This is a genomic window from Petralouisia sp., assembly GCF_056822245.1.
Genome location: NZ_JBQIOP010000029.1, coordinates 1 through 52,554, shown reverse-complemented (window position 1 = coordinate 52,554; position 52,554 = coordinate 1). Strand labels below are relative to the sequence as shown.

General features: G+C 43.8%; 44 protein-coding genes, 1 tRNA gene and 3 pseudogenes. 12 read left to right on the top strand and 36 right to left on the bottom strand.

Annotated features, from left to right (window positions below; all coding sequences use genetic code 11):
• Positions 1–95 precede the first annotated feature (95 nt).
• The 10 genes from ACTO17_RS12520 to ACTO17_RS12475 all read right to left on the bottom strand — a co-directional run bounded on the left by ACTO17_RS12520 (position 96) and on the right by ACTO17_RS12475 (position 11,753).
• Complete coding sequence (locus tag ACTO17_RS12520; protein WP_482558155.1) at positions 96–323, bottom strand: type II toxin-antitoxin system HicA family toxin; 228 nt, start codon at positions 321–323, stop codon at positions 96–98.
• A 186-nt stretch (positions 324–509) separates the two neighbouring features.
• On the bottom strand, positions 510–1,691 hold the full coding sequence (gene dnaJ, locus ACTO17_RS12515) for a molecular chaperone DnaJ (RefSeq protein WP_482558154.1): 1,182 nt from the start codon (positions 1,689–1,691) through the stop codon (positions 510–512).
• A 2-nt stretch (positions 1,692–1,693) separates the two neighbouring features.
• Complete coding sequence (gene dnaK / locus ACTO17_RS12510) at positions 1,694–3,565, bottom strand: molecular chaperone DnaK (protein ID WP_172537769.1); 1,872 nt, start codon at positions 3,563–3,565, stop codon at positions 1,694–1,696.
• A 100-nt stretch (positions 3,566–3,665) separates the two neighbouring features.
• Complete coding sequence (gene grpE / locus ACTO17_RS12505) at positions 3,666–4,346, bottom strand: nucleotide exchange factor GrpE (protein ID WP_482558153.1); 681 nt, start codon at positions 4,344–4,346, stop codon at positions 3,666–3,668.
• A 53-nt stretch (positions 4,347–4,399) separates the two neighbouring features.
• The gene (hrcA, locus tag ACTO17_RS12500) at positions 4,400–5,440 is read right to left on the bottom strand and encodes a heat-inducible transcriptional repressor HrcA (protein ID WP_172537767.1); all 1,041 of its coding nucleotides are present in this window, start codon (positions 5,438–5,440) and stop codon (positions 4,400–4,402) included.
• A 195-nt stretch (positions 5,441–5,635) separates the two neighbouring features.
• On the bottom strand, positions 5,636–8,011 hold the full coding sequence (locus ACTO17_RS12495; RefSeq protein ID WP_482558152.1) for an ABC transporter permease: 2,376 nt from the start codon (positions 8,009–8,011) through the stop codon (positions 5,636–5,638).
• Between the two features lie 2 nt (positions 8,012–8,013).
• Positions 8,014–8,772 carry an ABC transporter ATP-binding protein gene (locus tag ACTO17_RS12490; RefSeq protein WP_482558151.1) on the bottom strand — a complete coding sequence of 253 codons (759 nt, stop codon included), beginning with the start codon at positions 8,770–8,772 and terminating at the stop codon, positions 8,014–8,016.
• A 232-nt stretch (positions 8,773–9,004) separates the two neighbouring features.
• The gene (locus tag ACTO17_RS12485) at positions 9,005–10,333 is read right to left on the bottom strand and encodes a HAMP domain-containing sensor histidine kinase (RefSeq protein WP_482558150.1); all 1,329 of its coding nucleotides are present in this window, start codon (positions 10,331–10,333) and stop codon (positions 9,005–9,007) included.
• Positions 10,330–11,010, bottom strand: coding sequence for a response regulator transcription factor (locus ACTO17_RS12480; RefSeq protein ID WP_482558149.1), 681 nt, complete (start codon positions 11,008–11,010; stop codon positions 10,330–10,332). Before ACTO17_RS12480 ends, ACTO17_RS12485 begins: the two co-directional genes overlap by 4 nt.
• A gap of 188 nt (positions 11,011–11,198) precedes the next feature.
• Positions 11,199–11,753, bottom strand: a complete 555-nt coding sequence (locus ACTO17_RS12475; RefSeq protein WP_482558157.1) for a xylulokinase — start codon at positions 11,751–11,753, stop codon at positions 11,199–11,201.
• Between the two features lie 109 nt (positions 11,754–11,862).
• Here ACTO17_RS12475 and ACTO17_RS12470 point away from each other — a divergent pair, with 109 nt between their 5' ends.
• Complete coding sequence (locus tag ACTO17_RS12470) at positions 11,863–12,087, top strand: hypothetical protein (protein ID WP_016214358.1); 225 nt, start codon at positions 11,863–11,865, stop codon at positions 12,085–12,087.
• On the opposite strand, the gene ACTO17_RS12465 is transcribed toward ACTO17_RS12470, so the two are convergent.
• The 14 genes from ACTO17_RS12465 to ACTO17_RS12400 form a co-directional block, all read right to left on the bottom strand.
• Positions 12,068–13,708, bottom strand: coding sequence for a recombinase family protein (locus tag ACTO17_RS12465; RefSeq protein ID WP_482558148.1), 1,641 nt, complete (start codon positions 13,706–13,708; stop codon positions 12,068–12,070). The two genes, ACTO17_RS12470 and ACTO17_RS12465, sit on opposite strands and share 20 nt — an antisense overlap.
• 16 nt (positions 13,709–13,724) lie before the next feature.
• Entirely contained in the window at positions 13,725–14,033 is a 309-nt protein-coding gene (locus tag ACTO17_RS12460) for a hypothetical protein (protein WP_482558147.1), read from the bottom strand.
• A gap of 61 nt (positions 14,034–14,094) precedes the next feature.
• On the bottom strand, positions 14,095–14,538 hold the full coding sequence (locus ACTO17_RS12455) for a DUF6985 domain-containing protein (protein WP_172538365.1): 444 nt from the start codon (positions 14,536–14,538) through the stop codon (positions 14,095–14,097).
• Between the two features lie 82 nt (positions 14,539–14,620).
• Positions 14,621–15,325 (bottom strand): HNH endonuclease signature motif containing protein, encoded by a 705-nt coding sequence (locus tag ACTO17_RS12450; RefSeq protein WP_482558146.1) that lies wholly within the window; start codon positions 15,323–15,325, stop codon positions 14,621–14,623.
• Positions 15,309–18,458, bottom strand: a complete 3,150-nt coding sequence (locus ACTO17_RS12445; RefSeq protein ID WP_482558145.1) for a helicase HerA domain-containing protein — start codon at positions 18,456–18,458, stop codon at positions 15,309–15,311. Before ACTO17_RS12445 ends, ACTO17_RS12450 begins: the two co-directional genes overlap by 17 nt.
• 11 nt (positions 18,459–18,469) lie before the next feature.
• Complete coding sequence (locus ACTO17_RS12440) at positions 18,470–20,608, bottom strand: dynamin family protein (protein WP_172538363.1); 2,139 nt, start codon at positions 20,606–20,608, stop codon at positions 18,470–18,472.
• Complete coding sequence (locus tag ACTO17_RS12435; protein WP_482558144.1) at positions 20,608–21,678, bottom strand: hypothetical protein; 1,071 nt, start codon at positions 21,676–21,678, stop codon at positions 20,608–20,610. Before ACTO17_RS12435 ends, ACTO17_RS12440 begins: the two co-directional genes overlap by 1 nt.
• An 82-nt stretch (positions 21,679–21,760) precedes the next feature.
• The gene (locus ACTO17_RS12430) at positions 21,761–23,005 is read right to left on the bottom strand and encodes a hypothetical protein (protein WP_482558143.1); all 1,245 of its coding nucleotides are present in this window, start codon (positions 23,003–23,005) and stop codon (positions 21,761–21,763) included.
• Between the two features lie 13 nt (positions 23,006–23,018).
• Complete coding sequence (locus tag ACTO17_RS12425; protein ID WP_482558142.1) at positions 23,019–24,656, bottom strand: dynamin family protein; 1,638 nt, start codon at positions 24,654–24,656, stop codon at positions 23,019–23,021.
• On the bottom strand, positions 24,646–26,244 hold the full coding sequence (locus tag ACTO17_RS12420) for a dynamin family protein (RefSeq protein WP_482558141.1): 1,599 nt from the start codon (positions 26,242–26,244) through the stop codon (positions 24,646–24,648). The genes ACTO17_RS12425 and ACTO17_RS12420 overlap by 11 nt, the downstream gene beginning before the upstream one ends.
• 33 nt (positions 26,245–26,277) lie before the next feature.
• Positions 26,278–27,219 carry a helix-turn-helix transcriptional regulator gene (locus tag ACTO17_RS12415; protein WP_482558140.1) on the bottom strand — a complete coding sequence of 314 codons (942 nt, stop codon included), beginning with the start codon at positions 27,217–27,219 and terminating at the stop codon, positions 26,278–26,280.
• A gap of 33 nt (positions 27,220–27,252) precedes the next feature.
• Positions 27,253–27,492 carry a hypothetical protein gene (locus ACTO17_RS12410; protein ID WP_482558139.1) on the bottom strand — a complete coding sequence of 80 codons (240 nt, stop codon included), beginning with the start codon at positions 27,490–27,492 and terminating at the stop codon, positions 27,253–27,255.
• A 272-nt stretch (positions 27,493–27,764) separates the two neighbouring features.
• A complete protein-coding gene (locus tag ACTO17_RS12405; RefSeq protein WP_482558138.1) occupies positions 27,765–29,324 on the bottom strand; it encodes a hypothetical protein in 1,560 nt (519 codons plus the stop codon).
• A gap of 116 nt (positions 29,325–29,440) precedes the next feature.
• Positions 29,441–30,172, bottom strand: coding sequence for a helix-turn-helix transcriptional regulator (locus tag ACTO17_RS12400; protein WP_482558137.1), 732 nt, complete (start codon positions 30,170–30,172; stop codon positions 29,441–29,443).
• Positions 30,173–30,317: 145 nt separating this feature from the next.
• Between ACTO17_RS12400 and ACTO17_RS12395 the strand changes: the two genes are divergently transcribed.
• Positions 30,318–30,440 (top strand): hypothetical protein, encoded by a 123-nt coding sequence (locus ACTO17_RS12395; RefSeq protein WP_482558136.1) that lies wholly within the window; start codon positions 30,318–30,320, stop codon positions 30,438–30,440.
• Between the two features lie 1,336 nt (positions 30,441–31,776).
• Here the strand turns inward: ACTO17_RS12395 and ACTO17_RS12390 are convergent.
• On the bottom strand, positions 31,777–33,507 hold the full coding sequence (locus ACTO17_RS12390; protein ID WP_482558135.1) for an AAA family ATPase: 1,731 nt from the start codon (positions 33,505–33,507) through the stop codon (positions 31,777–31,779).
• Positions 33,508–33,663: 156 nt separating this feature from the next.
• The gene (locus ACTO17_RS12385; RefSeq protein ID WP_482558134.1) at positions 33,664–33,840 is read right to left on the bottom strand and encodes a hypothetical protein; all 177 of its coding nucleotides are present in this window, start codon (positions 33,838–33,840) and stop codon (positions 33,664–33,666) included.
• A gap of 220 nt (positions 33,841–34,060) precedes the next feature.
• Here ACTO17_RS12385 and ACTO17_RS12380 point away from each other — a divergent pair.
• A pseudogene (locus tag ACTO17_RS12380) lies at positions 34,061–34,702 on the top strand (ABC transporter ATP-binding protein); the annotation flags it as partial.
• Positions 34,695–35,495: an ABC transporter permease gene (locus tag ACTO17_RS12375; protein WP_482558156.1), complete on the top strand. Its 801-nt coding sequence runs from the start codon at positions 34,695–34,697 to the stop codon at positions 35,493–35,495. The pseudogene ACTO17_RS12380 and the gene ACTO17_RS12375, both read left to right, overlap by 8 nt.
• A gap of 137 nt (positions 35,496–35,632) precedes the next feature.
• Here the strand turns inward: ACTO17_RS12375 and ACTO17_RS12370 are convergent, their stop codons facing one another.
• Positions 35,633–36,457: a 4'-phosphopantetheinyl transferase family protein gene (locus ACTO17_RS12370; RefSeq protein WP_482558133.1), complete on the bottom strand. Its 825-nt coding sequence runs from the start codon at positions 36,455–36,457 to the stop codon at positions 35,633–35,635.
• Positions 36,458–36,613: 156 nt separating this feature from the next.
• A tRNA-Thr gene (locus ACTO17_RS12365) sits at positions 36,614–36,686 on the bottom strand.
• Between the two features lie 221 nt (positions 36,687–36,907).
• Here ACTO17_RS12365 and ACTO17_RS12360 point away from each other — a divergent pair.
• From ACTO17_RS12360 to ACTO17_RS12340, 5 genes are read left to right on the top strand one after another with little or no spacing between them, the layout of a single operon-like run.
• Positions 36,908–37,447, top strand: a complete 540-nt coding sequence (locus ACTO17_RS12360; RefSeq protein WP_482558132.1) for a helix-turn-helix domain-containing protein — start codon at positions 36,908–36,910, stop codon at positions 37,445–37,447.
• 15 nt (positions 37,448–37,462) lie between these two features.
• The gene (potA, locus tag ACTO17_RS12355; RefSeq protein WP_482558131.1) at positions 37,463–38,536 is read left to right on the top strand and encodes a spermidine/putrescine ABC transporter ATP-binding protein; all 1,074 of its coding nucleotides are present in this window, start codon (positions 37,463–37,465) and stop codon (positions 38,534–38,536) included.
• Between the two features lie 38 nt (positions 38,537–38,574).
• Complete coding sequence (locus ACTO17_RS12350; protein WP_482558130.1) at positions 38,575–39,396, top strand: ABC transporter permease; 822 nt, start codon at positions 38,575–38,577, stop codon at positions 39,394–39,396.
• Entirely contained in the window at positions 39,390–40,166 is a 777-nt protein-coding gene (locus tag ACTO17_RS12345; protein WP_172536056.1) for an ABC transporter permease, read from the top strand. Before ACTO17_RS12350 ends, ACTO17_RS12345 begins: the two co-directional genes overlap by 7 nt.
• A 47-nt stretch (positions 40,167–40,213) precedes the next feature.
• Positions 40,214–41,275: an ABC transporter substrate-binding protein gene (locus tag ACTO17_RS12340; RefSeq protein WP_172536057.1), complete on the top strand. Its 1,062-nt coding sequence runs from the start codon at positions 40,214–40,216 to the stop codon at positions 41,273–41,275.
• Between the two features lie 131 nt (positions 41,276–41,406).
• Here the strand turns inward: ACTO17_RS12340 and ACTO17_RS12335 are convergent, their stop codons facing one another.
• The 5 genes from ACTO17_RS12335 to ACTO17_RS12315 all read right to left on the bottom strand — a co-directional run bounded on the left by ACTO17_RS12335 (position 41,407) and on the right by ACTO17_RS12315 (position 47,375).
• Positions 41,407–43,209 carry a peptide ABC transporter substrate-binding protein gene (locus tag ACTO17_RS12335; RefSeq protein WP_482558129.1) on the bottom strand — a complete coding sequence of 601 codons (1,803 nt, stop codon included), beginning with the start codon at positions 43,207–43,209 and terminating at the stop codon, positions 41,407–41,409.
• A gap of 66 nt (positions 43,210–43,275) precedes the next feature.
• A complete protein-coding gene (locus ACTO17_RS12330) occupies positions 43,276–44,319 on the bottom strand; it encodes an ABC transporter ATP-binding protein (protein WP_172535520.1) in 1,044 nt (347 codons plus the stop codon).
• The gene (locus ACTO17_RS12325; RefSeq protein ID WP_482558128.1) at positions 44,316–45,326 is read right to left on the bottom strand and encodes an ABC transporter ATP-binding protein; all 1,011 of its coding nucleotides are present in this window, start codon (positions 45,324–45,326) and stop codon (positions 44,316–44,318) included. The genes ACTO17_RS12330 and ACTO17_RS12325 overlap by 4 nt, the downstream gene beginning before the upstream one ends.
• Positions 45,327–45,342: 16 nt before the next feature.
• The gene (locus ACTO17_RS12320; RefSeq protein WP_172535840.1) at positions 45,343–46,431 is read right to left on the bottom strand and encodes an ABC transporter permease; all 1,089 of its coding nucleotides are present in this window, start codon (positions 46,429–46,431) and stop codon (positions 45,343–45,345) included.
• A gap of 32 nt (positions 46,432–46,463) precedes the next feature.
• The gene (locus tag ACTO17_RS12315) at positions 46,464–47,375 is read right to left on the bottom strand and encodes an ABC transporter permease (RefSeq protein ID WP_172535839.1); all 912 of its coding nucleotides are present in this window, start codon (positions 47,373–47,375) and stop codon (positions 46,464–46,466) included.
• A gap of 340 nt (positions 47,376–47,715) precedes the next feature.
• Between ACTO17_RS12315 and ACTO17_RS12310 the strand changes: the two genes are divergently transcribed.
• Positions 47,716–48,636, top strand: coding sequence for a DUF5688 family protein (locus ACTO17_RS12310; protein WP_172535838.1), 921 nt, complete (start codon positions 47,716–47,718; stop codon positions 48,634–48,636).
• A gap of 33 nt (positions 48,637–48,669) precedes the next feature.
• Here ACTO17_RS12310 and glgA read toward each other — a convergent pair whose 3' ends face one another.
• The 3 genes from glgA to ACTO17_RS12295 all read right to left on the bottom strand — a co-directional run bounded on the left by glgA (position 48,670) and on the right by ACTO17_RS12295 (position 51,413).
• On the bottom strand, positions 48,670–50,106 hold the full coding sequence (glgA, locus tag ACTO17_RS12305; RefSeq protein WP_172535837.1) for a glycogen synthase GlgA: 1,437 nt from the start codon (positions 50,104–50,106) through the stop codon (positions 48,670–48,672).
• Positions 50,107–50,122: 16 nt separating this feature from the next.
• Positions 50,123–50,923: a sporulation transcription factor Spo0A gene (spo0A, locus tag ACTO17_RS12300; RefSeq protein ID WP_172535836.1), complete on the bottom strand. Its 801-nt coding sequence runs from the start codon at positions 50,921–50,923 to the stop codon at positions 50,123–50,125.
• Between the two features lie 250 nt (positions 50,924–51,173).
• Complete coding sequence (locus tag ACTO17_RS12295) at positions 51,174–51,413, bottom strand: helix-turn-helix domain-containing protein (RefSeq protein ID WP_482558127.1); 240 nt, start codon at positions 51,411–51,413, stop codon at positions 51,174–51,176.
• A gap of 186 nt (positions 51,414–51,599) precedes the next feature.
• On the opposite strand from ACTO17_RS12295, the pseudogene ACTO17_RS12290 reads away from it, so the two are divergent.
• A pseudogene (locus ACTO17_RS12290) lies at positions 51,600–51,914 on the top strand (beta-glucosidase); the annotation flags it as partial.
• Positions 51,915–51,932: 18 nt separating this feature from the next.
• Positions 51,933–52,554, top strand: a pseudogene (locus ACTO17_RS12285) (family 43 glycosylhydrolase); the annotation flags it as partial.

Here is a 52,554-nt window from a genome sequence, read left to right as displayed (position 1 = left end):
TTTTCTATATGAAATCTCTTTTTTTCTGTATTCCTATTGAATTTACTTTTTCAAAGCGGAATTTAATCTTACAAAGTGGAATTTACTTTTTCAATTCACCTATTCCTGATTTCCTTTACCTGATAAGGTTTAATCTTTCCATTTTTAGGCTGAATATTTATCAATTCCGGAATATTGTCTATGGTATATTGTATGTGAGAGCCATTCGTCCTTCTGTTCACTGCACCGATCTTATCCAGAAAAAATCTCATATCTGTCTCTGATATATTCTTATCGCATTTACCAGATAAAATATCGGAACGTATCTTGTCATATCGGCTCATTTGTTCATTATCTCCTGCTTTTTATAGATGGACAGCAACGCTGTCTGCTGTTAGGCTCATACTACCATATGTATGTTCGATTGTCAACGCTAAACGCCTTATAAAACAGCAAAAAGCCGGGGATTTCTCCTCAGCTTTTTATATCTTTGATCCTGTTTTTTCAAAACTTCCTGAAATTGCCCAAGCTTACATATCTTCCAGGGACTCCTTAATCTTCCCCATAAACCCTTTTTTCTTTCCATGCTTCTCTGTATGGGCCGCTCCGTTCTGCTTCTTTAAAGACTGGCCGCTGGCTTCGTCAAACCTGCGCAGCGCTTCTTTTGCCTCTTCGTTCAAGCCTGTAGGCACCTGAACCACCAGGGTTACATAGTGATCGCCCCGGATGGAAGAATTTCTTAAGGAAGGGATGCCCTTGCCTTTTAAGCGGATTCTGGTGTCTGTCTGGGTTCCCGGCTTCACGTCATAGAGGATATCCCCGTCAATGGTGCTGATCCGCACTTCGCCGCCCAATGCCGCCTGGGCAAAGGAAATAGGCGCGGTGGAATATATGTTCATATCCTGTCTCTGGAAAATCGGGTGTCTGCTGACATTTACCTCTACCAGTAAATCGCCTCTGGGCCCGCCGTTGGCGCCCGGTTCTCCTTTTTCCCGGATGCGGACGCTCTGGCCGTTGTCAATTCCTGCCGGAATGGAGACTTTGATTTTCTTGCGCTTTGCAATATACCCGGTTCCCCGGCAGTCCGGACATTTTTCCTTGATAATCTTACCGGTTCCGTGGCAGTCCGGACAGGTCTGCACATTCTGAACCATTCCCAGAAATGACTGCTGGGTGTATACTACTTTTCCTTTTCCGCCGCACTTGGTACAGGTCTCCGGCGAGGTTCCCAGCTTGGCTCCTGTGGTATGGCAGGTCTGGCATTCGTCTTTTAAGGTAATTTCGATTTCTTTTTCGCAGCCAAAAGCCGCTTCTTCAAATGAAATCCGCACAGCCGCCCGGAGGTTTGCGCCTTTCATGGGGCCGTTATTGGCGGAACGCCGCCTGGAACCGCCGCCGAATAAATCGCCGAAAATGTCGCCGAAAATATCCCCCATATCCATGCCGGAGAAATCAAAGCCGCCTCCGCCGCCCATACCGCCGTCGAAAGCTGCGTGTCCGAACTGGTCATACTGGCGTTTTTTGTCCGGATCGCTTAAGACAGCATAAGCCTCGGAAGCTTCTTTAAATTTTTTCTCAGCCTCAGCATCACCCGGATTTGTATCCGGGTGATATTTCTTGGCAAGCTGACGGTATGCTTTCTTAATGGCCGCATCGTCTGCATTTCTGTCCACTCCAAGGACTTCATAGTAATCTCTTTTCTGTTCTGCCATGATTATACTTCCTTATAATCTGCGTCTACTACATCGTCGTCTGCGCTGCTGTAAGATGCATTTCCCATATCAGGAGCCGGGCCTGCGCCTGCTGCGCCCTGGGCTGCCTGTGCATTCTCATACATCTTTGCAAATACCTTCTGCGCGCTTTCCATCAGTTTTTCTTTGGCTGCTTTCATCTCGCCTACCTGATCGTCTGTCATCTCTTCTGCATTCTGATGTGCTTCTACCAGGGCTTTCAGTGCATTCAGGTCTGCTTCCACTGCCGCCTTATCGGCTGCGTCCAGATTATCGCCGACTTCTTTCAATGCATTTTCTGTCTGGAATACGAAGGAATCTGCATCGTTTCTGGTGTCGATAGCTTCTTTTCTCTTCTTATCCTGAGCTTCGAATTCTGCCGCTTCTTTCACTGCCTTTTCAATGTCTGCATCAGACATATTGGAGCCTGCGGTAATGGTAATATGCTGTTCTTTTCCGGTTCCCAGGTCTTTTGCAGATACGTTTACAATACCGTTGGCGTCAATGTCAAAGGTAACTTCAATCTGAGGAACGCCGCGTCTTGCAGGCGGAATTCCATCCAAACGGAACTGGCCTAAGGATTTATTGTCTCTTACAAACTGACGCTCACCCTGTACCACGTTGATGTCAACTGCGGTCTGGTTATCTGCTGCGGTGGAGAAAATCTGGCTCTTCTTGGTAGGAATCGTTGTATTTCTTTCAATCAGCCTGGTTGCAACGCCGCCCATAGTCTCAATGGACAGAGACAGCGGAGTTACGTCCAGAAGAAGGATTTCGCCTGCGCCTGCGTCTCCGGCTAATTTACCGCCCTGAATGGAAGCTCCCAATGCCACGCATTCATCCGGATTCAGGGATTTGCTGGGCTCTTTGCCGGTGATCTGTTTTACTTTATCCTGGACAGCCGGGATACGTGTGGAACCGCCTACCAGTAATACCTGCCCCAGTTCAGAAGCGGTAAGTCCTGCGTCCTTTAACGCATTCTGCACCGGAATTGCAGTCCGTTCTACCAAATCATGGGTCAGCTCGTCAAATTTCGCTCTGGTCAGGTTCATGTCGAAATGCTTCGGGCCTTCTGCGGTTGCAGTAATGAAGGGCAGGTTAATGTTGGTTGTGGTTGCGGAAGAAAGTTCTTTCTTCGCCTTCTCTGCCGCTTCTTTTAATCTCTGCAATGCCATCTTGTCATTGGAAAGGTCAATGCCTTCTGTTTTCTTAAATTCTGCCAGCATATAATCTGTAATCTTCTGGTCGAAATCATCTCCGCCCAGACGGTTGTCGCCGGATGTGGACAATACTTCGATTACGCCTTCTCCGATTTCAATAATGGAAACGTCGAACGTTCCGCCGCCTAAATCGTATACCATGATTTTCTGTTCTTTTTCATTGTCAAGGCCGTAGGCAAGAGCTGCCGCTGTAGGCTCGTTGATAATACGCTTTACGTCCATTCCTGCAATTTTACCTGCATCCTTGGTTGCCTGACGCTGTGCATCGTTGAAATATGCCGGAACGGTAATAACTGCATCTGTTACTTTTTCTCCCAGGTAGTTTTCTGCGTCCGCTTTTAATTTCTGCAGAATCATTGCGGAAATTTCCTGGGGAGAATAATTCTTCTCATCAATAGACCGCTTGTGGTCTGTACCCATTTCCCTCTTGATGGAAGAAATCGTCTTTTCTGCGTTGGTCACTGCCTGACGTTTTGCCGGCTCTCCCACTAATCTTTCTCCTGTTTTGGTAAACGCCACAACGGACGGTGTTGTCCTTGCTCCTTCTGTATTGGCGATAACCACAGGTTTACCACCTTCCATAACTGCCACACAGCTATTTGTTGTTCCTAAGTCGATACCAATAATTTTGCTCATAATAGAGACCTCCTCATAAATATAAACTTTACATTGTCTGCTAAATTTATTATAAAAAACGGCTGCGCCGTATTGCGAAATACCGCGTGGATTTATGCTGTTACTGCACCACAGCCACCATGCTGTGCCTTACCACGCTCTCCCGGTACATATACCCTTTCTGCAGCTCCTGGGCCACAATTCCGGATTCGTATTCTTCGCTTTCCACCTGCATCACTGCGTTGTGGAATTCCGGATTAAACTCTGACCCCACCGCTTCAATGGGCTTTACTTCCAGGTTTTCTAACTCTGTCATTAACTGCTTATATATCTTATCCATTCCCTGTACAAAGGGATCTTCCTTTGCTTCTTCGGGAACAGCGGATAATCCCCGTTCAAAATTGTCCACCACCGGAAGAATCTTCTCAATGACGCTTTTTGCCCCTACTTCAAACATCTGGGTTTTTTCCTTCTCCGTCCGTTTGCGGAAATTGTCAAATTCTGCCATCTGCCGCTGAACCCGGTCGGTCAGCTCTGCAATTTTTTCTTCCTGCTTATTCTTCTTTTCTTTCTTCTTAAAAAAGCCTTTCTTCTCTTCTCCCTGCGTCTCTTTGGAGGTCTGTTCTTCTTCGGATTCCTCCTCTGAAACATCTCCCGAAGCCTCTTCTGTTTCTTCATTTTCCGGCGGACAGGCATCTTCGCATTCCCCGTCGGGAGTCCCCGGCGTATCCATTGCCTCTTCCGGCTCCATGTTTTCTGTCTCCTGGCTTTCCATTGTTTCCATTTCTTTCTGTTCTGCCATATCTGCTCACCTTTCTATTATTCAGAATTTTCGAATATGGTATGTGTCTTTGTCTATGTTTTCCGCGGCTTACGAAATACAGCGTCAAGCTGGACTTTTAATGTTTTCAGATTATCCATCACATTTTCATAATCCATACGCTTGGGGCCGATAATCCCGATGGTGCCTGTCATCCCTTCTCCCAACTGGTATGTTGCCGTTACCACACTGCAGTCCTTCATATTCTGGATGGGGGATTCTGAGCCGATATATACCTGAATTCCGGTTTCCTCATGCGAGGACAGGCTTTCATTGACCAGGCTGACTAACTGCTTCTTCTCTTCAAAAGCGTCCAGAAGCTCCCTTGCCTTCTGGGAATCGCTTAATTCAGGATATTTTAAAATATTCGTAGTTCCGCTGGTATAAATCTCCAGTTCTTCATCCTCCTGAATGGCTCCTGCCAGCGCGTCCAGCACATCGCTGACGATGTTGCTGTGAATGCCCGCCTGCTCTTTGAGCTTCGCAATGGTGCCCAGGTTGATTTCTTCTGCCGACAGCCCGTTCAAGCTGGTGTTTAACAGGATATTCAGCTTCAGCAATGTCTCATTATCTAAGGCTTCCCTGGTGGAAATCATCTTATTCTTTACCAGATTGCCTTCCATTACAATCACAGCCAGAAGCTGCTCTTCATCCACCTGGGACAGCTGCAGGAATTTCACCTTATTCTTATGGTAAGAAGGAGAAGTAATCATGGCGGTGTAATTGGTGTTTGCCGCAAGCATCTTTGCCATCTGCTGCAATACCTGCTCCATCCGCTCGGTGTGTTCAATCATGAACTCTTTCATCTCTGTGACTTCCTGATCCTTTTCCCGCATCAGATTGTCTACATAAAACCGATAGCCCTGGTCAGAAGGAATCCGGCCTGCGGAGGTATGGGGCTGTAAAATATATCCCAGTTCTTCCAAATCCGACATTTCATTGCGTATGGTGGCCGAGCTTAAGTTCAGATCCGAATATTTGGAAATGGTTCTGGAACCTACCGGCTCTCCGGTATCCAGATAATTCCGGATGATTGCGTTTAATATTTTTCTTTTTCTTTCATCCAGCTCCTGCATCCCTGACCTCCTGCGCCCTGTTCTTTTTCTTTTGTTAGCACTCAGCTTGTAGGAGTGCTAACATCTATGTACTTAAAATAGCACTAACGTTTTTTATTGTCAATAGTATTTTTCCGATTTAATAATTTCTTTATAATTACCAACATCCTCCAATCGTCCGATGGATTTCTGCAAAAGATGACGCAGCAGCTCCCATCAATCATTTACCAACAGGGATCTGGGCACAATTTTTTTAATGCGCAGAGACATCAGGCAGGCTGCCCCAAAGGCAAATACCACCAGTCCCGCCCCTGCAGCCGCGATAAATCCCACTGGTATCCGGAAGGTACAGGTGACTATCCCAATGTCCCGTAAAAACACTGCCATCAGCGGATTGATCAAAAAGCTGTTTATGATAAGACCTGCAATAGAAGAAATGATTACCGCAGGCATAAAACTTAAGGCTGTCTGAACCATAAGCTGAGCGGTGGTAAAGCCCAGTGATTTTAAAATGCCGTATTCTCTCTTCTTACTGCTGAGCATGGCCCGCACCAGCAGGTACATCACAAACACGGTAATCAGAAGGCTGATCAGCAGAACTGCAGCCACAATCACGGTCAGCAGAGAAACATATACCGCTGAAATTCCATAGATAATCTCAGAAATATTCCGTGTCTGGATAACCTTGCTGCCCATACGCCTGCTCACTTCTTTATTAAAGTCCTCTGTGTCTGTGCTTTCAGTAAGGTTGATAAAGTAACTCAATGCGGAAAGATCACCCATCCGCTCATACCCCTTCCGGGTTAAAAGACAGTCCTTCCCCAGATTATTGGAAATCTGCGTCAAACCGGAAATAATATAAGTCTCTTCCTGTTCTCCCAGATTCATCCTGATTTCATCGCCAATTTTACAGCCCTGCTCTCCGGCGTATTTGGCAGCGACGGCTATTTCATTGTCAAATTCCGGAAACCGGCCCTCAATCACAACCTCCTGATTGTTTACCTGGGAAAAGTCGCCGCAGATATTGACAAGCAGTTCCACACCGCCCACATGCTCCACTTTTTCGGTATGGTACAGGTAGACTTTTTCCACCCGGCTGTCTTTTTTCATTTCCCGTAAAAATTCCTCTTCTGCATCTATATTAATATTAATGCAGGTATCTGCCATTTCTCCTACCACCAGATTGAGAAAATACGTAATATCCACAATTACATTTTCCAGCATCAGCCCGGAAAATACCAGCATCAGAGACAGCAGCAGCATGGTAACGCAAATGGTAAGATTATATTTCATCCCTGACAGGGCTGTCTTTAGAGAAAGCGCTGCATTTAAGGGCGCTCTGGTTTTTTCCAGGGGAATGCGGCTGCGCCGAAAGCTGTGGGTCTGTATTCCCTGGCGGAGCGCGTCAATGGGAGGAATTTTCCGGATTCTGCGGGCAGACAGCCAGACAGTCAACGCAACAGCGCTGCATACAACGGCCAGTGTCAGCAGCAACGGCTCCGGCAGAATATGAATTTCATAGGGAATGCCTGTCTGGGAAACCATCATATCATTCACCCCTGGAAACAGAACATAAGACATCGCCGCTCCCAGAACCGCGGCAAAACCTGCAATGGCCAGAAACTGCAGCATCAGCATGCCGATCAATTGTCTGCTCTGATAGCCGATGGCTTTCCATACCCCCAGATTCTTCATATTTTCCTGAATATAATTGATAATGTTGGAAGATACCACTGCCAGTACAATCAGCAGCACAAAAAAGGCCATGGCGCTGACAACGGAGGAGCAAATCATCTGGGAAATATAGCGCGACTGGGAAACCAGCGTATAGGAATTACTAATGGTAAATGCCTCCGGATACCTGGCAGATACGGCATGGTTCAGCATGGTTTCAAAGGCTTCACTTTCCTCTTTGTCTGAAATCCGTACCGAAACCAGAGCAAAATCCGGCGCATATCCTTTGTTCTTCCATTCCTGATAAGTCTGCTCCGTCATCAGAATTTCACACATCCCGCAGTTATGAGAGCCTGTCATCACACTGTTGAAAAAGCCGCATACCCGGCTGCTTACCTTATGTTTTCCGATGGTCAGCTCTGCCATTGTTCCCACTGCAATATCTCCTGTTTTATAGATCATGGGAAGATAAATGCCCTCTGTAAATTGGCTGTCCTCTATAAGCTCCACTCTGCCGACCGGACGCTTCAGGGCGTCATCTTTTTTCATCATAATAAAGTTAGTGACTGCCTCTCCGCCATTATACTGAAGCTTTCCCTCGGAGCACATCACATCATCCATGCAAAATTCCGAAGTGCGTGTATCCTGTTTTAATACTTCCGTAATGTATTGCTTCATTTCATCAGAATTTTTATCCGGTTCAGCTTCTTCCGCTGCAGGAGCACGGCTCACACACACGGTCACATGTTCCCCATTCAAACGCTGGTGCCACCGCTCAAAATTCTGCTTATAATCCAGGCTTAACATCAGCCACAGATTCATCATTCCCGCCGCCAGAAAAATCAACGCAATTTCCGCTGCCGTCTGCCCTTTTGCCCTGCGCAGGTTGGAACGGATCAGAAAGAAACTTTTTCTCATGCTTACCACCCCATTTCCCCAAGAAATGCAGACAGTTTTCTGTGCCTTTCTTCATCGCCGTGTACATATCTGCCCAGATTGCATTCTCCTAAAACCACGCCGTCCTTTAAATATAAAATGCGGCTGCCTCTGCGGGCGGAGCGCATGTCATGGGTTACCATTACCACACTCTGTCCCTGCTCGTTAAATCTGGTTAAAGTATCCAGAACATCCAGCCCTGTTTTGGAATTTAAGGCCCCGGTGGGTTCATCGGCGAATAAGACGTCCGGAGCATTAATTAAAGCCCGGACAATTCCCACGCGCTGGGCTTCTCCGCCGGAAAGCTGCGTGGGAAATTTCTTCTGGGTTTCCTCTGAAATGCCCACTGCCTGAAATAATTCCCTGGCCCGCCCAAGCAGCTTCTTTTTATCTCTGCTGACCAAAAGCCCTGCGCAAAGCACGTTGTCCAATACGCTCATGCTGTCAATCAGATAAATCTGCTGAAATACAAATCCGCAGTGTTCTCTCCGAAATACGGAAAGCCCGTCCTGGCTTAAATCAGAAATCACCTGCCCGCCGAACCGAATGGTTCCCAGGGTCGGGGTATCCATTCCTGAAAGGGCATACAAAAGTGTGGATTTCCCGGCTCCGCTTGCCCCCATAATCACCGTAAAGTCCCCCTGGTACAGCTCCAGATCAATATTTTTCAGCACATGCTGCAGGACTCCTCCGCTGGAGAAGGATTTGCTTAGGTTTTCTGTTTTAAAAATTATTGTTTTCATGGGAAACTCCTTTCATAAAACATATGGTTTGCTGCAATACTAAACTTTATTTTATTTTTCCAGATCTTAAATGTCTTTAGGGAAACCTTAACGGTTTCTTAAATTTTATATCGGAGAATCCCAAAATGGCATATAAGAAAAGAGCGGTGGAAAGTTCCGCTCTTTTTAACTTGCTTATTATATTCTTTTCAATGGTTATTTTTCCATATATAAACGTTACAAATTTTTTATATCAGTTCTCACTGCAAATTCCACCGCTCAGCGGCACAGACACCCTCACCTTAAGTCCCCGCTCTCCGTTTTCCACTGTCAGAGCTCCATTCATGGCCTCCATAAAGCAATCGGAAATAAACAGTCCAAGCCCCGCTCCTTCCACCGCTTTTGCATTGCTTCCCCGTCGGAATTTCTCTTTGATAAAGAAAATTTCTTCCGCAGGCAGGCCGCCGCCGTTATCCTCCAGTTCTACAGTCAGCAGGCCGCCGGCTTTCTCCGCCCGCACCCAAATGGATGTGTCTGTATATTTATAGGAATTTGCAAAAATATTGTCAAAGACCTGCTGCAGTCTGAGCCTGTCTGCCAAAACCAGGCAGGGCGGAATGGCCGGAATCAAAGCCCGGTGAAGATAGTCTGCATTCTCCAGCAGACGCTTAATCTCGCTGCTCTCCATATCCTCAGAGGTGACGGTAAGCTCCTTAAGCTCCTTAAGCGTTGCGGTAAACAGGTTCGTAACCAGACTGTTAATCTGGTCGGCTTTTTGAATAATCTGCCTGTAGTTTTCCCGCATCCTCTCACTTTCTGCAAGGGCAAATCCCACTTCGGACGCAGCTTTTATGCTTGCCACCGGCGTTTTGATATCATGGGACAATTTGGCCACCAGTTCCTTTTTCCCGGCATTTGCCTCTGCTTCGGCCAGCCTGGCTTTTTTTAATTCTGCGCGCATCAGATCAAAGCTTTCCGTAAATGCGCCGAACAAATTCTGCCTGTCCATTTCCAGAGGAATATCCAGATTCCCTCCGGCAATCCGTTCTGCAAATTCTTCCAATTTGCGGAAGGGTTTTACCAATGTTCCATAAAGACCTGCCGCAAAGCCTGCAAGGCACAGAGACTGAATCAGCATAAGCATCATAAGACCCAGGGCGGCACGACGTTTTCCTGCCGCAGCATCCGCGTCCTGTGAATTATAGATGATAACTTTTCCCACTGCTGCCCCGGACTTTTCCACCTCCAGTATGGTGTCTCTGTGTGAAACCGCCTGGCTTATGGTTTCGCTTAAATGTTCTCTGGTTTTGTATAACACTTTCCCCCGGCAGTCAATCACTGTATAGTCCAATGACCCGGAGGACGCCTGACTGCTTTGGGCTCTCTCCGGGTCTGAATGGCTTTCTGCATATTCCGGAGACGCTGCAAGACGCTCCCAGTTTTGTTCCACTGTTTTCACAATTTTATTGACAGCCACCACATCCTGGGACGCTTCTGCATTTCCTCCCATAAACTTAAACACAACTGCCGCTTCCAGCAAAAAAGTCAGCAGAATTACAAAAATAAACCTGTGCTTTTTCATCTGCCGCCTCCCTCAAACCGGTAGCCCTTCCCCCAGTAAGTGACAATGTATTCCGGCTGATTCGGATTCACCTCAATGGCTTCGCGGATTCTTCGGATGTGAACGTTCAGCGTTCCGTCTCCGGTGAATTTATCTGCCCAGACATGTTCAAAAAGCTCCTGCTTGGACACCACTCTGTCACGGTTTTGAATCAGATATGCCAAAAGCCGGAATTCCATCATCGTTACTTTCACCTTGTTTCCGTTTACCAGAAGGCTCTGCCCCAAAGCGTCAAAATTCAGCCTGTGATCTGAGTAATTCTCCTCTCTTCCTCCCCCGTAACGCTTTAAAACTGCCTGAACCTTGGCCAGTAAAACTCCCAGGGAACAGGGCTTTTGAATATAATCATCACCGCCGATATTCAAGGCGGCGATTTTGTCGTCGTCGCTTGTTCTTGCAGATATAAAAAGAATCGGGATATCTGTCTGCTCCCGCAGCTCCCTGCACAGCACAAATCCGCTTTCATCCCCCAGATTGATATCCAACAGCAGAAGCTCCGCCGTATGCTCCTGCAGAAAACAGCGGGTTTCTTTTGCACTGTAAACAGCTGTTGTTTTTACTCCAAATAAATTAAAATATTCTGCCGTGCTGTCCGCAAGCATTTTTTCATCATCTATGATTAAACACTGGTATTTCATCGGATCTCCTTTCCTGCACAGGGTTTTCTGACGCAGTATTGTCCTGCACAGGAAAGTCACCCATATGCCAAATACATTATACAACAAAAAACAGTATCCGGCAGACTTTATTCTGATTTTTATTACTCCGGCGGTTAAACTATAATCCTCAGCTTTGCTTCCTCTCAATTCCCTTATTTCCTAATGATTTAGGAAAAATACAGAATGCTTGATCCGAACCAAAATTGCACCTCTTTCAAATCCGTATCCAGATGCCGGTACATATTTACATAATAAGGGTAAAGCTCCTGATACTGCTTCACCCACTCCGGATTCGGTTCTATAATCTCCTGAACTTTGATGATTTTTGCAGCTGTCTCTGCCAAATTCTCAAATACGCCTGCTTTATGCCCTGCAATCATGGCGTCGCCAACGGGCACGTCGCCGGATTCCGGGCTGAGCACATGCACCGGCATATCCAGCACTGCCGCCTTAATCTGATTCCATACTCTGCTCTTTGCGCCGCCTCCGCAGATTCTTAAGATTTCCGCTTTTGCCCCCTCCTTCTTTACGGTTTCCATCACATGCTTCAGGGCAAATGACGTTCCCTCAAACACCGATCGGGTCAGCTCATTCCGTTCCATATCCATACGTAATCCGATGAACATTCCCTTAGCATAATCATTCCAGAGCGGCGCCCGTTCTCCTAAAAGATACGGAAAGAAAATAAGTCCGTTGGAACCCGGCCTGGCCGTATAAGCCAGTTCATTTAAATATTCATATATTACTCCACCCCTGGGACTGATTCTGTAAAAAGCACCCTTTCCATCTCCGAATCATACAATATCAATAAGTACTAATAAGGAGAACTTTATGGAAAAATTAATGGAAATCAGCCATGTGGGTTATTCCTATCATACCATGCAGGGCGAAACGCCTGCTTTATCCAATATAAATTTTACGGTTCATAAAGGGGATTTCCTGGCGGTTGTGGGGCCTAGCGGGTGCGGCAATGGGATGGTTCTGCAGGGGAAACAAATTACGCGGCAGCCACTGATATCTGCTGATTCTTGCTTCATCAATGGCTGCCATAGATAAAAATATGGGCTTCTTCTCCGTCCCAGACAACTTTATCCAGAATCATCCGCAGATATTCCCGCTTTTCCGGTACGGTTAAGGTATCAAAAAGTCTGCGGAAGCCGGAAAGCTGTTCTAAGAGAACCTCCATCTGCTGTCTGTCCCCCTGAATATTTTTCCCCTCTTCCCCTGATTCTGCGCGTTCTCTTTCCAGGGATGCACATTCTTCATTCAGCTTTCGGATTTCCTTTTCTATCTGCTGAATAAAATCTTCCTCACCGCCGGATTTTGCCAGGACAGAAATAAGGTTCTGTATTTCTTTTTTCCGTTTCTGTATTTCCTGCTCCAACAGGTCTGCCCCAGTGACTGTCTCTTCTTTTGTGTCATCCATTCTTTCCATAGCTTCCTTAAGCATACGATGGATATCGGAATTTTCCTCCGTATACCGCAGCACTTCCCTGCACACCAGTTCATCCAGTGTATTTCCCTGTACATTTGGTACGGAGCATTTCTCCCCGTGGGTCATGTCTTTATACGGGCAGAGATAGGAAAATTTCCGTTCCCCTGTTTCTGTTACCTGTTTGGCTGAATAATATTTCGGGCGCATCAGGTGTCCGCAGGAACAATGCAAAATTCCTGAAAGCAAAGCTACGGGATTCTGAGGCTTGTGCCATCCTTCTCCCCTGGAACTGTTTTTTGCCAGAAGATTCTGGATTTTGGAAAAGTCCTGCCCGGATATAATTCCTGGATGCCTTCCTTTCGCTACAATCCATTTTTCCGGTGAATTATTTTTATTCTTATACTGGGTGGAAGAAGTTTTCGCATAGGCAATCAGTCCGTATGTTCCATCTGCCTCTTCCTGTTCCATACATACCTGGCAGCCCAGATTCCAGAAATAATCATAAGCTTCCCTGTCTGCTGTACAGTATACGGGATTTGTCAGAATGTCCCGGATAGCGGTTGTGGTATATTCATTGCCCCGCTTTGTCTGTATGCCGCGGCTCAGAAAATATTTGACGATTCCCATTAAGGACTGATTTTTAAGATATTCCTGAAAAATAAACCGGACGGTCTGCATTTCCTGTTCATCTACCGTCAGACGGAAAGATTTTTTGTTTTTTCCGTTGACAGATACTTTTTCTTCCGCTTCTGCCGAAAACCCAAGGGGCGTATTTCCTCCCAGCCACCTGCCCTTTCTTGCAAGCATTACCATATTGTCCCGCACCCGCTCTGCAATCTGCTCCCGCTCCATCTGGGCGAGAACTCCTGCAAAATAAAGCATGGCTTTTCCAATGGGAGTGGAAGTGTCAAACCGTTCCTTAATACTGATAAAAGAAACATCCAGCTTGTTCAGGGTTTCCACCAGATTGGCCAGGTCTGCAATGTTGCGGCCCAGCCGATCCAATTTGTAGCACACCAGATAATTGCAGTTTCCTTTTTTGATTTCCTGCATCATTTTCTGAAATTGGGGACGGTTGGTATTTTTGCCGGAGTAGCCTTCATCTTCATATGTTACGATTTCGGCTTCCCCGGCGCCTTCAATGTTATACTGTATGTAATCCCGGCACATGGCAAGCTGATTTTCCACGCTTTCTCCCCGGCCGGTCCATTTGGATTTCCTGCTGTAAATAAAAATTACCATTATTTCTTTCCATCCTTTACGATTGTTCCCCGTATTTACGCAGATAGGACATGGCCTGTTCCAGGGTCACTCCCGCCTTATTCTGTAGTCTGGCTAAAATGGCTGTATCTTCAAGCCCATCCTCCTTGCCCAGTTCAATAATAGTCTGCACTTTGCCCTGCTGCATTCCCTGCCGTATTCCTTGTTTTACTCCACGCTGTATCAGTTTCTCCGATTCTGTTTCAATTACAGTTCCTCCCATAATATTCACCAGCCTTTCCTCGTTTTCATTCCCATTTGTAATATGCGTAATAATATTATTTACAAATCCCATCAGGTCTATCATTTCATCATCTGACTTAGTGCAACAACCTCCTGAATCTGTAGTTTCACCAATATAATATATCTTATAAAAATATATCCTGTGGTCCAACAATCATTTCTGGAAACAATTTTACCGCTACTCCATTTTCCACATCCCATACACAGTCAAATAATAGGATTGCCGTTCCATCCTGTTTAAACAGTAATGATGTGGGTGTTATCATCTGTTCAAGTTCACAAACCTGTTCTACCTTTTTTATCTCATCCCCACCAACGAGTCCTCCTTCTAAACTATCATTCACATAAGATTTCAATTTTTCTCCCACTCGCTTTAACACTTCTTCTTCTTTTTCGGAAAAGATTCTGTATGCTCTTCTCTGTTCTTCTGTAATACGCTTTCCTGAATATGCCTTGGCAACAACTTTTATATTCCAGGATTTTCCAAACATTGTCACAGACTGCTGCTTATACCACCTATGTTTATATGTCATTTCCCCAAATACCCTGTCTTTACAGATAATTTCCATTTTACATCTTTCCTTTCTTTATTCGTAATCGTTCAATTTTGGGCTTTTTCCAATGCAAAAGTTCTAAGCCAAACTGCTCCCTTTATTCTTCTGCTTTCCGCATCCTGTATTCTGACACACCGCCAGAGTGAGGGACATTTCCATGAATTTCTGTTGGAACCTTCTGCATTGTCTTGCAATCCTTACATTCATGCCAGGTATACTTATGCTCTTCTCTCCACTTTGCAACCTCTTCTGGGGTACAGCCTCTCTGCTCTGCCAATTTTTCATCTGCCTGGTCAAAATTTGCAGCTCTATCATCTGTAAAGTCATCAATTTCAACTTCCCCCTTTGACACTTCTGAAAAATCTGCCTCGCCATCCTTAAAGGGTATTCCATCTATCCCATATTTATCCAGAAGTTCCCCCCATGTGAGTTTGTCTGGATTTGTCAGCGGATTTTTGGGAATGTCATTCCTATCCGGAACCCATGTGGAATTTCCTCTTTCCCCTTCCCAGTTTCCTCCGTTTCCATCAATGGGGCATCCCCTTACATCCATTCTGGGCAATTCTTCTGATTCAGGAATATACTCCGGTTGAGATATTCTGTCTGATTCGGAAGCTTCCTCTAATTCAGGGATATCAGACCCTCTGCCTTCTGTATTCTCTTCCCTTAAAATTTCAAAAAAATCCCCTTCCTCAAACAGTTTTCTATAAGTTTCCAACGCATCTTCACTGAACCCTGGCTCTATCTTTCCTTTCTTTTCCGATATTTCCGTTAGGTCCTTCATATTATCTAATAATGCCATGCCTTTTTCCCTCCTCTATATAGTCCATCAATCTTTCAAAGAAAGAAACCGATTCTTTCTTCCCGTCAAACTGTGCCTTTTCTTTTGCAAGAAGTGCAAGAATCTGATTTTGGGCATATTCAGGCAAAATTGTGATATCAGGTTCCAGTCGTTCCAGCAGGCAGTTCCGCCAGAATGCAATATTCTCCTCTTTCCCCTTTGCAAAGCAAAATGCCTCTTCTGAATCGAAAATATGGTACACTATTTTTTCTCGTAACCTTTCAATTACAGTATCATCCGCTGTTTTGGCATATTCTAGAAATGCAATTTTTACCTCAGCCGGTATCTGTAGTTTTTGTACTTCATTAATCAGGCCGGCAACATACTTGCCATCTAATTTTTTTCTTTTGTCAATGGGCAGCAGCACATATTCCAAAATCCTGTATTTCTCTCTATTGTCTGCTTTTCTCTTTTCATAATGAAATTCTGGAACTTCCCTGAAATTTGTATCAATTTTACAGAGCACAGGCTCCAGCCAGTCATTTTGGTACACTGCTGCAACAAATGTCTTTATCCTAGATAATTCCAATATCTGGTCCTCATTCAGTCCTGCAGCCCTTCCAACCAGTTCCCGATCCTGCAAATCCGGCAGACGTAGTATAATTTTTGTGTTGGTATTCCGAATGACAGACAAATCCATCAGGCCCGGAGCCTGATCCGCAATCACAAATCCTTCTCCAAAGGTCCGCATCTCTGCAATGGAATTTGCCAGCATTTCCACAGATTTTCCAAGCAGGTTCGCACTTTCTCCAAATTGCTCCGTTGATGTTCTTTTCAGTATATTATGGGCTTCCTCCAACACAGTCACATGCTTTAGAGGTTCATTTCCTTTGCCTGTATTTGACATGCGGTATTCCTGCAGTTTCATCACCAGTAATCCCATAATCAGAGCTTTGGTTTCACTGGAACCTGTTCTGCTTAAATCTATAATGACATTGCTCTCAAACAATTCCTCCACACACAACTCATCACTGGTAAAAATTTGCCGGTACAATCCATTGGTCAGTGATTTCAGTCTGGTGCACAATGCTCCCTTATAATCTCCTCCCGTATCAGAAGAATAAGCGGACTCCTCCATAACAACATTAATTTGCTGTTGCACATCAATAAAAGAAGGATACAGAGGCATTTCCTTCACATAGCTGCATTCTGAAGTCGCCAAATTCCATCCTGACAGGATATACGCCCGTTCAATGGCATCTTTCAGCACAGCAGGCATTGCCGCATACATGGGCCAGCAAACATTGAATATTTCAATCAAGCGGTCAATATGCTCTAGAACATGAATATCCTTCGGAAAACTAAATGGGTTTATCCGTAACAGAGGCATTTTCTTATCATTCGTCCCATAAACCTTTACATTGGGGTATCCTCCAAACCGATTTTTATATTCTCCTTTTGCAGGCTCAATTACCATAAATTTTATTTTTTCTTTCCGTCCCTTTACCGAACGTACCATCAATTTGTCCAACATAGAATAAATCGTCGTCGATTTCCCGGAACCGGTAGAACCAGTGATAAAGGTATGCATAGACAAACTTTCAATATCCAAACATACTTTCTGCTCTTTTCCATACCCGCCTTCTTCATGACCCATATGATAAAGATCGCCCAGAAACAGCCGTTCTTGACCGCTTTCTGCTATGTTTCTCCCAAATGGCGTCATTGGAATGACTGTAACGCCTAAAATAGATTTTTTCGGCAGCCCGATTTGTATGGCAAGCTCATCACCACTGACAATGGATGCCGGAGTGACAATAATTTTTTCTTCTTGGTATTCCCCTTGTCTTTTCCTCAATAAAAAGCGAGGATGCACCAGAGACCCTATGTACTGCCCCAAAACCTTTGTTTCTTCTTCCTTATACCAGGAATTGATATGGGATGCCTGCACGCTGGAATTTTTTCCTCGCATCAGGGCATTATAGTTGCTGGCAACTGTCAGAACCGTTTCCCTGTCTTTTGCAATCACATAAGCTGCACAGTCAAAGGCCCCAAAACTTTCACATTCATCCAGCCGCTCCAAATGTTTGTCTATTTTATCCAACAAAGATTTTACACTTCGATTTACATAGCTGAACTGTATGCTCTTCCCTGCTACCTTGGATGTGGAAACAGTATCCGTCACGGACTTACTCTGCTGTAAGCTCCTGCTCCTAGTATCCGACTTTCCCATGGTATCAGAGGTTCCGCTGTTAACTCCAGCATTCAGCCCAAAATTTGCATTCACCACAAACGGAACTCCAAGCCCTATTCCTGCACTCATCCCAAAAGATCTGCCCTTCGACCGGGACCTGCTCTGGGTCATGGAAATGCCTGTAGAGATTCCCTTGGATATGCCCTCTGACCTTGCCTTGGACAAGGATACCGTATCGCTTTCATTAAATGTCACCGCATGATGGGCAAATGCGGACAATTGGGTGTACAGCAGTTCATATCCCTTCCGGATCACCTGCAGCTCTGCAGTATCTATTGGATCCGCCAGCATAACAACCGTATATTCCTGCCCCTTCAGTGAATCCACCAGATTCTCAATTCCCTGCACGTAGCCTGTGATGCTCTTATTTTTTTCGTCCCGCAGCGCAACAATACCTGAAACAGACGAATAGCAGTTCCTTTTTCCTGTCAATATGGTACTCTGAAGATTTTCCACCTCACTGCTTGGCAGCTCTTCCAAATCAGAACCTGTCAGGTTCCCTGCCAAAGCGCCACGAAAAGCGGCTGCATTTGCCTCTCGCCTTTTCCGGTCGGTTTCTGTACGCGCCCGTTTGGATATAATACCCAGATAATAATCTATGCGACATCCATCGCTATGTACCACCGTCGCCAGGCTGCATTCAATAGAAGATGCCACATTTACAATGGTAGTCAGCTTGTCCAGAAAATTTTCTTCTTTGTTCAAAACAAGCCGAGACAATTTATAAAATTTTCCGCATTCAGAAATTCTGGTATCCTTATCTTCTTCTGTGGGATCCATAATCTCATAAGATTCCAACATTCCCAGATAATCCTTTGTAATGATTGTCATGGCATGGTTTAAGGAAGCATCCAGCTCATTACTTAACTTTTTTGTGTTTTTCTCAATTTCATTCGGCATAGTTTTTTCCTCTAATGTAATCTTTTCCTGCAATTTTCCAGCCTGGAAACATATTCCTGATATCCAGCAATCTCCGTTTCCTTATTCTGGCACTGCAGTGCCAGAGCATCAAATTCTTCTACAATATTTTTAAGAAGCGAATCCTCTATTTTTTCTTGAATCGCTGCCATAGATTCTTTAAACTCCCTGACAGTAAGGGATAATTTTTCGCACAGCTGGTCATAAATGCGTGAAACTGCCCGCTGAAGGGCAACAGCCAACTCTGTTTTCTGTTCTGCGGAAGTAATCTCCCCAGTAAATTTCCCTGTAATTTTATCCATTGCATCTGATATATCTATCTGGAACACTGGAAATTCTATGGCGCTTACCGTTTCTTCCACCATGATCCGAAACAAGGAAGAATCATATGTTTCACTTCCAAGATCAAAATTATTAACTACCACATTCAATATTTTCCGCTTCACCTCTTTTAACTGCAACGCTTGGGTAAATACCTCTTCTACCTGATTGGTTGCGTCAATTCCATATTTTCTCAGATTCTCTATGGCATCTGCTGCAATGCAGTAGGAATAATGTTCCTCATACTGGTAAGAATGGGTTTTCTTCCACCACAAATGCCCCGTAGTGTAATAACCAGTATGGGTAGTTGTCCCTGTCCGCTCCTTGATCTCCAGATAGTCCTTCCCTGCCCCTCGCAGTTCCCGGATTCCTTCTGCCTTTTCCGATTCCAGCCTGGCGTTAAATTCCCCGAAAACGTTGGATATGTCTGCCCGAATGTTTCCCATCTGCCCTTCCATAGATTTCTTCTGCTCTAAAAGCTGTTCCCTGTCATTTTTTTCCAATGCCTGAATCCTCTTCTGCGCCTTCTCCTGGAAAGAGGTAAGCAGGTTCCCTGCTTCCTCTGTGGCATTTGGGATAAAGCTTCTGGACTTACTTTCCAGGATTTTTTCTTTTTCCTCCACTACCTCGGAAAACAGATGCTTTACCTCATCAAAATTGCCCAATAATTTCAAATCAGCTTCCATATCCTCGGAAAACATTTTCAGAGCGGAGTAGATGTTTTTTTCTTCTGGACTGTAATCCTGCTGCTGTTTGCCTGACATATTATAAGCAAGGGAGGAAACCATTAAAGGGTCTGCACATTGCTTTATCACTTCTATCAATTCCGAAGAGCTGCCCCTTGCTTCCAAATCTTTCACAAATTCCTGAACTTTGCTTTTTGCGCGTTTTTTTAATTTCCGCCGAATGAGCTTACATGCCTTTGGAATATTATCGGCTGTATTTTCATCCTCGCCGAAAATGTCGTCTTCTTCCTGAACTCTTAAAACATCACGAATTCCGCTGTCATATTTGCTTGCAATCAAAACAAGCCGCTTTACCCCTTTCTGGGGAAGCTGGCTAGATAACAAAGTCCAGTCACTTTTGTCCAAAAAACTCCCAGACTGGCTCAAAAAAAATACCACATCGCAAATCTCCATAAATTCCTTGGTACGGATGGTCCGGGAAGCGATTGGGTCATTCAGTCCCGGTGTATCCACAATGGAAAGCCCCTGAAATTCTTCTTTATTCAGGAAAAGGGTCACTGCTTTTACAATAGGCGTATATTTTCCGTCTTCGCCCACGTATTCATTGAGATGGGAAATCAAATCCTCATATGTCCCAAACTCAATTTTTTCCATGCCTTTTTCCAGATATGGATGGGGATCCACTCCGTTCCTTTGTACCATATCAACAATTTCCCGGGCGGAAGTATAGATTTCGTCATCCAGATCCACCACCGCATTTTCTTCTAACACTTCCCATTCTTCCGGGGAATAATACTCAACCTGAATAATGTTGTCCTTGGAATATTCCATTTTAGTTAATGTGGCAGTTTTAGGGGTGGAGGCTTTTGGCAGAATCTCTTTGCCCTCAAAGAGCAATGTGTTTAGGAAGGAGGATTTTCCTGCTTTCACCTGACCTACCACGCCTATGTTCAGCTTGCGGTTTTCACGGTAGAAATCCTCCGTCTTCAACTTAAAATCCGCGGCAAATTTTTCCAGTCTCCTGATATCCTCCTCCCTGGCAACCTCTGCAAGTTCTGCAATCATTCCGCCTATATTGGCTGTAAAATCCTCAAACTGGGGGTTATCTGCTGTAAATAATGCCATTACTGTTTCTCCTTCCTCATCCTATTTTTCCGATACCATCTTGATAACTTCTGGTAATCATCAAAATATGATACTACATAGACTGTAATATATTTCATCTCATTGTTGGTTTCTGTATCTTTTTCGCTGTCTTCCAGGAAGGAAACCATTCCGTCGCAGGGAGCGTATATGTTTTCTTCCTGTTTCGCAAGTTTTTCTTGAGATTTGTTTGCAAAGAAGCTTCCTATTCCAATCAACCTCTCTTTCTCATATGTAACAAGCACATCTCCACTTTTTACCAATTCCCCCGCCTGAAGGCGGCTTTTGATAAAACACAAAGGTTCAGACCTATCAGCCTGAGCTAGAATCCCATTCATTGCCTCGAATCCGCTTGCTGCAAATATAGATTTTTCATATTTCTTCACACATAATCTCCCACATTCTCTGCGGTGGGAGATGATCCATTCTTCTGGAATAAATCCCTGAAAGTTTTCTTTTATTATCCATCTGTCTGTCTTGGGAGCGGGCGCTTTCTCCAAAACATCCCAATCTTCGGTTAATATTCCTTTTGCAACCAGCCCGGTTATTTTTATCTCCTCTTTTTCGCAACCAAATACCCTGGCAATGTCCACAATCAATGAAATCTCTTTTCCCGATGCTTCCCCAGAAATATTGGCAATCACCAACGCATCTGCCAGGAACGCATATTTCAGTTCCTGAAGATCCATGCAGATTTTTTCCATATCCTCTGGCTGGAATTCCAAGCCCGCCTGATACAGTTCTTCCGCATGCAGCTCCATCCCACATCCTGATGCTATTCTGCATAAATATAATAAGCGATCCTTTATCTTACCTTCTGAAGACATCAACAGCCAGGAAAGAGCCTGCATGTATTCCTTTTGGAGTACAGAGGTAACTCTGGATACACCTGTATCCTTTATGGGATATTGCAAGGCCAGTTTTGTAATTCTGGCAAAATCCTCTTTCTCTTCTTCCTTTGTTTTGGGCTTCATCTCTTCTATCGCCTTCTGAAGTTCAGAAATATGTTCTTCCATGGAACGAAGTTCCTTCTGAAGGTCTGTTAAATTCATAGTTTAGTTCCTTTCTCCCATTTTCTAAATATAAAAACTGCAGTATCACGATACCGATTTTCATACTGTTTTATATTCTGTTTCATTTCTTTGCAATGATTCTTGTAATTCCGCCTTTTACGGTATTGCTTTTTTCAGACACTTCTTGTGCCTTTTCATAAAATATTAAGCATTCCTTGTCTCTATACCACGCATCCTTCTCACTTATACACGTGCCCCCTGTGAATATATTATTCTTTACCTCAATCCTCTTTAAGCACATATTTCTCTCACTGCTTTTTAAACCAAAAAAGGCTCCACTTGCTGTTCCAACATAACCAGTATTTTCTATATAGACATTCTGTATATAATTCCCATGAAAAACCACAGATTCCCCTTCTCCCTCATAACAAAACACTCCTCCACCTACTATCTTCTCCTTACTTTTTTCTTTTCGACCACATTCATTGAATGCACTGGACACAACCAATACATTTCCAACAGATTCCAAATGCGCAAAGGAATTGGCAAACTTACGCACCTTACATCCCTTCATTTGAAAACTGCCCACTCCCTGCAGATATAAATATCCTCCATTCCCATTTATAGTACAGTTCTCAAACCTTACTTCTTCGCAGCCATGAAACTGCCATTTACCAGCCACATTAATTTCGATGCCAATAAAAACCACTTTCCGCTGGTAAAACTCCATACCCTCTGTCTCCAGGCTATGAACCACCTGCTTCTCCGGCGCAGAATAAACCACTTCGCTCTTACTGTCAACTACAGCCCCTGCATAGAAATTCCTGATATAATCTGTAAGATCTAAAAAGCCCAGTTCCTCCGTCATCATTTTTTTGGCTTCATCAAAAATTTCAGAGCTTTGCATCAGCACCGTCTCCGCCACTTTCGAAAGATACCTCAGTTCTGTAATGTGAATCCCAAGCATCTGGATCAGTTCTGCCAAATATTCATAATTGCTGTCATTCCTCTCACCAAGGGCCGACAGAATCATGCCATTCAACGCGAAATAATACCTGCCTTCCTCTGACTGGTAAGCATCTGCAAATTCCTTCACTTCCACCATAGAAATATCCAGCGCCTTCCTCATATAATCCTCTGTCTGCAGTTCACAACACAGCCCTTTCACAATCCGTTGCAGAAACAATAACTGCATTTCTGTGACATCATTCTCATACTGCACAACGGTAGACAGCATCTGAACATACAGGGATTTCAGATATTCCTCCTTGTCCGAAAGCCTGCCATTGTGGATCGTGTATTTTTCATTTTGCAATTCCATAAAATGATTACGGATTTCTAAAATATTTTCCTCTATCTTTCCCATCTTTTTTGTTCTCCTACTGTAATTTTACAATTCCTGCGTATTCTTCTGTCCGCCCAAAGATATTGCCAATCTTAACAGATTCATGTTCCAACTTACAAAGCTCTGCATACTCTTCTGTATTTTTTACACAATCATGAATATGGATCTCCTCTGTCTCCACATTGCAGGCAGCAAGAATAACATCCAGCAGTTCATCCCTATATTCACTGCCTCCTGGCCGCTTATTGATTACCGGTTCAATTCCTTCAAATACACTCTGCAGCATATCCCCAATGGAAGGGTCCGTCTGAATGTTTTTCTCTTTCTTATATTCCGCAATCAGTTCCATGGGATTTTGCACATTATCCTGCAGCAAATCTATTTCTGACGGCTCTGGCATGGCAATCCCCACCACATCTGAAATGAACTTTATCTCTGTAAAAAATTCATCCTGCAATTCCTTCAGCTTCTCTCTGATGTCCTTTAATTCATTGACCGTTTTTTGTGCATCACGCACCATAGACTGCAGGGGCTCCAGGATTTCTGAGTCAACGTCCTCTACCGACAGCTTTGTGATGGAAGTATTGAGCCTTACCAGCTTCCGGCTTTCCTCGTCGATTTCATCCTCATAGAATTCCCTGCACCGGACAAACAGAATCTTAAAATTCCTTGCAAAATTTGATTCATACACCTGCCGGTTCCAGGACTCTATCTGCTTTTTAATCTTTTCCGTATCCGCCTCTATAAACGAGCAGAGTTCTTCATCCTCCACCTGATTTATCCTGCTGGTAAAGGCAAACACATCCACATACCGCACCCCTTTGATATCCAGGCTGGCTTTTATCTTGGAAATAATTTCTTTTAAGTCCTTCAGGTTCTTCTTGTCTGCCTTATTCACAATCACCAGCTTTGGCGTATCTTCCCGGAGAGTCTTAATAAACTTTATGTCTTCCTCTGTAATTGTCCCAGCATCCGCCTGCACAAACCAGAGAATGTAATTGCTGGCATTTAACTGTCCTCTTGCAATCTGCTCATCCGTTTTCGCCGAATATTTCTCGGAATCCGGTTTGGAATACCCCGGAGTATCCAAAAATGCAATCCTGTCGTATTTATGTAATGGGGTGGAAAAAAAGATATTCTCTAGTACATGTCCAAGGGTAACCGCATCTGCCACCTTTTCCTCCTCTTCATCCTCCAGTTCCCCGAATCCATGGGCAATTTTCCGAATATCTTTGGGCTGCATCTGCACTTTTGCATCAAACACATTGATTCCTAACACCTCGTGCTTCTCCCCGCTCACAATATAGGTAGGAACTGATGTGGAAGGGTCGATATCCGCAGGAAGCACCCGTTTCCCCATTAACGCGTTTAAGAAACTGGACTTGCCGCTGGAAAAACCGCCGCCCAGCGCAATAATATTTTTGCCAATCAATTTATCATACAAAATAAAATCCCTGAATTTTTCATATTCCGATTTAAAGTTTATGTATAATTCATAAAAATCTTCCGGGGCATTTTCCTTCAATGTGTCCGGTATCTTTTTCTGAATCATTTCCTCAATTCTGGATAAATCAACCTTTAACTGCTCCCCCTCGGATTTCTGCCGGATAATATTACACAATAGCTGGAAATTGCCCGCCAGTTTTTCATATGTTTCTTCATCATAAGCCATCTTTGAGTCCACCTATCCTCTCTAAATCCCTTTCTATGTCAGCGGCAAGCCCTTCTTTTCTGGTATTCTCATCTTCTATCTGTTCCCGGACATCTGACATTGCTTTTTCTATAGTTTCTCGCTGAGTCTTAATCTCCTCTTCAATAGACGTATTGACAAGTTTCATCTGTTCTGTAATTGCCGCCTCTATCCCGCTTCCTACTTCAGACAGCACTTCTGGAAACACTTCGCTTTGCAGTTTCCTCCTGATTTCCTGCTTCGCCTCTTCCCGCTTCCTGTTCCCAAAGAACTTCATGGCAATTGCCGCCACTACCCCTAAAATCGGCAGCCCCAGCAAAATGCCTGCTGCCACTGCCACAACGGATGAGGTAATGCCTTGTCCCAGATTTTTCGTATCATAATGAAAAGAAATATGAACGTCCCCGAAAGATTCCTCGTTCATGCATTTGGCAACTCTTTTCAGATATTTTTCCACTTTCGAAAGAAATCTTTTTTTCACGCTTACGGTCACTGCCCTGCGGACAACATTGTTCAAATGTTCGTTGATGCTCTGGTTATTCATGGCCATGGTAATCAGGGTGGATTCTTCTGCTTCCATGGCACGCTGCACGTCATCCTGGATTTCCTGTACACAGGAAGAAATTTCCAGTTGAAAATCTCCCTGTTCCCTGGAAAATTTCGTTTCCATCCCCTGTAATTGTCTCTGCAGCTTCTCTTCCTGTTCTGCCAGTTCCGATTCCGATAACTGGCTGTTTGCAAGGAGAGTTTTCAGGTAATTTTCTGTATTTTCTATGATTGTTTTGGCAGCGCCTGCAAATTTCCCTGCCAAAATTTGTTGTGATTCTTTCTGAATTTCTTTCAGGAATTCCTCCAACTCCTCAACCTCTCCTTCAAAACTGCTGGTACGGCAATAATGAATACTGCGTTCCCCCACGTAGCGTTTCAGACTTTCTTTCATTTTCTGGAAGGTCATCTCAAATTCATCATTGCGTTTGTCATATTTGGTAATTACAACGCAAAGCGGCATATCGTTCAGGCACAATTCCCGCAATATATTCCCAACGCTGCTTCTTACAATCATATCGTCTGCTGGAAATGCTATTATATAAGCCAGGCTTTGAGGGAGATAATTATCAATCGCTTTATTGTGAACTTCATACCCTGACTCGAAACCAGGCATATCTACCAGCATCACATCTGGAATTTCCTCCAGAAAACTGTTGCTCAAATTGAGGCGCACTCTCTTTACTTTTGAAGCATCCGCCTCATAATCTCTGAACTCTCCCAGGGATATTTCCTTGCTCTGGCCATCATTTTCTAAGACAATGACAGATTCCTCAGCTTCAGAATAAACAATTTCCGCAGGAACTGCAGTTTCCGGGGTAATATTTTCCTTTAACAGTTTTCCGTTGTATCCTAAAATCGTATTTACCAATGCACTCTTACCAGAACTGAACTTTCCGATGACAGGCGTGCATACTTTCGCATATTCCATCTCATCCAATGTCTTACTGGCTAAATCATTTGAAATTCCATACACATTGTTCATCTCTTGAATTTCTTCTAGGGCCTGTACTATTTTTTCCATTTTTTCCTCCGTTTCTTCCTTTTTATCTGTTTGTCATAAAAGTTCTACCATTTCTTCCTGACTTCTGAGCCACATGTCAACCCCTTTGCCAAAAACCTCGGCGCTGAACGTATAAACGCCCTCCTCCTCTTTTAAAATTTTTGCTGTAGGAAGCCTATCCAAAACAGCGTCAATATCATTGCCAAAATATTTGAATTTTATCCTCTGCAACTTTCCGCCATACATAAACTGGACTCTTTTTCGAAACTCTCCTTCTTCAAACCGACTGCTGTAGGGGATATGGAACTTTTCCTCTAAAACACGCAGATCTTTGATGCGATCGATCCGGTAGATGGTGGGAAAAGAATCATTTAGGACATCAAAATCTTTCAAAACCTCTTTGTCCTCAATAAACGCCGTCAGATAAAAATAATACTCGGAAAACATGATTGCAACCGGTTTTACCTTCCTCTTTACCACAGTTTTGTCTTTCATCCTGTAATAATTCATTTCTATGTATTGACAATTTCTAATTGCCTGTCCAATCTCCCACATGGTATCCAAAAAATTCGTCTTATGCCTTGGCTCCACATAATGGAATTCCTCGTTTCTTATCAGTTGTGTTACCTGCTTTTGATTCTGTTCTGGAACGCAGCAGGAAATCAGCTTATCTAAGATATCTGACATTTCTCCTTTGGGAAAAGCCCTGCTGTCAAGCAATATTTTACAAATTGCAAGAATTTCTCCATTTGTCAGCTTCGGCTGATCAACCTGTTCCATATGGAATCCCTTATCCGCGCGATTATATGGCACGTAATTGATAATCCCTGTATTCTCGGTCTCCGATTCCATAAAATCTCTGATATCATCAATATCTCTCTGGATTGTTCTCTCATTTACACCATAATTTTGCGCTTCCTCTGCCTTGTTAATCAGATAGCCCCCTGTCAATCTGGTATAAATAGAAAGAACTCTTTGTGTTTTTCCATGATCCATAATAACCTCCAAACATCTTTTCTTCCAAATATATTATACCATATTTGTTAATCCTTCTTCCAGTGTTGCAATTGCATAAATGTAACCTTCTGTAAAAGCCATCTTCTGCACCATATCCATAATATTCTCAACTCTTTCCTCGATTTCTTTCCATCTCTCTCCTAAAACAAGCTGAGATATTTCTTTCACAGCATCCTCCAGCTTTTCTTCATATACTTCATGTCTTTGTTCCCTTTCTTCCTCTTTTAATTGTTCCAGCATTTTCTCTCTCATATCATTTCCCTCTCCGCTTTTCTTTTTCTGTACCATGCCATTCTTTTATGCATTTCTTCCTAACATATTTTCCAATTCTCTTCTCGTATTTACCTCATCATACACCCTAACAATGACATATTATGTCATTGTTAATGAAAAGACTGGTACTTCCATATTCCTGCCCTGATTTTACCTAATAGATCCGACATTCCATCTTGACAGAATATACATTTTTTTTGGCAGAGACATTATTAATTATTCCATTTCCTATCCTCCTGTATTTTGAATGATTACCAGAACAAAGAGCAGATTCCATCCAGAACTTTCCCTCCAAATTCATTCACGCTTTCCCAGACCCGCTCCACAACTTCCTTTCCCTTTTCCGCAACCTTTTTCCCACCATTGATTACTTTCTCCCCAACTGTGCTTCCAGCGGTGTACCCCATAATGCCGCCCATTACTCCACCGATAATTGAACCTATAATCCCTATCCATCCAAAGGCTGCTGTCCCAATCCCTGCCCCGACTCCAGCACAGACCAAACCGGAAACCATGACTGTACTGGTTCTGCCCATATGTTCTAAGCTCTCCCTCAAGGTTAAATTCCCTTTCGCAACTTTCCAGAGAATTTTCACATTTTCCACAGCAACACAGGCAATCCTTGTAATAGTTCCCGGCGCCATGGATTTTGGCAAGATGGAAAGGATGCCCTTTTCTGAAGCCACCGTCAGCGCGCCTCCTGCCGCTGCTTTCACACCTGTATCCGCCCCTGTCCGCAAAGCAGTTTCCACCACTTCGTCCCCGTCAATCTCTTTCCCGCTGAGTACCTGTCCTGCCAGGCTGATTCCAGTGGTAAACAATGCAGCCTGCACCCCAGCCACACCAGCTTGTTTCCCCAGGTTAATGGCAAGTTCCCTGGTATTGTACACATTCCAGTCTGTCTTTGGGATTACGCCTGTTTCCTGAGCTTCTGTCTGCATCTGCCTGACCGCTTTTTTTGTCAGCGGGTCAGATGTAATTCCTACTTTATCCGTACCGCCAATATATGCTGTTACCGTCTTATTTGGGAATGCCCTCTGCACTTCCTCCACTTGATCCGCAGGAACCACCATTCTCTGATTGTTGTAATTGCCCCGTCTGAACAGTTCAATGGTAGACCTTACATCTTTCCCAAATTTAAATTGATATTGATGCACAATTTCCTTTGCTTCGCTTTTGTTTCGGATTACCACATCAAAGGAATTTTTTCCGTACGCCTCTCCTTCCTTTGGTATCTCTGCATAAAATCCAGATTTTTGTAATGCTGCCCTTGCATTAAAGCTGTTTACCTGATGCTGCTCTGCAATAAACCCATCCAGATTGATGCATTCTTTGACTTCTCCGTCCATCCTCATAACAGTTTTCATCATTTGGATATTTGCATCTTCCATTGCAGTATTAATTTGGTTCAGGTAATCCCCATACCTATTGACTGCCACCCCTTTTGCTGCTTCCTCCAGACGGTCAGCGAACCACCGTTCCTTCGTCCTGCCGCTTTCCATCTGCTTTGCCATATCCTGTAAATCTGTATCATATTCCCGGATAGAGGTGACAATCTCCTCTTTCATCTTATGGATTTCATCCTGTGGTTTCTCCGGGAGTTCTCTCTTAAGCTGGCGTTCTAACCAGATAAATTCTTTCTGTTCCTGGCCGCTCTCTTTGTATGCTGCTAAAAAACGTTCCCATATCTCCTGGACTTTTGCTGCTTCTTTCACCGTTAGTCCATCCACAGTGCTTTCATCCTTTTTCTGTTTACCACCCACAGACCCCATATCTGAGTCTTTCTCGTAATACATCTTTCTTTCTCCCATCCAATTTTCCTCCTGTTTACCTGCCTCTGGAGGCACACTTGAATTTCCGTTCTTTATACTCCTTTTCCAGTTTCGCAATATCATCCTTCATTGAGGGAATGGGAATTTCATTCGTTTCATGTTTTTCCTCTCCTTTTCTCCTGCAATTTCTTACATAGTTCTTTCCCTTTCTGGTAACTGTACTTCCTTGCAATTTCCTTATCATATTTTTGGATGGCTATCTGGAAGGATTCTATTTCATCCAGCAGAAATACAGAAAGTTCCTGTTCCTTCTGGTAGCCCAAAAGATAAAATTCTCCTTCCTGACATTCCATTGCAACTGGATAAAACTGAATCATTTTCTCTCTCTGACATTTTCCTTTCATCTCTAAACGGATGACGTTCCGCTCTGAAATACATTCCAACAAATCGCCAAACAGCTTTAAAAAGGCTTCCTGTCCTTCCTTTTCCTCATACTGGCTGATTTCCTGCTGAATAAATTTCTGAGCTGTTTCTTTTTTCCTTTTCTCCATTACAGACTGCAGGCTCCTTGTAAGCCCTTCAAATTCATTCTTTTCCAATGCCTGTCCGCTTTTTACTATCTTAAGGATCAGTGCCAGTTCTGAGAAGGACAGTTCTCCATTTTCACGGCTCCCCAACATTTGATATCTATTTCTGGAACGGATATACTCAGCTTCCTGCCCGCTATAATTTTCGCTTAAGAATGTCCTGATTTTCGCTATATCCCTTTCAAATGTACGTTCGGAGATTCCATATTCCATGCAGAAAGCTTTCTTATGGATTGCCCTCCCCCTGCGCATGGCTTCATACATTATCATAATCCGGGTTACCTTATCCGCCTTTGCCATCTACCCGACCTCCGTTACAGCTATACCATACTGTATGAGAACGACATATTATGACGTTCTGGAAATCTTTTTGCTTATATATAAAAATTTTTATTTCTGCATGATAGAAATTGAAAGGCTGGTTAAAATCTTACAGTTCTTTTCTATGAGTCCAGATTATCTGTTGGAACTGGACGACAGGAATTATATTGAAATCACCGGATTAAGCGGTACACAGCTGACCCGTATACAGCAGATTATCTGTGATATTATTGACAGGAAGGGCTAATTTCCGTTTTTGGATATTGGAAACCCTTATATTTTATGTATTCCTTTTTTCAAAAAATTTTTTCTGTCTCAGTTCCTCCCTGTTCTGCTCTAGAACAAAGCTAAGCAGATTTTATATTTCGTGACAAATTTGCATTACCGTTTTCACTGTTAGTTTCTTTTATTCTTATTCTATTGTCCCTGCCTCTGTAAAATCTAAATATCCTGCCGCAGAATTGGAAACCTCTGACTCTCCCTGAACGTCCATTACACCATCTGGAAATTGGAATTTAAGCATAATTCCACCCAATTTGAAAAACAAGTTCCATGCTGCATGGCTGTGTATCACAGCTATAATATGTAATTCAAATACTGTTTTCTGGCATCTTCTTCCAACTGTCATAATCATTTATCATTTATTATTTATTATTTTTTACAACTGACAGCAACATTTAATTGTTACTGATGGTAACCGTTTCTAATCTTTTGTGCGTACAACTTCCAACTAAAAAAATCCCGGAAGCCCAAAATACGGGGTTCCAGGATACACGAAAAGGCTGGTTACCTGTTGGAATGCTGCCTATGCCATACGATTACACATTCTTGTCTTTCCATTATTATTTACTTTCCATTTATATTGTTCTATATTTATATATCCTATATCTTATATCTGTATCTTTCACCTCTTGTTTTGCATTGGGTTCTTTCTTATTCAATTATATTTCAATTATATTACTCCGGCGGTTAAATATCGCAGTAGATTACGCAGAACAAATTTTCATATGCAATGCGGAAGATTGAGCTGTAGCGAGGGCTACAGCGATTGATGAGGGTCTGCCCCGCTTTATCGGGCACAACGCAACAGATGGAGGTTTGGGCAAGTAAGATACTGCGATATTTAACCGCCGGAGTAATATCTTATTGATTCATATGTTTTCATCATTTATCAAAATTTAAAAATATATATCATTACCCACATAAATGTAACAAATTAATAAAGAAGAAAACCAGTTCCAGAAAAAGAAAGATATGGCACTTTATCATCACTTTTCAAAAAGAATGGGACAGCCTCAGCCTGATTTCCATGGCAGTATGGGTTTCCAGCATATTCCGGGAAAAATATCAAAGTTTATGCGGCGTAGATACAGGCAAAACCGTATCCTTAATATTCAAAGAAAGAAGCAACTGCTATGTTTAAGCAGTATGATGACATCCTCTGATCCGTTATGTGCCGAAACAGAGCCACCTGCAATGAAGTCCACAGGAAAGAGCAGCTTCCCTGGCTGCTCTTTTTCCACTCATTTTTCTGTTCTTATAATTTCCAAATCAAAAATTCCCAGTCTTTCATCTGATCAATGTTACCCTTTCCCAAACCAGACTTCACAATCTTTCCGAAAGAAAGACACCCCGTAACAATCAATCTTTCGATATCCTTCCCTACGCAGTTCTTCCATATACTTTTTATCATATATCTGCTGCAGCGCTTTTTTTGCATCGTCCTCCAAATCATCAATCGAGTCTGATACTTTCAGCTCCAGAATAAATGACCTCCCCCGCAGGGACGGACTTTTCACCATGATATCTGACCGCCCATTTCCCGACTCACGATTGGACTTCACCAGATAATTCTCACTCTGGCTTAAAATTCCCGCCAGGAAGCCATGATAAAAGTTCTCTGCACTGTCATAGAAACTAATGGTACAAAACAACTGCCCGTTCAATATGTCTGCCATTTTCCGGGCATCCCCATCTTCCATCGCGTGGTATAAATCATGAAAATCCTCTTTCTTTATGGTATCTTTCATCCAGTTTAAAACCGTAGTCTCGTAAATCGCCTTCACCTCTGTATTGGGAATCCTTACCCGCAAAAAGATTGACGATTCCTTAAAATATTCACTTTCCATTGTGAGATACCCTGTAAAATAAAGGAAATTCCACAGGTTTTCGCTGTTACTGTGTATATCTTCATAAGTTACTTCTTCATGAACCTGGATATCCAGAGTTCCGCCGCCCAAAAGCATTTCAATCTGCCCTTTCATTTCCCGGTCAGCCCTGGCAATCATGTCTTTTATAATATCATTGGAACTGGTATTGATCCAATAGGGACGCGGATATGCCTGAACATCTGCATATAAATCATACATAAAATTGATTACACTCCAGGGATTATAAACCTCTGTACTGCCAAAGGCATATCCATCATACCACTCTTTCATGACAGAGAAGCGGCTCTTTGCGCCATAATATTCCATCATCTGTATGACTTCCTGCTCCGTAAACCCAAAATGCTCACTGTATCTTTGGTCAAGTACGGATATAATCTTCAGATGATTCAGCCCTGTAAATATGCTCTCCCTGGAAATACGCAGGCATCCTGTAATTACAGCAAACTGCAGATATTCATTCGTTTTCAGCGCAGATTCAAACAGGGAACGGATAAAACTGACCATTTCATCATAAAAATTTCTAAAATATGCATTTTCCAGCGGTACGTCGTATTCGTCAATCAGAATCACTGTTTTCTTATCTGTTGCCTGATGAATGCATTTGCATAAAAACTCCAATGCCCCCGAATAATCATCATATTCCGCTCTTCGGCCTGCAATTTTTTGAAACAGCTTCTTATCTTCCTCATTAATTTTTTCACTCGTTAAGATATACTGATGCCTCTGAAATTCATCTGCGACTGCTCTTTTTATCTTACTGTATGCTGATGCAAAGGTTGGCTGCCTGGCTGATTTCAATGTCAGGTTAATAACCGGGTACCCGCCCATATGTTTTTCAAATTCTTTGCCCTGTTCCATAATCTTCAACCCCTGGAACAGCCCCTTATTCCCTTCATTTTTCTCTGCATCCCCCGTATCTTCAAAAAAGTACCGAAGCATACTTAAGTTTAACGTCTTTCCGAAACGCCTTGGACGGGTAAACAGATTTACTTCTCCTCTTAACTCCAGCAGTTCTTTAATCAACATGGTTTTATCCACATAGTAATAGCCATCTTTTCTTATTTTTTCAAAATTATCAATACCGATCGGTAATGGTTTCTTCATCACTTCCACCTCCATCCGATACCATTTTTTCAGCGCCATACAGATACCATCCGGGCTTTTCCCACTTCGTGGAACCCTCCTCATGCCATATTATACCCTATCCCCCTTTGTTTCACAATCAATTTCCATATGACACGCAAAAGCAGGCACACCAGAAAGGTATGCCTGCCTGTATCCGGAAATGATTCAAGAATTTCAATGATTCAAATTATCTGCCAGTTGTTTCCGCTGTTGCTTTGTAAGGCCGGATTCCCTGATTTTCCCTGATATTTTTTCTATCCAAAATTCTTCTGCCTGCTCTCTGCTGAAAACCGAAGCCACTTGCTTTGGCATATGTACTACAATCCTAATTTCCTGTTTTTTTCCTGCCATAACAACCCACTTCCTGCCAGCAGAGTTCATAGTATACTATGCGCCCGCTGGCAATTTATTCTTTATGGGTTGTTTAAATTCCTGATATGATATCTTTGATTTTTTTGATAAAATATTTAATCCTGATATAAATTTTATTTTCCATCCCGCAATAATCATCAAACATACCTAAAAATACATGTTCCGACCTGGTTAAAATCACTCCCTTTGTTTCCGCTGCTCTGCCATCGGCAAATCCACCCTCCTCTCCCTCCTGTCAGGGCTTCTGGAACCGGAGCACGGTTCCATCTTGTTTTATGGACAGAAGCTGAACCAGAAAAGCTGCAATGCCATCGGCTATATGCTGCAGCACGACCATCTGTTTGAATGGCGCACCATTGAGAAAAACATTCTGCTTGGACTGGAAATCCAGAATAAGCTGACGTCGGAAACAAAAGAAACAGCGCTGAATATGCTGAAAACTTACGGCTTGTACAAATTCAAAGACGCCAGGCCCTCTCAGCTTTCCGGCGGCATGCGCCAGCGGGCGGCCCTGATCCGCACCCTTGTGCTGAAGCCGGAAATTCTGCTGTTGGATGAGCCTTTCTCCGCTCTGGATTATCAGACACGTCTCACCGTAGGAGATGATATTGGGGCAATTATCAAAAAAGAAGGGAAAACCGCAATTCTGGTAACCCATGATTTGTCAGAAGCAGTCAGTCTGGGCAGCCGGGTACTGGTATTAAGCAAACGCCCCGCCACCATTCAGACTGTGGTAGATATCAATTTTCCGGACAATATCAGCGCACTGGAACGGCGGAATTCTCCGGAATTTAAAGATTATTTTAATAAAATATGGAAGGAGCTGAATGAAGATGAGTGAAATCTCCCTTGCCCAACAGAATTTTCTGCTTACTCAGAAAAAGCATAAACGCACTGTCACAGTCAGCAGGCTGTGCATTTTTATTTTATTTCTGGCTGTCTGGGAAGGAGCTGCCAGGCTGAAATTAATTGATTCCTTTATCTTCAGCAGCCCATCCAAGGTGCTGCGCTGCGCTTATGGAATGATACTGGATCATACCTTGTTTGCCCACATCGGAATCACCCTGTTTGAAACAATTGCCAGCTTCGGACTCGTTCTGTTTTTTGCCCTTGCCATAACAATTATATTATGGCTTAACAAACGTCTCTCGGAAACGTTAGAGCCGTATCTTGTAATTTTAAACAGCCTTCCCAAATCCGCCCTGGCGCCGCTTCTGATTGTGTGGCTGGGCGCAACTTACAAAACCATTATTATCACCGGCGTATCAGTCGCCATTTTCGGTTCCATTTTAAGCCTGTACACCAGCTTCCAGTCTGTGGACCCGGAAAAAATAAAGCTGATTTACACCATGGGCGGCCAGAACTATCACGCCCTCACAAAAGTAATCCTTCCTGCCAATATCCCTGCCATGTTTTCGCTTATGAAGGTCAATATCGGCCTGTGTCTGGTGGGGGTTATTATCGGGGAATTTATTTCCTCCCGGCAGGGACTTGGTTATCTGATTATTTACGGGAGCCAGGTTTTTAAGCTGGACTGGGTAATTATGTCCATTGTAATCCTGTGCATTCTGGCCTGGGGACTGTACAGCCTGATTAATGTACTGGAAAAGCAATATTTAAAACGGCTGAATTAAAAATGACTATTTATCGACATGCCCACTCTGTGCTGCAGTGTTTTTAAAAAATTTCCTGCTGCAAACAGCCGGTATTCCAATACGCCAAAACAACTGCCAGAGCGTGTTTGAAACATTCTTTCTGCCAGATGCATGTTTCACACGCTCTGAATCGGAAATTTCAGTTCCTGCCAGACGATCCGGGCCTTTTCACCAAAATCAGAGCAAACTGCAATCCAGTAATCGTCTATCTTTCTCTGGGCAAAAGAACCAGGCTGTTTGCAGGATATATCAAGTTCTCCGTTCACTTTTTTCTGAACAGAAAATGCGGCTTCTTTTAATGGGAAGCTCATGCCCTCTCCTGTCATTTTGATATAACTCTCCTTCAGCGTCCAAATCTGTGAAAAGCGATCCTGAACCTGGAATTTAAACTGGGGTCTGTCTGTCTTTTTTTCAGAAACAAAACAGCCTTGCTCTGACGATTCTGTTCTGTTTTCCTCACAGTACCGTTCCTCCCGTGAACCGCAGTCATTCTCTTTCCCAAGAATATACTGAATCTCTTCTTGGCTGCAGCATCGCAGAAGCAGCGGCATCCGGACGCTTCGCGGTCTTTCCGCATCCACGCCAATTTCATACCTGTAATGCTCCGGGCCCCTGCTGCCGCAAGACAGCGCGGGGCAATTGGAATCCACAGACGACGTATTTCTCTCTGAATCTGTCTTTTTGCCGCTGCCAGTGATTCCGCAAACCACCAGGCCGTCCGTATTGCTCACGCTGAACCAGACATCCTCCTCCCCGTTCCAATATGGTTTCCCGTTTTTCCCTGTTACCACCTTATCCCGGCTGAATTCAAGATCAAATTGCTTTCTGAAACCATATCTTAATGCCTGATCTGCAATCTCCCTCTGATATTGCAGATAGCTCCCCGAAGTCTCCCGTCTCTGAGGGCAAAATATATAATAAACTGCAATCGCACGGCTCATAATTTACACCCAAACTGCTTTCTGACAGGCTGCGTTCCCGTCTTTGGCTGCCACAACTTTTCCATCAAGCTATTACACTTCCAAGCCGGCACTCTATCCGGCCGGAAGCAAAGATTTACAAAAAGGAGCTGCAATACTTCACAGCTCCCGGTAATCAGCCAAAGAAGGGACTCGAACCCTCGACCTACGCATTACGAATGCGACGCGCTACCAACTGCGCCACTTTGGCATGTCTTATAAAATCTTTGTCTATTATACCCGTTTTCTCTCTGTTTTGCAATCCCTTTTCTGAAAATTTTTGTAAATTTTTCTGCCGGTTTTCTATTGACATTTTCTGGTTTCTGGATATAATAGATTTTGTTTATTATTATTAAACAAAAAATCTATTATTGGTTTGACTTTACAATTACTATACATAAAGTTTATATTCATTTAGAAAGGATGGCTTTTATGGATATCGGGCACCGCATGAAAGAACTGCGCATACAATATGGGCTGACCCAGCAGGAACTGGCGGATCGAAGTGAGCTTTCCAAGGGATTCATTTCCCAGGTGGAACGCAACCAGACCTCCCCTTCTGTGGGTACGCTGCTTGACATTATCCAGTGCCTCGGCACTACCCCGGCAGAATTTTTCACTGACCAGGAACCGGAACAGATTGTGTTTAAACAGGAAGATTATTTTATTAAGGAAAATGAAGATTTGCGCCATACCATTAAATGGGTCATACCCAACGCCCAGAAAAACGCCATGGAACCGGTGCTGGTCACTCTGGCCCCCCATGGGACTTCTGAAATGTATCTTCCCACTGAAACAGAGGAATTCGGTTACGTTCTGAAAGGCTCCGTAAAGCTGCACTACGGGCCCCGCTCTTTTGTGATCAGGCAAGGGGAGTCTTTTTATTTTAAAGCAGGAAAAAAACATTACATAGAAAATTACGGCGGCAGGGAAGCTACTATATTATGGGTTTCCACGCCTCCAAGTTTTTAGGAGGAAGCATCGGCCATGAGCAAACGACTGATTGATTTAGCAAACATCACCAAATCTTTTGACGGACAGATGGTATTAGACGACCTGAACCTGTATATCCGTGAAAATGAATTTCTGACACTGTTAGGTCCTTCCGGCTGCGGAAAAACCACCACCCTGCGGATTATCGGCGGCTTTGAATCACCGGATTCCGGCAAAGTAATTTTTGACGGAAAGGATATCACCAGCCTTGCCCCCAATGAACGGCAGCTCAATACGGTATTCCAGAAATACGCCTTATTTCCCCATATGTCCATTGCAGAAAATATTGCTTTCGGACTGAAAATCAAAAAGAAAAGCAAGGCTTATATTGACGATAAAATCAATTACGCCTTAAAGCTGGTAAATTTAGAAGGCTTTGGTAAGAGAAGCGTGGATTCCTTAAGCGGCGGCCAGCAGCAGAGAATTGCCATTGCTCGGGCCATTGTCAATGAACCTAAGGTGCTTTTGTTAGACGAACCTCTGGGAGCGCTGGATTTAAAGCTGCGCCAGGATATGCAGTATGAACTGATCCGCCTGAAAAATGAACTGGGCATTACCTTTATTTACGTTACCCACGATCAGGAGGAAGCTCTCACCATGTCCGACACCATTGTGGTAATGAACCAGGGCTACATTCAGCAAATTGGTACGCCGGAAGATATCTACAATGAGCCCACCAATGCTTTTGTGGCTGATTTCATCGGAGAAAGCAACATTATTGACGGAACCATGATAAGAGACCGTCTGGTTCAGGTTCTGGGGGTAAACTTCCCCTGTGTGGATGAAGGATTCGGCAGCCACACCCCTGTGGACGTGGTAATCCGTCCGGAAGACGTGGAACTGGTACCTCCGGAAACAGGAATGTTGGAAGGCGATGTCACCTCCCTGATTTTTAAAGGCGTCCACTGGGAAATTGAAGTCCTTGCCAATGGATTCGAATGGCTGGTGCAGACCACCCAGATGCATCCGGTAGGAAGCCATGTGGGCATCCGGGTAGACCCCTTCAATATCCAGATTATGAACAAACCGGAATCCAGTGACGAAAAGGCGGTAGAATCAGATGAATAAATTAGAATCCAACTATTGTGAAAAGGCGGTGAACCCAGATGCGTAATGTAAAACGGCAGCTTCTTGCCGGCCCATATCTTTTATGGATGGCGGGTTTTATCCTGCTTCCTGTGGTAATGATCCTGTACTATGCCTTCACTACCACCAGCGGACATTTTACTTTATTAAATATAAGCTCCATCTTTGCATCCATACATTTAAAATCACTGTTTCTCTCATTGAAACTGGCCGTCATCTGTACCGGCGTCTGTCTGGCGCTCTCCTACCCTCTGGCCATGATTTTAAACAATATGAAAGAAAAAAGCCAGGGATTTATCGTATTTATTTTTATCCTGCCCATGTGGATGAACTTTATGCTGCGCATCCTTGCCTGGAAGCTGCTGCTTTCTAATAACGGCGTCATCAACACCATTTTAGAGGGACTGGGACTTCCTGTACTGGACGTTTTGAACACCCCCGCCGCCGTAGTATTCTGCATGGTATATGATTTCCTGCCTTTTATGATCCTGCCGATTTACAATGCCATGTCCAGAATTCAGCAGGACATCATTGAAGCGGCGGGTGATTTGGGGGCAGGCTCCGTTACCATTTTCTTTAAAATCATTGTGCCCCTTACCATGCCGGGCGTTGTCAGCGGCATCATTATGGTATTTGTCCCGGCCCTGACTTCTTTCGCCATCTCTGATCTGCTGGGAGGCGGCAAAGTGCTTTTAATCGGAAATGTCATTGAACAGGCATTTATGCAGGAATATAACTGGAACCTGGGTTCCGGACTGTCCCTGGTGCTTATGATTTTTGTAATTGCAAGCATGGCTCTGATGAGCTCTAAAGGAGAAGAAGGAGGTGCTGGCGTATGGTAAAAAAATCTGCAGAACGCATTTATCTGGCTTTCATTTTTCTGTTTTTGTACCTGCCCATTGGAGTGCTGATCGTACTCTCCTTTAACAACTCCAAAACCAGGGTTCAATGGGGCGGCTTTACATTAAAATGGTACAAAAACCTGTTTTCCAGCGGTTCCATTATGGAAGCGTTCGGCACCACGCTGTTTATTTCCCTGGCCTCGGCGCTGTTCGCCACCCTTTTAGGCACACTGGCAGCCCTGGGAATTGACGCCATGAAAAAGAGAAATCAGGCTGTTATGATAGGCGCCACCAATATTCCGCTGCTCAATGCAGATATTGTGACGGGACTTTCCATGATGCTTCTGTTCGTGCGCTTCACGCGCCTTGGCATGAGCACCGTTCTGATTGCCCATATCACATTCAACATCCCCTATGTGATACTGAATGTGCTGCCTAAGCTGAAGCAGAGCAGCCGCACCACTTACGAAGCGGCTCTGGATTTGGGCGCTACGCCTTTGTACGCTTTTTTCAAAATCATCTGGCCTCAGATACGTCCCGGCGTATTTTCCGGTTTTCTGATGGCCATGACTATGTCGCTGGATGACTTTTCCGTTACGTATTTTACCAAAGGAGCAGGCATTCACACCTTGTCCACCATGATTTACACAGAAATGCGCAAAGGCATCCGGCCGGAAATGTATGCCTTGTCCACCATTTTATTTTTACTGGCCCTGGTGCTTTTGCTGTTTATGAATTTCGGCCCCTCTGCCCGCAGGGAAGAAGCATAAATTTTACAAAAGGGCGAAGGCCTCCGGCCGCAAGAAAGGAGATATCAATGAAACGAAAAAAAGCCATCTGCTGCCTGTTCGCCGGCCTGGTTTTTTCCGGGCTGCTGGCAGGCTGCGGATCTAAGAATTCAGAAAATACGCTGACTGTTTTAAATTACGGCAAATATCTGGACCCGGACGCCATTGAAATGTTTGAGGAAGAAACGGGAATTACCGTGGAACTGGAAGAATACATCACTCCGGAAAACATGTACACCAAATACCGGGCCGGAGCCATTGATTACGACTTAATCTGTACTTCCGATTATATGATAGAAAAACTGATTCAGGAAGGGGAGGTCCTGGAACTGGATTACAGCAATATCCCCCTTTCGGAAAATCTGGATTCCACCTACTTTGATTTTTCCAAATCCTTTGATCCGGAAAATAAATATTCTATCCCCTATTTCTTCGGGACAGTGGGCATCCTCTACCATAAAGATATGGTGGATGAATCCAAAGTGAACTCCTGGAAAATCCTCTGGGATAAAGAATATTCCGGCCAGATCATTATGGCAGATTCTGTCCGGGATTCTTTTATGGTAGCTCTGAAAATCCTGGGCTATTCCCTGAACACCACAGATGACGAGCAGCTGAAAGAAGCCCAGGATTTACTACTTGAACAAAAACCTCTGGTATATTCTTATCTGGTGGACGAGGCCCAGGACGAAATGATTTCGGAAAATGCCGCCATGGCCGTGGTCTACTCGGGCGAGGCCGGATATGCTTTGGAATTTAACGACAAACTGGCTTTTTCCGTACCGGAAGAAGGCTCCAACATGTGGATTGATTCCTGGTTTATTCCCAAATCCGCCAAACAGAAAGAAAATGCAGAAAAATTTCTAAATTTTCTCTGCCGGGAAGATGTATCCATGATGAATTTCGACTATGTGTACTATGCCACTCCCAATCAGAAAACAAAAAATTCTCTGGATGCGGATCTGCAGGAAAATACAACCATTTTCCCGCCTACAGAAACGCTGAATAACTGTGAAGTTTTAAAACCTCTGGATGATAAAGCCACCATGAAGCTGAATCTGCTCTGGAAAGAGATTAAGGCAGCAGATTAATACTATAGTAAACCTGAATAAAAGAAAAAATCACCCCCGCAGGAACTGCTCTTTGGCAGGTTCTTCTGCGGGGATGATTTTATATGTCTTGTCTTTTGTACTGAAATTCAGTAATTCACAAACACAATATCTTATTTCTTGGTAGCATTCATGAAATATTTCATGCCGTATACGGTTGCATAAATTCCATCTACGTTAGGTTTCTGCATGTAGATGTCATTGTAGTAGTAAAGCGGAACAACTGCCCATGTATTCATCAGCATATCTTCTGCTTTATGCATTAACTCCACACGTTTTGCAAAATCTGCAGTGTTGCGGATTTCTGTAATCAATGCGTCGTATTCTGCCCAATCCGGTGCGGAATCGCTCTTCTCGCCTTTTCCTAACTGCATGTCATTGTTACCGGAATCAGAAGTAAAGATTTCTAACATATTTACAGGGTCATTGTAATCAGCCAGCCATCCTTCACGGGCGATGGTAAAACTTCCGTTCTTTCTGTTCTCAAGGAATACGTTCCAGTCCTGAGTCTGGATTTCCATGGTAATTCCAAGAACGCCTAAATCCTGCTGTACTGCCTGTGCAATTGCAACATGGCCGGTACCGTCATTGGTCAGGTATGTCATGTTGATTGCCGGGTCAATTTTATAAGTGCCGTCGCCGTTGTCTGTGAAGCTATATCCTGCTTCTTCCATCAATTTCTTAGCATCCTCTACCATAGCTGCGCCGGTAGTTTCTGCATCATAGTAACTGGTATCTGCCTGTTTGAACTCTCCGCCGTTACCGTCTGCCATTCCAACCGGAACGAAAGAATCTGCAACAATCTGTCCGGACTGTCCGATATTTTCAACGATAAACTGGCGGTCAATCAGAAGGTTCATAGCCTGACGCATTTTTGCAGCTTCTTCTACTGTTTTTCCATCAAAAATCGGATCGTTTACATTGAAGCCAATGTAGTAAGTTCCCAGGTTGTCCAGGATACCGAATTCCGGATTCACGCCGTTCAAAGAAGAAATTTCATCGTTTGGAACACTATCAATATAATCTACGTCTCCGCTGTTGTACGCTGCATAAATTGCAGTGTCGTCAGCGCTTAACATAAAGTGAAGCTCTTCCATGGTTACGCTGTCAACGTTATGATAGTTGGCGTTTTTCTTGTAAACCATGCTTTCATCGTGATTCCAGGACTCCAGAGTGTATGCGCCGTTACATACAAATCCTGCTTCCTGCGCCCATTTTCCGGGAACTGATCCATCCGGATCTGCTGCTTCCACAGAAGCCTGATGTACCGGGAAGAATGTCGGGAAAGCCATCAGGTCATTGAAATACGGACATGGATTTACTAAAGTAATTACCAGTGTATAATCATCTGTAGCTTCTACTGCAAGAGTACCGTCGTCTTTTCTTGCAATAATGTCAAACAGATATCCATAATCTGCTGCTGTCTCTTCAGCACATGCGCGATTCCAGCTGTACACAAAATCCTGTGCCTTCAGATCGTCACCGTTGCTCCATTTTGATTCTTTCAGTTTAACGGTATAAATCTTGCCTTCATTTTCTTCCTCTGCGGACACTTCAGGCATATCCACTGCCAAATCCGGAATCAGATTTCCTTCTTTGTCATAAGTATACAGTCCTGCAAACGTATTTACCGCAAGACATCCGCCGTCTACTGAACTGTTCAGCGCCGGGTCAAGATAGTCAGGCTCAGAAGCCAGATTGATGTAAAGCACATTTGTGTCAGAGTTAGTGATGGAACCACCTTCTGCTCCCTCTTCTGTATCTGCTCCTTCTTCTGCATCAGAATTCTCTGTGCCTTCTGTCTGTGTATTATCTGCTGCATCATTTTTTTTATTTCCTGCATCATTTTTGCCGCAGGCTGTCAGGCTCAATGCCATACATGCAACCAGTAATACGGATACCAGTTTCTTTTTCATATTATTTCCTCCTATTTGAAATATTGAAATCTATGCTTTCACCAAAGAAAAACTCTGGAAAAAACCTTACTTATTCCAACATGCAACCATATGTCCGTTGCCCCGGTCTGTTAACTGAGGCATCTCCTGTGCACACTGGTCAGTCGCATACCGGCATCTGGTCCGAAACGGACATCCGGTAGGCATTTTCAGGGGACTTGGCACGTCTCCCTCTAAAATAATACGTTTGCTCTTTCTTGCTGTATCCGGGTCCGGAATAGGCACTGCGGACAGCAAACTCAGCGTATATGGGTGAATTGGATTGGCATTCAGCTCGTCTGCGTCTGCCAGCTCCATCATTTTACCAAGATACATTACCGCTATACGGTCTGAAATATGGTGTACAATCAAAAGGTCATGGGCAATAAACAGATATGCAACGCCCAATTTTTCCTGTAATTCCTCAAACATATTGACTACCTGAGCCTGAATGGACACATCCAGAGCAGAAACAGGTTCGTCGCATACGATAAATTTCGGATTTACCGCCAGTGCACGGGCAATTCCGATACGCTGTCTCTGGCCGCCGGAAAACTCATGGGCATACCGCATGGCATGTTCCGCATTCAGTCCTACCAGTTCCATCAGTTCCAGAATTTTCTCCCTGCGCTCATTCCGGTTGGCATAGAGGTTATGCACATCCAACGGCTCCCCGATAATATCCTCCACTGTCATACGCGGATTCAGGGAAGAATACGGGTCCTGAAATACCATCTGCATCTGCTTGCGGTAAGGCAGCATATTGACATCCACTTTATTCCCAAGAGCCGGCTTGCCGTCCGGGCCTAAAATGACTTTTCCCTTTTCATCGTATTTTTCTCCGCTGTCAAAAAGCACCTCTCCGTCAAACTCAATACGTCCTGAGGTTGGCTGATACAGCCTGAGCAGCGTTCTTCCTACCGTTGTTTTTCCGCATCCGGATTCCCCTACAAGCCCCAATGTCTCACCGGGCTTTACGGCAAAAGAAATATCATCCACCGCTTTCAGCGGAATTGTTTTTAATCCCTGACGCACGGGAAAGTACTGCTTTAAGTGATCTACCTTTAACAGATACTTTTCGTTTTCACTCATGACCGTTCTCCTTCCTGTGCTTCATAAAGCTCTTTAATATTCATCCAACAGCTTGCCAGATGTGTGTCACTGACACGCAGTTCTTCTGGCTTTTCCTTCAGGCAGATCTTCATAGCCGCATCGCATCTGGGGCAGAATGCGCATCCTTCAGGCATCTGCAGAAGATTGATGGGTGTTCCGCCGATGGGAACCAGCTTTTCATTCATATTGTCTGCTTTCGGTATGGAGCGAAGCAGACCTTTGGTATACTCATGGGCCGGCTGATAGAAAATATCATCTGCCGTTCCCCGCTCGCAAACTCTTCCGCCGTACATAACGAGAATCTCATCGCACATGCTTGCAATTACACCCAAATCATGGGTTACCATAATAATTGCCATTCCAAGTTTTTTCTGCAAATCCTGCATCAATTCCAAAATCTGCGCCTGAATCGTAACGTCCAAGGCCGTAGTGGGTTCATCTGCAATCAGAATATCCGGCTCGCAGACCAATGCCATGGCAATCATTACACGCTGACGCATACCGCCGGACAGCTCGTGGGGATACTGTTTCATCCGGCTCTCCGGTTCATTTACCCCAACCAGTGTCAGCATCTCTACGGCGCGTTCCCTGGCCTGTTTCTTATCTTTATCCGTGTGAAGCAGAACTGCTTCCACCAACTGGCTTCCAACCGTAAACACCGGATTCAGGCTGGTCATAGGGTCCTGGAAAATAATGGAGCATTTCTCACCGCGGAATTTCTGCATCTGTCTGCTGCCCCATTTGGTAATGTCGTCTCCATGGAACTTCACTTCTCCGGAGGTAATTTTACCGGTTTCTGCCAGGATCTGCATAATGGAATACGCCGTTACCGACTTACCGGAACCGGATTCTCCCACAATTCCCAGGGTTTTTCCCGGCTCTAAGGTAAAGGAAATTCCATTTACTGCCTGAACCTCTCCATTTTCCGTAAAAAAACTGGTATGGAGATCTTTTACTTCCAAAATATATTTATTTTCTTCGCTCATCTGCTTATCTCCTTATTTATTTCAATTTAGAGTCGAATGCATCACGAAGACCATCGCCCAGTAAATTCAACGCCAACACAATCAGACAAATTGCAACTGCAGGAATCACAAGCCGCAGAGGATAGGACTGCATACCCGCTCTGGCGTCATTGGCCAGACTTCCCAGAGAAGTCAGCGGATCAGAAACGCCCAGTCCCAGGAAACTTAAGTAACTCTCTGTAAAAATTGCGCTGGGCACCTGTAATGCAGTCGTAATAATGATAACAGACAAACAGTTGGGTAAAATATGCCTGCGCAGAATTCTGCTGTTTTTCGTGCCGATACATCTTGCCGCCAATACATATTCATTATTCTTAATCGTAAGAATCTGCCCGCGGATCAGACGGGCCATACTTACCCAGTACAGCAAACCGAACACAATAAAAATCGAAATCATATTGGTTCCCAACGCCTGCAGAGCCGTTCCCTCGATGAAAGATTTCAGCGTCTCATTCAGAACCACCGAAAGCAGAATAATGATCAGCATGTCCGGCAGAGAATAAATAATATCCACAATACGCATCATCACAAGGTCCAGCGTCCCGCCGAAATATCCGGCAATGGAACCGTACAAAAGTCCGATAATCAATACCATGATAGATGCCACAACGCCTACCGAAAGACTGACTCTCGTTCCATAAATTACGCGGATAAAGTAGTCCCTGCTCAAACTGTCAGTTCCGAAAATATGGGGAAACAGCTTCTCCCCTGTCTCTTCCATGTACTTTGTCTCCAGCTTGGAATACTCAAAGGGTCCCAGATTTGCAGCGGTCTTATCCCGGATTCCGTTTACCGAAATAATCTGTGAATATTTATACGGCACAATCATCGGCGCAATTATAATAGTCGCAATAATCAGAGCCAACACTACAATGCTTCCCATAGCAAGGGGATTTTTCCTGAGCCGTCTCATACCATCCTTGAAAAACGTGGTGGACTCTCCCATAACATCCTGCTGCTTCTTTTCATCCTCCGTTGCCGGTTCAAAACTTTTATCATTAAATTTACTCAAATCCACCTGGGCGGAAAAGAGCTGCTTTTTCTTCAACTCCTGATTCTCTGGCATACTCCTATCGTCCTTTCTGTCCTTCTCTCAATTTATTCAAACGTGATTCTCGGATCAATCATCTTATACGCAATATCTGTCAGCAAATTCGCAAATACCATCAAAATGGCAAGAAACAGCGTAACTGCCATAATCATCGTATAGTCACGGTTTACAATGCTTGTTACAAACGTTGATCCAAGTCCGCCTATGGTAAAAATATTTTCCACAACCATGGAACCGGTCAGAATATATGCAACCATAGGTCCCACATAAGTGACAACAGGAACCAGTGCATTACGAAGCGCATGTTTAAAGATTACTTTCCAGCCCGGAACTCCCTTTGCTTTTGCAGTACGGACATAATCCTGATTCAGAGAATCCAACATACTTGTCTTTGTTAAACGTGTAATATATGCCATAGGATATACGCTCAGCGCAATAATCGGCAGAACGTAATTCGGATTGCTGGAGGACCATACCGGAAACCATCCCAGCTTCAGACAAAATATTAAAAGAAGCAGAGTTGCCAGAACAAAGGATGGCATCGCTGTCCCCAATGTTGTAAAAAAGATAATAAGCCGATCCGGCAGCTTGTTGCGGGTGAGGGCCGCAATACTGCCAAGCACCAGTCCAATCACGATGGCAACTGCCGCCGCCATACCGCCTAACTTGGCCGATACCTGGAAACGCATTTGAATTTCATCCCAGATGTCACGTCCGTTATGAAGGGATATCCCCCAGTCTCCATGCATCAAATTATTAAGATAGAGCACATACTGCTCTCCAATTGGTTTGTCCAGATTATACCTCTCTTCCAAAACTTTCTGCGCTTCCGCACTGGTGGCCTTCTCCTTATTGAAGGGGCCTCCCGGAATAGCATTCATTACAAAAAATGTAATGGCGCTGACAATAAGAATCGAGACAATCGCCAGCACTAATCGTTTTCCAATATACTTCGCCACTTTCCTCTCTCCTACCTTCTGTATTTTGATTTGCAAAGATCAAAGAAACATGCATAATGACTGTGTGTTTATTTCATATTGCACCACTTTAATCTTCTAAAATTTATAAAAAAACATACTTACATTATACATGTCAACTGATATTTGTCAATAAAAAACTTCGCATACTCCATGCCATTTTGTTACAAACTCTTGCAATTTCCGTCCTTTTTACACCGGGCGGCTGGATTTTTTGTCCGATTTTTACAAAAATTTCTTGCTTTTTTACTCTGCCCGTGTTATAGTGAAAAACACATATATTTTTATGTACCTCCCACTGCCAGCACAGCCAGGAGGTAATATGACTTACAAAGAATTTAAACAAAAACTGACAGACAATCTGGCGGAACTGTTTCCGGCAGGCACACACATTTCGATCCGTCAGTTTTCCCATAACAATCACATCCTGTTGGATGGTCTTACGATTCTGGAACCAGGCAGCAACATCTCGCCCACCATTTACCTGAATTCTTATTTTTCCAAATATCTGGACGGAGCTTCATTTCCTGCTCTTCAGAATCAGATTCTCAGCTATTATTACGAGCATTGCAGCCTTCGGAATATCGACACTTCATTTTTTACCTGTTTTGACAACATCCGTTCCCGCATCGTCTACAAATTAATCCATTATGAACGAAACAGGGAACTCCTGAAAGAAGTCCCCCATGTTCCCTATCTGGATCTGGCTATTGTATTTTACTGTCTGATACAGGAAGGCCCCTGTAAAAATGCAGCCATCCCCATCTACAATGAACACCTGGAATACTGGAATATTTCTATGGAAGAGCTTTATGACGCCGCCTTTACAAACACTCCCGTCCTGCTCACTTTCTGCTGTGATTCACTTGCAGATCTGGTTCTGCCTGCATTGGATCTGCTTCCTGGGCCGGAACGCGATGAAGCCCGGGAAACCCTTCATTCCCAGATTGTTCCCATGTATGTAATCACCAACCAGAAACGTTTCAACGGAGCCTGCTGCATTCTTTACCAGAAGGAATTAAAGCAGGTGGCCGAACGTCTGAAGGACAGCCTTTACCTTCTTCCAAGCAGCGTTCATGAAGTAATTGCCATACCCGCTTCCGCCGCCGGAGATCCCAAAGAACTGCCCTCTCTCGTACAGGAAATCAATCTGACAGAAGTAGCCCCTGAAGAAATCCTGTCCGACTGCGTCTATTATTATAACTGGCATACCGGGCAGATTTCCGTTTACGAAAGCTCCTGATACAGCTTTTTGTATTTTCCGGCAAAATTCTATCTATGAAAGCTCCTGATACAGTTTTTCGTATTTCTTTGCAGAACTCTGCCAGGAATGATCCATTTCCATACAGCGTTTCATCATCCCGCGCCAGTCTTTGGGATAATTGCAGAACACATCATAAGCATACCGGACAATCGTCAGCATCTCGCCTGCGTGATAATTTGTAAAACTGAACCCGTTTCCGGTATGCCAGATTTCATTGTAAGGCTCTACGGTATCCTTCAAGCCTCCCGTTTCCCGCACAATGGGAACCGTACCGTAACGCATGCTGATCAGCTGGCTCAGCCCGCAGGGCTCAAACTGTGAAGGCATTAAAAAAGCATCTGCCCCTGCATAAATCATATGGGCAATTTCCTCACTGTAGCCTATGGTTGCCGAAACCCGATCCGGGTATTTCCAGTCATAATGCCGGAAAAAATCCTGGAACTGCTCCTCTCCGGTTCCCAGAGCTGCTATCTGAATATTCAGGGTATTCAGCATTTCTTCCATCACTGCCCTTACCAGATCAAAGCCTTTCTGCTGGGTCAGTCTGGAAACCACGCCCAGCACCAGGGCAGATGAATCCTTCCGAAGTCCCAGGGCTGTTTGCAGCGCTTCTTTATTTTTCTTTTTCTTCGCTATGGTTTTCTCATTAAAATGTACTGAAATCATGGGATCTGTCATCGGATTGTATTCCTGTTCGTCAATTCCGTTGACAATACCGGAAAGTTTTCCGGATATTTCCCGCATCACCCCGTCCAAGCCCTCTCCGCCTGCCTGCTCCTGGATTTCCTTTGCATAAGTTTCACTGACCGTAGTAACCCGGTCTGCATGGAGAATCCCCGCTTTCAGGAAATTCGTCTCCCCATAGGCCTCCATAGCGCCATATCGGTAATTTGCCGGCAGATCTCTGCAATTTTCAATATCGTCAATCCGCCATCTGCCCTGAAATTTCTGATTGTGAATGGTCATAATCGTTCTTATATTCCGGTAAAAGGAATTTTCCCGATAGAAAGCATCCAAAAATACCGGTATCAAAGCCGCCTGCCAGTCATGGCAATGTATGATATCCGGGCAAAATCCCAGTTCCGGCAGACAGGCCAAAACTGCCCTGCAATAAAAGGCAAACTTATTTACATCTTCAAAAATCTGATGATAGGGGCTGTTTCCCGCAAAATAATGTTCATTGTCAATAAAATAATACACAATTCCATCTACTTTTGCTTCATAAATTCCTATGTACTCTTTCCCTCTCGGCATGTCTGCATAAATTTCTGTTATGTACTTCATTTTTTGTCTGCAGTCCTTGGGAATGCACAGGTACTTAGGCAGAAAAACTCTTACGTCGAATTTCTCTTTATCCAGATATTTCGGCAGCGCGCCGACAACGTCCGCCAATCCTCCTGTTTTAATAAAGGGATTTCCCTCAGATGCTGCAAAGAGTATTCTCTTCATGTAAAAAACCTCCTACTTATTCTCTCAGCTTATATTCTAACCGAATTTTGTCTGCAATTAAAGCTATAAATTCAGAATTTGTAGGTTTTCCTTTTCCATTATGGATGGTATATCCGAATAATTCATCAATTGTGTCCATTTTTCCCCTGCTCCACGCCACTTCAATGGCATGACGGATGGCTCGCTCTACCCGGCTTGGGGTGGTCTGATACTTCTTTGCTATTCCGGGATAAAGTATTTTAGTAATGGAATTAAGCATTTCCATATCCCGCACAGACATAATAATTGCCTCCCGCAGGTACTGATAGCCTTTAATATGAGCAGGAACGCCGATTTCGTGAATAATATTTGTCACATCGCTTTCCAGATTCCGCTCTTCTAACTCCTGTTTCCGTTCATATGCATTGACTTTGCGCACCTCGCTGCCTTTATGTACCTCAGCATTCCTAACGTGCTTAATCCGGTTCAACACCACGTCGTTGTCAAACGGTTTCATAATGTAGTAATCTGCTCCCAATGAAAATGCGTCTTCCGTGATTTTTTCCTGCCCGATTGCTGATATCATGATAAAAGCCGGGTGCTTTTTCATATTTTTGTCATTTTTGATTTTATCCATTACCGTTAAACCATCCAGTTTCGGCATTACAATATCCAAAAGCACAACATCCGGCTCTTTCTTTTTTATCATTTCGTATGCTTCTTCTCCATCTTTCGCCGTTCCGACTACCTGGAGTTCTTCATCACTTCTTACAATATCCCCCAATTCCCTCAACATTCTCTCATTGTCATCTGCAATTGCCACATTCAATTTTTCCACGTTACATCCTCCTGTTGATTTTGCTAATAAACCCTCATAAAAGGCAACTATTTGTATTATATCCTCAATTAATTATTCCTTCAATGAAAAGATTTCCCCTGGATTCGACAAAGAGCTCAAAGTACTATCGTACCAGTGCGATCTATGTCGATTAATAGTCCTTTGGTCATATTTATTCTATCATAACGATTGTATAATTGTATATTCTGTCGAATTTTGTCGTATCTTTATAAATATTTTACTGTTGCTTCTAAAAATCCCGCGTCAACCGTTTCCTGATTTGTGAAGGAGCAGCGTTAAAGTGTGCAAAAAATACTTTACGAAATAATTTATAATTTGTAAAACCGTGACGTCCCAAAATATCCTGCAAGGTATCATTTGTTGTAAGTAAATCCTGATAAATATGAGATATGCGGACCTCATTCAGGTACTCCAAAAACGTAAGCCCCATGTGTTTCTTAAAAAAGCGGCAGAAATACCCGGACTCCAAAAAAGCAGGCTGTTAAAATGCAAAAGATAACCTTTTGGACGGATGTCATTGGCAATCTGCATTTGCGTCAGAGTTTCTTTGAATATTTCAAGCTTCGTTTGCCGAATGGGGGTTCTCACTGGGATCGCCTAAAATAAACTGTAATTGCTGTACTTCAGGAATATACATTTTGATGAAATCCAGCTGAAATATTTCCTGGTGATATGCGGCGAATGGTGTTTGTTCAATTCGCTGGCCTGCGGGTTTGACACAAAAGGAGGGCAAAGCATATTGAATGGTATGGAGGGGAGTCCAAAGGAGCAGTTGGATGATGAGGAAAAGAAAAAAATTTATCGCATCATTGCCAATGCACAGCTCAAGGCATGGAATAAAGGCAGCGGATACTTTTATTGGAGTTATAAACTGCTGACAGACACCGTAAACGACAAAGGCTGGATTGGATGGGACAGCTGGGATTTAGGAAGATGCGTAGACTTCAGCTGGTTCCCGACAGAAAAATAAAGCGAGGAGGATAAGACAATGATTCAAAATCCAATATTTCCGGGATTTAATCCCGACCCCTGTATCTGCAGAAAAGGAGAAGATTATTATGTGGCAGTATCTACCTTTGAGTGGTTCCCCGGTATCCCGGTGTACCATTCAAAGGATTTAAAAAACTGGGAATTGCTTACACATGTTTTGACAGACGACGAGGAAGTGGATCTGAAAAAACTTCCCAGTGCAAAAGGAATCTGGGCGCCGTGTTTGACATACTGCGAAAAAGAAGATCTGTTCTATGTTGTATATGGAGTAATGAACTCTATGAATGCACGATATTTTGATGTTGATAATTATCTGAGCACTGCAAAAGATATTCAAGGACCCTAGAGCAAACCTGTATACCTGCATTCTTCCGGTTTTGACGCATCCATTTTCCATGATGACAATGGAAAGAAATATGTGGTCTCTCTGGAATGGGAGACACGGGAAGGATATGAAAAGCCCGGCGCTATCTGCATGGTGGAGTATTCTACTGAAAGAAAAGAAATTGTGGGATATCCCAAAAGAATGTGGCGCGGCGGAACAGACCGGGGATGTATCGAGGCTCCTCATCTGACCAAAAAGGGAGAATACTATTATATTATTACTCCGGCGGTTAAAT

Excerpts from the sequence above, each read along its gene's own strand:
- dnaK (WP_172537769.1), bottom strand. The coding sequence starts at position 3,565 with ATGAGCAAAATTATTGGTATCGACTTAGGAACAACAAATAGCTGTGTG.
- ACTO17_RS12485 (WP_482558150.1), bottom strand. The coding sequence starts at position 10,333 with ATGAAAAAGCACAGGTTTATTTTTGTAATTCTGCTGACTTTTTTGCTG.
- ACTO17_RS12410 (WP_482558139.1), bottom strand. The coding sequence starts at position 27,492 with ATGAGAGAGAAAATGCTGGAACAATTAAAAGAGGAAGAAAGGGAACAA.
- ACTO17_RS12450 (WP_482558146.1), bottom strand. The coding sequence starts at position 15,325 with ATGGCATTATTAGATAATATGAAGGACCTAACGGAAATATCGGAAAAG.
- grpE (WP_482558153.1), bottom strand. The coding sequence starts at position 4,346 with ATGGCAGAACAGAAAGAAATGGAAACAATGGAAAGCCAGGAGACAGAA.
- ACTO17_RS12360 (WP_482558132.1), top strand. The coding sequence starts at position 36,908 with ATGGATATCGGGCACCGCATGAAAGAACTGCGCATACAATATGGGCTG.
- ACTO17_RS12345 (WP_172536056.1), top strand. The coding sequence starts at position 39,390 with ATGGTAAAAAAATCTGCAGAACGCATTTATCTGGCTTTCATTTTTCTG.
- ACTO17_RS12430 (WP_482558143.1), bottom strand. The coding sequence starts at position 23,005 with ATGGGAAAGATAGAGGAAAATATTTTAGAAATCCGTAATCATTTTATG.
- ACTO17_RS12520 (WP_482558155.1), bottom strand. The coding sequence starts at position 323 with ATGAGCCGATATGACAAGATACGTTCCGATATTTTATCTGGTAAATGC.
- ACTO17_RS12435 (WP_482558144.1), bottom strand. The coding sequence starts at position 21,678 with ATGAATTTAACAGACCTTCAGAAGGAACTTCGTTCCATGGAAGAACAT.
- ACTO17_RS12455 (WP_172538365.1), bottom strand. The coding sequence starts at position 14,538 with ATGGAAATTATCTGTAAAGACAGGGTATTTGGGGAAATGACATATAAA.
- hrcA (WP_172537767.1), bottom strand. The coding sequence starts at position 5,440 with ATGCAGGAGCTGGATGAAAGAAAAAGAAAAATATTAAACGCAATCATC.
- ACTO17_RS12490 (WP_482558151.1), bottom strand. The coding sequence starts at position 8,772 with ATGAAAACAATAATTTTTAAAACAGAAAACCTAAGCAAATCCTTCTCC.
- ACTO17_RS12415 (WP_482558140.1), bottom strand. The coding sequence starts at position 27,219 with ATGGATCATGGAAAAACACAAAGAGTTCTTTCTATTTATACCAGATTG.
- ACTO17_RS12375 (WP_482558156.1), top strand. The coding sequence starts at position 34,695 with ATGAGTGAAATCTCCCTTGCCCAACAGAATTTTCTGCTTACTCAGAAA.
- ACTO17_RS12440 (WP_172538363.1), bottom strand. The coding sequence starts at position 20,608 with ATGGCATTATTTACAGCAGATAACCCCCAGTTTGAGGATTTTACAGCC.
- ACTO17_RS12405 (WP_482558138.1), bottom strand. The coding sequence starts at position 29,324 with ATGGGAGAAAGAAAGATGTATTACGAGAAAGACTCAGATATGGGGTCT.
- ACTO17_RS12330 (WP_172535520.1), bottom strand. The coding sequence starts at position 44,319 with ATGAGTGAAAACGAAAAGTATCTGTTAAAGGTAGATCACTTAAAGCAG.
- glgA (WP_172535837.1), bottom strand. The coding sequence starts at position 50,106 with ATGAAGAGAATACTCTTTGCAGCATCTGAGGGAAATCCCTTTATTAAA.
- ACTO17_RS12385 (WP_482558134.1), bottom strand. The coding sequence starts at position 33,840 with ATGGCAGGAAAAAAACAGGAAATTAGGATTGTAGTACATATGCCAAAG.
- ACTO17_RS12310 (WP_172535838.1), top strand. The coding sequence starts at position 47,716 with ATGACTTACAAAGAATTTAAACAAAAACTGACAGACAATCTGGCGGAA.
- ACTO17_RS12340 (WP_172536057.1), top strand. The coding sequence starts at position 40,214 with ATGAAACGAAAAAAAGCCATCTGCTGCCTGTTCGCCGGCCTGGTTTTT.
- ACTO17_RS12425 (WP_482558142.1), bottom strand. The coding sequence starts at position 24,656 with ATGGCTTATGATGAAGAAACATATGAAAAACTGGCGGGCAATTTCCAG.
- dnaJ (WP_482558154.1), bottom strand. The coding sequence starts at position 1,691 with ATGGCAGAACAGAAAAGAGATTACTATGAAGTCCTTGGAGTGGACAGA.
- ACTO17_RS12320 (WP_172535840.1), bottom strand. The coding sequence starts at position 46,431 with ATGCCAGAGAATCAGGAGTTGAAGAAAAAGCAGCTCTTTTCCGCCCAG.
- potA (WP_482558131.1), top strand. The coding sequence starts at position 37,463 with ATGAGCAAACGACTGATTGATTTAGCAAACATCACCAAATCTTTTGAC.
- ACTO17_RS12335 (WP_482558129.1), bottom strand. The coding sequence starts at position 43,209 with ATGAAAAAGAAACTGGTATCCGTATTACTGGTTGCATGTATGGCATTG.
- ACTO17_RS12395 (WP_482558136.1), top strand. The coding sequence starts at position 30,318 with ATGAGTCCAGATTATCTGTTGGAACTGGACGACAGGAATTATATTGAA.
- ACTO17_RS12445 (WP_482558145.1), bottom strand. The coding sequence starts at position 18,458 with ATGCCGAATGAAATTGAGAAAAACACAAAAAAGTTAAGTAATGAGCTG.
- ACTO17_RS12465 (WP_482558148.1), bottom strand. The coding sequence starts at position 13,708 with ATGGTAATTTTTATTTACAGCAGGAAATCCAAATGGACCGGCCGGGGA.
- ACTO17_RS12390 (WP_482558135.1), bottom strand. The coding sequence starts at position 33,507 with ATGGCGCTGAAAAAATGGTATCGGATGGAGGTGGAAGTGATGAAGAAA.
- ACTO17_RS12370 (WP_482558133.1), bottom strand. The coding sequence starts at position 36,457 with ATGAGCCGTGCGATTGCAGTTTATTATATATTTTGCCCTCAGAGACGG.
- ACTO17_RS12400 (WP_482558137.1), bottom strand. The coding sequence starts at position 30,172 with ATGGCAAAGGCGGATAAGGTAACCCGGATTATGATAATGTATGAAGCC.
- ACTO17_RS12350 (WP_482558130.1), top strand. The coding sequence starts at position 38,575 with ATGCGTAATGTAAAACGGCAGCTTCTTGCCGGCCCATATCTTTTATGG.
- ACTO17_RS12495 (WP_482558152.1), bottom strand. The coding sequence starts at position 8,011 with ATGAGAAAAAGTTTCTTTCTGATCCGTTCCAACCTGCGCAGGGCAAAA.
- ACTO17_RS12420 (WP_482558141.1), bottom strand. The coding sequence starts at position 26,244 with ATGGAAAAAATAGTACAGGCCCTAGAAGAAATTCAAGAGATGAACAAT.
- ACTO17_RS12470 (WP_016214358.1), top strand. The coding sequence starts at position 11,863 with ATGGAAAAATTAATGGAAATCAGCCATGTGGGTTATTCCTATCATACC.
- ACTO17_RS12325 (WP_482558128.1), bottom strand. The coding sequence starts at position 45,326 with ATGAGCGAAGAAAATAAATATATTTTGGAAGTAAAAGATCTCCATACC.
- ACTO17_RS12480 (WP_482558149.1), bottom strand. The coding sequence starts at position 11,010 with ATGAAATACCAGTGTTTAATCATAGATGATGAAAAAATGCTTGCGGAC.
- ACTO17_RS12460 (WP_482558147.1), bottom strand. The coding sequence starts at position 14,033 with ATGATAGACCTGATGGGATTTGTAAATAATATTATTACGCATATTACA.